Origin of the sequence: Lysinibacillus sp. 1 U-2021 (assembly GCF_029916965.1) — a bacterium.
Classification (GTDB): Bacteria; Bacillota; Bacilli; order Bacillales_A; family Planococcaceae; genus Lysinibacillus; species Lysinibacillus capsici.
The window spans coordinates 1,095,761-1,153,431 of record NZ_CP123966.1 but is presented as its reverse complement, the minus strand read 5'-3'; the positions used below and the strand labels follow the sequence as shown (position 1 = coordinate 1,153,431).

At 34.7% G+C, this 57,671-nt stretch carries 65 protein-coding genes, 2 pseudogenes and 1 riboswitch (1 of these 68 cut by a window edge); of the genes and pseudogenes, 47 read left to right on the top strand and 20 right to left on the bottom strand.

Annotation, left to right across the window (positions count from 1 at the left end; all coding sequences use genetic code 11):
• Positions 1-65: 65 nt before the first annotated feature.
• A riboswitch (SAM riboswitch) is annotated at positions 66-171 on the bottom strand.
• Positions 172-252: 81 nt separating this feature from the next.
• The 4 genes from QH639_RS06085 to QH639_RS06070 form a co-directional block, all read right to left on the bottom strand.
• A complete protein-coding gene (locus tag QH639_RS06085; protein WP_227744935.1) occupies positions 253-657 on the bottom strand; it encodes a YuzC family spore coat inner layer protein in 405 nt (134 codons plus the stop codon).
• Between the two features lie 117 nt (positions 658-774).
• Positions 775-2,346: a helix-turn-helix domain-containing protein gene (locus QH639_RS06080; protein WP_131520981.1), complete on the bottom strand. Its 1,572-nt coding sequence runs from the start codon at positions 2,344-2,346 to the stop codon at positions 775-777.
• Positions 2,347-2,811: 465 nt separating this feature from the next.
• Positions 2,812-3,762 carry an ABC transporter substrate-binding protein gene (locus tag QH639_RS06075; RefSeq protein WP_281115814.1) on the bottom strand — a complete coding sequence of 317 codons (951 nt, stop codon included), beginning with the start codon at positions 3,760-3,762 and terminating at the stop codon, positions 2,812-2,814.
• Positions 3,763-3,920: 158 nt separating this feature from the next.
• Positions 3,921-5,105, bottom strand: coding sequence for an MFS transporter (locus tag QH639_RS06070; protein ID WP_281115813.1), 1,185 nt, complete (start codon positions 5,103-5,105; stop codon positions 3,921-3,923).
• A 110-nt stretch (positions 5,106-5,215) separates the two neighbouring features.
• Between QH639_RS06070 and QH639_RS06065 the strand changes: the two genes are divergently transcribed.
• Positions 5,216-5,599 (top strand): winged helix-turn-helix transcriptional regulator, encoded by a 384-nt coding sequence (locus QH639_RS06065; RefSeq protein ID WP_131520978.1) that lies wholly within the window; start codon positions 5,216-5,218, stop codon positions 5,597-5,599.
• A 55-nt stretch (positions 5,600-5,654) separates the two neighbouring features.
• Here QH639_RS06065 and QH639_RS06060 read toward each other — a convergent pair whose 3' ends face one another.
• Entirely contained in the window at positions 5,655-6,500 is an 846-nt protein-coding gene (locus QH639_RS06060; RefSeq protein ID WP_281115812.1) for an aldo/keto reductase, read from the bottom strand.
• A 331-nt stretch (positions 6,501-6,831) separates the two neighbouring features.
• On the opposite strand from QH639_RS06060, the gene QH639_RS06055 reads away from it, so the two are divergent.
• A complete protein-coding gene (locus tag QH639_RS06055) occupies positions 6,832-7,272 on the top strand; it encodes a VOC family protein (protein WP_281115811.1) in 441 nt (146 codons plus the stop codon).
• Between the two features lie 56 nt (positions 7,273-7,328).
• Here QH639_RS06055 and QH639_RS06050 read toward each other — a convergent pair.
• Positions 7,329-8,198 (bottom strand): annotated as a pseudogene (locus QH639_RS06050) (LysR family transcriptional regulator).
• A gap of 411 nt (positions 8,199-8,609) precedes the next feature.
• On the opposite strand from QH639_RS06050, the gene QH639_RS06045 reads away from it, so the two are divergent.
• The 8 genes from QH639_RS06045 to QH639_RS06010 all read left to right on the top strand — a co-directional run bounded on the left by QH639_RS06045 (position 8,610) and on the right by QH639_RS06010 (position 15,602).
• Positions 8,610-9,278 carry a response regulator transcription factor gene (locus tag QH639_RS06045; RefSeq protein ID WP_016992630.1) on the top strand — a complete coding sequence of 223 codons (669 nt, stop codon included), beginning with the start codon at positions 8,610-8,612 and terminating at the stop codon, positions 9,276-9,278.
• A complete protein-coding gene (locus QH639_RS06040; protein ID WP_131520975.1) occupies positions 9,275-10,648 on the top strand; it encodes a HAMP domain-containing sensor histidine kinase in 1,374 nt (457 codons plus the stop codon). The genes QH639_RS06045 and QH639_RS06040 overlap by 4 nt, the downstream gene beginning before the upstream one ends.
• Positions 10,649-10,758: 110 nt before the next feature.
• The gene (locus tag QH639_RS06035) at positions 10,759-11,670 is read left to right on the top strand and encodes an ABC transporter ATP-binding protein (RefSeq protein ID WP_131520974.1); all 912 of its coding nucleotides are present in this window, start codon (positions 10,759-10,761) and stop codon (positions 11,668-11,670) included.
• Complete coding sequence (locus tag QH639_RS06030) at positions 11,667-12,374, top strand: ABC transporter permease (protein WP_237898846.1); 708 nt, start codon at positions 11,667-11,669, stop codon at positions 12,372-12,374. Before QH639_RS06035 ends, QH639_RS06030 begins: the two co-directional genes overlap by 4 nt.
• Positions 12,374-13,111 carry an ABC transporter permease gene (locus QH639_RS06025; protein WP_131520972.1) on the top strand — a complete coding sequence of 246 codons (738 nt, stop codon included), beginning with the start codon at positions 12,374-12,376 and terminating at the stop codon, positions 13,109-13,111. The genes QH639_RS06030 and QH639_RS06025 overlap by 1 nt, the downstream gene beginning before the upstream one ends.
• Positions 13,112-13,135: 24 nt before the next feature.
• The gene (locus QH639_RS06020; RefSeq protein ID WP_348638179.1) at positions 13,136-14,392 is read left to right on the top strand and encodes an erythromycin esterase family protein; all 1,257 of its coding nucleotides are present in this window, start codon (positions 13,136-13,138) and stop codon (positions 14,390-14,392) included.
• Positions 14,393-14,461: 69 nt separating this feature from the next.
• Positions 14,462-15,346: a helix-turn-helix transcriptional regulator gene (locus QH639_RS06015; RefSeq protein ID WP_259419973.1), complete on the top strand. Its 885-nt coding sequence runs from the start codon at positions 14,462-14,464 to the stop codon at positions 15,344-15,346.
• 97 nt (positions 15,347-15,443) lie between these two features.
• Complete coding sequence (locus tag QH639_RS06010; protein ID WP_004231699.1) at positions 15,444-15,602, top strand: DUF1540 domain-containing protein; 159 nt, start codon at positions 15,444-15,446, stop codon at positions 15,600-15,602.
• A gap of 49 nt (positions 15,603-15,651) precedes the next feature.
• On the opposite strand, the gene QH639_RS06005 is transcribed toward QH639_RS06010, so the two are convergent.
• Together QH639_RS06005 and QH639_RS06000 are read right to left on the bottom strand one after the other, a co-directional pair.
• Positions 15,652-15,894 carry a hypothetical protein gene (locus tag QH639_RS06005; protein WP_004231701.1) on the bottom strand — a complete coding sequence of 81 codons (243 nt, stop codon included), beginning with the start codon at positions 15,892-15,894 and terminating at the stop codon, positions 15,652-15,654.
• A 74-nt stretch (positions 15,895-15,968) separates the two neighbouring features.
• Entirely contained in the window at positions 15,969-16,193 is a 225-nt protein-coding gene (locus QH639_RS06000; RefSeq protein WP_281115809.1) for a hypothetical protein, read from the bottom strand.
• 21 nt (positions 16,194-16,214) lie between these two features.
• Here QH639_RS06000 and QH639_RS05995 point away from each other — a divergent pair.
• The 3 genes and pseudogenes from QH639_RS05995 to QH639_RS05985 all read left to right on the top strand — a co-directional run.
• A pseudogene (locus QH639_RS05995) lies at positions 16,215-16,343 on the top strand (EamA family transporter); the annotation flags it as partial.
• An 85-nt stretch (positions 16,344-16,428) separates the two neighbouring features.
• Entirely contained in the window at positions 16,429-16,971 is a 543-nt protein-coding gene (locus QH639_RS05990) for a histidine phosphatase family protein (protein WP_281115808.1), read from the top strand.
• A 75-nt stretch (positions 16,972-17,046) separates the two neighbouring features.
• Positions 17,047-17,694 carry a uridine kinase family protein gene (locus tag QH639_RS05985; RefSeq protein WP_281115807.1) on the top strand — a complete coding sequence of 216 codons (648 nt, stop codon included), beginning with the start codon at positions 17,047-17,049 and terminating at the stop codon, positions 17,692-17,694.
• 42 nt (positions 17,695-17,736) lie between these two features.
• Here QH639_RS05985 and QH639_RS05980 read toward each other — a convergent pair whose 3' ends face one another.
• The 4 genes from QH639_RS05980 to QH639_RS05965 all read right to left on the bottom strand — a co-directional run bounded on the left by QH639_RS05980 (position 17,737) and on the right by QH639_RS05965 (position 19,771).
• Positions 17,737-18,381, bottom strand: a complete 645-nt coding sequence (locus QH639_RS05980; protein ID WP_237898842.1) for an SIMPL domain-containing protein — start codon at positions 18,379-18,381, stop codon at positions 17,737-17,739.
• Positions 18,382-18,428: 47 nt separating this feature from the next.
• A complete protein-coding gene (locus QH639_RS05975) occupies positions 18,429-19,055 on the bottom strand; it encodes a DUF2238 domain-containing protein (RefSeq protein WP_131520967.1) in 627 nt (208 codons plus the stop codon).
• 108 nt (positions 19,056-19,163) lie between these two features.
• Complete coding sequence (locus QH639_RS05970) at positions 19,164-19,466, bottom strand: YunC family protein (RefSeq protein WP_281115806.1); 303 nt, start codon at positions 19,464-19,466, stop codon at positions 19,164-19,166.
• Positions 19,467-19,648: 182 nt separating this feature from the next.
• Positions 19,649-19,771, bottom strand: a complete 123-nt coding sequence (locus tag QH639_RS05965; RefSeq protein ID WP_255501615.1) for a hypothetical protein — start codon at positions 19,769-19,771, stop codon at positions 19,649-19,651.
• A 271-nt stretch (positions 19,772-20,042) separates the two neighbouring features.
• Between QH639_RS05965 and QH639_RS05960 the strand changes: the two genes are divergently transcribed.
• The gene (locus QH639_RS05960) at positions 20,043-20,777 is read left to right on the top strand and encodes a polysaccharide deacetylase family protein (RefSeq protein WP_131520966.1); all 735 of its coding nucleotides are present in this window, start codon (positions 20,043-20,045) and stop codon (positions 20,775-20,777) included.
• A 65-nt stretch (positions 20,778-20,842) separates the two neighbouring features.
• On the opposite strand, the gene QH639_RS05955 is transcribed toward QH639_RS05960, so the two are convergent.
• Positions 20,843-21,103 carry a hypothetical protein gene (locus tag QH639_RS05955; RefSeq protein WP_004231722.1) on the bottom strand — a complete coding sequence of 87 codons (261 nt, stop codon included), beginning with the start codon at positions 21,101-21,103 and terminating at the stop codon, positions 20,843-20,845.
• A gap of 105 nt (positions 21,104-21,208) precedes the next feature.
• Here QH639_RS05955 and QH639_RS05950 point away from each other — a divergent pair, with 105 nt between their 5' ends.
• Together QH639_RS05950 and QH639_RS05945 are read left to right on the top strand one after the other, a co-directional pair.
• Entirely contained in the window at positions 21,209-22,003 is a 795-nt protein-coding gene (locus tag QH639_RS05950; protein ID WP_281115805.1) for a DUF2268 domain-containing putative Zn-dependent protease, read from the top strand.
• An 18-nt stretch (positions 22,004-22,021) separates the two neighbouring features.
• On the top strand, positions 22,022-22,531 hold the full coding sequence (locus QH639_RS05945; protein WP_281115804.1) for a DNA-deoxyinosine glycosylase: 510 nt from the start codon (positions 22,022-22,024) through the stop codon (positions 22,529-22,531).
• 14 nt (positions 22,532-22,545) lie between these two features.
• Here QH639_RS05945 and QH639_RS05940 read toward each other — a convergent pair whose 3' ends face one another.
• The 3 genes from QH639_RS05940 to QH639_RS05930 all read right to left on the bottom strand — a co-directional run bounded on the left by QH639_RS05940 (position 22,546) and on the right by QH639_RS05930 (position 24,804).
• On the bottom strand, positions 22,546-23,346 hold the full coding sequence (locus tag QH639_RS05940) for a cytochrome c oxidase assembly protein (RefSeq protein WP_237898837.1): 801 nt from the start codon (positions 23,344-23,346) through the stop codon (positions 22,546-22,548).
• A 13-nt stretch (positions 23,347-23,359) separates the two neighbouring features.
• Positions 23,360-23,842, bottom strand: a complete 483-nt coding sequence (locus tag QH639_RS05935; protein ID WP_281115803.1) for a DUF2243 domain-containing protein — start codon at positions 23,840-23,842, stop codon at positions 23,360-23,362.
• Between the two features lie 71 nt (positions 23,843-23,913).
• A complete protein-coding gene (locus tag QH639_RS05930) occupies positions 23,914-24,804 on the bottom strand; it encodes an endo alpha-1,4 polygalactosaminidase (protein WP_281115802.1) in 891 nt (296 codons plus the stop codon).
• Between the two features lie 132 nt (positions 24,805-24,936).
• Here QH639_RS05930 and QH639_RS05925 point away from each other — a divergent pair, with 132 nt between their 5' ends.
• The 17 genes from QH639_RS05925 to QH639_RS05845 all read left to right on the top strand — a co-directional run bounded on the left by QH639_RS05925 (position 24,937) and on the right by QH639_RS05845 (position 43,252).
• A complete protein-coding gene (locus tag QH639_RS05925; RefSeq protein ID WP_131520959.1) occupies positions 24,937-25,299 on the top strand; it encodes a hypothetical protein in 363 nt (120 codons plus the stop codon).
• Between the two features lie 320 nt (positions 25,300-25,619).
• Entirely contained in the window at positions 25,620-27,260 is a 1,641-nt protein-coding gene (gene abc-f, locus QH639_RS05920) for a ribosomal protection-like ABC-F family protein (protein ID WP_281115801.1), read from the top strand.
• 253 nt (positions 27,261-27,513) lie between these two features.
• Positions 27,514-28,545, top strand: coding sequence for a hypothetical protein (locus QH639_RS05915; protein ID WP_131520957.1), 1,032 nt, complete (start codon positions 27,514-27,516; stop codon positions 28,543-28,545).
• Between the two features lie 20 nt (positions 28,546-28,565).
• Positions 28,566-31,136 carry a hypothetical protein gene (locus QH639_RS05910; RefSeq protein ID WP_281115800.1) on the top strand — a complete coding sequence of 857 codons (2,571 nt, stop codon included), beginning with the start codon at positions 28,566-28,568 and terminating at the stop codon, positions 31,134-31,136.
• Positions 31,136-32,707 carry a hypothetical protein gene (locus tag QH639_RS05905; protein ID WP_237898831.1) on the top strand — a complete coding sequence of 524 codons (1,572 nt, stop codon included), beginning with the start codon at positions 31,136-31,138 and terminating at the stop codon, positions 32,705-32,707. The genes QH639_RS05910 and QH639_RS05905 overlap by 1 nt, the downstream gene beginning before the upstream one ends.
• Entirely contained in the window at positions 32,685-34,361 is a 1,677-nt protein-coding gene (locus QH639_RS05900) for a YcaO-like family protein (protein ID WP_131520954.1), read from the top strand. The genes QH639_RS05905 and QH639_RS05900 overlap by 23 nt, the downstream gene beginning before the upstream one ends.
• A gap of 15 nt (positions 34,362-34,376) precedes the next feature.
• Positions 34,377-35,669, top strand: a complete 1,293-nt coding sequence (locus QH639_RS05895; protein WP_131520953.1) for a hypothetical protein — start codon at positions 34,377-34,379, stop codon at positions 35,667-35,669.
• 46 nt (positions 35,670-35,715) lie between these two features.
• Positions 35,716-36,498, top strand: coding sequence for a thiopeptide-type bacteriocin biosynthesis protein (locus QH639_RS05890; protein WP_281115799.1), 783 nt, complete (start codon positions 35,716-35,718; stop codon positions 36,496-36,498).
• A 10-nt stretch (positions 36,499-36,508) separates the two neighbouring features.
• Positions 36,509-37,231 (top strand): SagB family peptide dehydrogenase, encoded by a 723-nt coding sequence (locus tag QH639_RS05885; protein WP_281115798.1) that lies wholly within the window; start codon positions 36,509-36,511, stop codon positions 37,229-37,231.
• Positions 37,232-37,233: 2 nt separating this feature from the next.
• Positions 37,234-38,034, top strand: coding sequence for a hypothetical protein (locus QH639_RS05880; protein ID WP_281115797.1), 801 nt, complete (start codon positions 37,234-37,236; stop codon positions 38,032-38,034).
• Between the two features lie 10 nt (positions 38,035-38,044).
• Positions 38,045-38,944, top strand: a complete 900-nt coding sequence (locus tag QH639_RS05875) for an ABC transporter ATP-binding protein (RefSeq protein ID WP_131520949.1) — start codon at positions 38,045-38,047, stop codon at positions 38,942-38,944.
• On the top strand, positions 38,937-39,728 hold the full coding sequence (locus QH639_RS05870; RefSeq protein ID WP_131520948.1) for an ABC transporter permease: 792 nt from the start codon (positions 38,937-38,939) through the stop codon (positions 39,726-39,728). The genes QH639_RS05875 and QH639_RS05870 overlap by 8 nt, the downstream gene beginning before the upstream one ends.
• 183 nt (positions 39,729-39,911) lie before the next feature.
• Positions 39,912-40,076 carry a thiazolylpeptide-type bacteriocin gene (locus QH639_RS05865; protein ID WP_131520947.1) on the top strand — a complete coding sequence of 55 codons (165 nt, stop codon included), beginning with the start codon at positions 39,912-39,914 and terminating at the stop codon, positions 40,074-40,076.
• A 268-nt stretch (positions 40,077-40,344) separates the two neighbouring features.
• Entirely contained in the window at positions 40,345-41,640 is a 1,296-nt protein-coding gene (locus QH639_RS05860; protein WP_281115796.1) for a sensor histidine kinase, read from the top strand.
• Positions 41,637-42,386, top strand: coding sequence for a LytR/AlgR family response regulator transcription factor (locus QH639_RS05855; protein ID WP_259419956.1), 750 nt, complete (start codon positions 41,637-41,639; stop codon positions 42,384-42,386). Before QH639_RS05860 ends, QH639_RS05855 begins: the two co-directional genes overlap by 4 nt.
• Before the next feature lie 157 nt (positions 42,387-42,543).
• The gene (locus QH639_RS05850; RefSeq protein ID WP_193767360.1) at positions 42,544-43,110 is read left to right on the top strand and encodes an accessory gene regulator B family protein; all 567 of its coding nucleotides are present in this window, start codon (positions 42,544-42,546) and stop codon (positions 43,108-43,110) included.
• Positions 43,103-43,252, top strand: coding sequence for a cyclic lactone autoinducer peptide (locus QH639_RS05845; protein ID WP_131520943.1), 150 nt, complete (start codon positions 43,103-43,105; stop codon positions 43,250-43,252). The genes QH639_RS05850 and QH639_RS05845 overlap by 8 nt, the downstream gene beginning before the upstream one ends.
• A 463-nt stretch (positions 43,253-43,715) precedes the next feature.
• Here the strand turns inward: QH639_RS05845 and QH639_RS05840 are convergent, their stop codons facing one another.
• Positions 43,716-44,207 (bottom strand): SRPBCC family protein, encoded by a 492-nt coding sequence (locus QH639_RS05840; protein WP_281115795.1) that lies wholly within the window; start codon positions 44,205-44,207, stop codon positions 43,716-43,718.
• 135 nt (positions 44,208-44,342) lie between these two features.
• Between QH639_RS05840 and QH639_RS05835 the strand changes: the two genes are divergently transcribed.
• The gene (locus QH639_RS05835; protein ID WP_281115794.1) at positions 44,343-44,708 is read left to right on the top strand and encodes a YybH family protein; all 366 of its coding nucleotides are present in this window, start codon (positions 44,343-44,345) and stop codon (positions 44,706-44,708) included.
• Here QH639_RS05835 and QH639_RS05830 read toward each other — a convergent pair.
• A complete protein-coding gene (locus tag QH639_RS05830; RefSeq protein ID WP_281115793.1) occupies positions 44,705-45,499 on the bottom strand; it encodes a sulfite exporter TauE/SafE family protein in 795 nt (264 codons plus the stop codon). The two genes, QH639_RS05835 and QH639_RS05830, sit on opposite strands and share 4 nt — an antisense overlap.
• Before the next feature lie 111 nt (positions 45,500-45,610).
• Here QH639_RS05830 and QH639_RS05825 point away from each other — a divergent pair, with 111 nt between their 5' ends.
• From QH639_RS05825 to QH639_RS05765, 13 genes are all read left to right on the top strand, one after another.
• Positions 45,611-46,180: a nucleotidyltransferase family protein gene (locus QH639_RS05825; RefSeq protein ID WP_281115791.1), complete on the top strand. Its 570-nt coding sequence runs from the start codon at positions 45,611-45,613 to the stop codon at positions 46,178-46,180.
• Positions 46,181-46,201: 21 nt separating this feature from the next.
• Complete coding sequence (locus QH639_RS05820; RefSeq protein ID WP_103118936.1) at positions 46,202-46,666, top strand: DinB family protein; 465 nt, start codon at positions 46,202-46,204, stop codon at positions 46,664-46,666.
• Positions 46,667-46,676: 10 nt separating this feature from the next.
• The gene (locus QH639_RS05815) at positions 46,677-47,507 is read left to right on the top strand and encodes a helix-turn-helix domain-containing protein (RefSeq protein WP_281115790.1); all 831 of its coding nucleotides are present in this window, start codon (positions 46,677-46,679) and stop codon (positions 47,505-47,507) included.
• Positions 47,508-47,711: 204 nt separating this feature from the next.
• Entirely contained in the window at positions 47,712-48,695 is a 984-nt protein-coding gene (locus tag QH639_RS05810) for an ABC transporter substrate-binding protein (RefSeq protein WP_009370609.1), read from the top strand.
• 155 nt (positions 48,696-48,850) lie between these two features.
• Positions 48,851-49,858, top strand: coding sequence for a FecCD family ABC transporter permease (locus QH639_RS05805; RefSeq protein ID WP_009370610.1), 1,008 nt, complete (start codon positions 48,851-48,853; stop codon positions 49,856-49,858).
• A 28-nt stretch (positions 49,859-49,886) separates the two neighbouring features.
• Positions 49,887-50,882: a FecCD family ABC transporter permease gene (locus QH639_RS05800; protein WP_281116184.1), complete on the top strand. Its 996-nt coding sequence runs from the start codon at positions 49,887-49,889 to the stop codon at positions 50,880-50,882.
• A gap of 29 nt (positions 50,883-50,911) precedes the next feature.
• Positions 50,912-51,691 (top strand): ABC transporter ATP-binding protein, encoded by a 780-nt coding sequence (locus QH639_RS05795; protein ID WP_259419999.1) that lies wholly within the window; start codon positions 50,912-50,914, stop codon positions 51,689-51,691.
• A complete protein-coding gene (locus tag QH639_RS05790; RefSeq protein WP_281115789.1) occupies positions 51,691-52,461 on the top strand; it encodes an alpha/beta hydrolase in 771 nt (256 codons plus the stop codon). Before QH639_RS05795 ends, QH639_RS05790 begins: the two co-directional genes overlap by 1 nt.
• Positions 52,462-52,580: 119 nt before the next feature.
• Positions 52,581-54,152, top strand: coding sequence for a BCCT family transporter (locus QH639_RS05785; RefSeq protein ID WP_281115788.1), 1,572 nt, complete (start codon positions 52,581-52,583; stop codon positions 54,150-54,152).
• Positions 54,153-54,285: 133 nt separating this feature from the next.
• The gene (locus QH639_RS05780) at positions 54,286-54,723 is read left to right on the top strand and encodes a GNAT family N-acetyltransferase (protein WP_281115787.1); all 438 of its coding nucleotides are present in this window, start codon (positions 54,286-54,288) and stop codon (positions 54,721-54,723) included.
• Complete coding sequence (locus tag QH639_RS05775) at positions 54,720-55,364, top strand: hypothetical protein (protein WP_281115786.1); 645 nt, start codon at positions 54,720-54,722, stop codon at positions 55,362-55,364. The genes QH639_RS05780 and QH639_RS05775 overlap by 4 nt, the downstream gene beginning before the upstream one ends.
• A gap of 72 nt (positions 55,365-55,436) precedes the next feature.
• Positions 55,437-55,916 (top strand): DUF4871 domain-containing protein, encoded by a 480-nt coding sequence (locus QH639_RS05770; protein ID WP_259419947.1) that lies wholly within the window; start codon positions 55,437-55,439, stop codon positions 55,914-55,916.
• A gap of 271 nt (positions 55,917-56,187) precedes the next feature.
• Positions 56,188-56,700, top strand: a complete 513-nt coding sequence (locus QH639_RS05765) for a YfiT family bacillithiol transferase (RefSeq protein WP_259419946.1) — start codon at positions 56,188-56,190, stop codon at positions 56,698-56,700.
• A gap of 79 nt (positions 56,701-56,779) precedes the next feature.
• Here QH639_RS05765 and QH639_RS05760 read toward each other — a convergent pair whose 3' ends face one another.
• Positions 56,780-57,397: an exosporium glycoprotein BclB-related protein gene (locus QH639_RS05760; protein ID WP_259419945.1), complete on the bottom strand. Its 618-nt coding sequence runs from the start codon at positions 57,395-57,397 to the stop codon at positions 56,780-56,782.
• 160 nt (positions 57,398-57,557) lie between these two features.
• Positions 57,558-57,671, bottom strand: partial view of a hypothetical protein gene (locus QH639_RS05755; RefSeq protein WP_281115785.1) — the 3' portion only. The gene runs 1,071 nt beyond the window's last position; 114 of the gene's 1,185 nt are visible here — the last part of the coding sequence; its start codon lies beyond the right edge, outside the window — the gene reads right to left on this strand; the stop codon is at positions 57,558-57,560.

Here is a 57,671-nt window from a genome sequence, read left to right as displayed (position 1 = left end):
AGTGGTAAATAAAAAGGAGTCCCCTAATAGAAGAGGACTCCTGCTTGAAACAACGGTAGTTCTTCTTCTCATCTTCAAGGCTGATCATTTTGCCAATTGGAATTAGCACCATACTGTTAGCTGGTTGCTGAGACTTCGTCGGGCCAATCCCTCCGTCTCTCTTGATAAGAAAAGTAATATAAGAATTTTCAGAAATAACAATACAAACACTTTAGCATAGTTTTTTATAGTTTACAAGTTCACTGGGAATTTTCACCAATTCAAATTCAAGGTGACTCCACAACAATCATTATCAATCAGACGTATTCTAAAACTGTCTGGTGTATAGTTCGTTTCAAATTTCATCGTAATACCTGTTGATGTGATTAATTTTTCAACCTCTGTTTTATTTGAAAGTTGAGCAGCATTCATTAAATCATGTGCGAATTGTTGGGAGCTATCTATTTTATCCGTAAGTAATTGGGCTTGCTGCATCATCGCCTTTATCCGTGTTGCTGAAGCTTTTAATTTGTGTGTATCGACAGGTGGAAAAGGATTATTGGTCGGCATTGCTAAATGTTGCGAAAAGGGTCTAATGGCAAAATGATTAGCGATAGGCGATGTTGGATAATGATAGGGATGCACAAAATACGGATAAGGATTGTAATACAAGGTCATTCCTCCTATCCTATAACTGATATCCTATCTTATGTAGCCAAACTACATTCGGTGTTATTTTGCGGTGCAATGTTTGTCCTCCTCACCATTTAAAAAGGAAGCTAAAGTAAGCTTTTTTTAGCCAAGTACATTCAAGACATCATCAATTTTTTTACTATGTGATAAAATGCCATAATTCATCCATGTTAAAAAGTCTACTTCATAGACACAGCTGCTTTTAACGGCAGCTAGGTTTTTCCAAGTAGGAGTTTTTAAAATAGCACGTTCCTCATTTTCATAAATGGAATGTTGCTTATCAAATGTAATAAATAAATGATCCGCATCTAATTGCAACAATTGATCAAATGTCAGTTGTGCTTTACGTTGATTGTGCGGAATACTCCATACTAGTGAATGTGGCATTAAACCTAAGTCACGATATAAAATGGGGCCCGTATAGCCACATTCAGGACCGGCGTATAGAGTAATGCTAATGGCTGAAATACGGAGAAATGCCACACTTTGCCCATAAACTGATTTGCTAAGAATTCCTTTTGCTTGTTGTACTTTATCTTCATATTGTAGGATTACGTCTTGTATCAAGGAGGTTTTTCCTGTTAGATCTGCAATCTTAAATAACGTAGATTGCCAATTCTCTCCAGGGTGTGAAAGATGACAGACGGGTCCTACTTCATCTAAGTGCTGAAAGGATTCCCAACGCTCTACACCAGAATCTAACATAATTAAAGTTGGCTTATAGTAAAGGAGTCGATCCATTTCTCTATTTTGTACATCAATATCTGGCACTTTCTGTAGACCTAAATAGTCTTGTTTTCCCCATTTTGAATGACTGAATTGAGCAATTGGCGTAATCCCAAGCGCAACAAAGAAATCTTCTAAGAATGGTGCAAATACACGTAGATGGCTGCTTTGATTTCTTCGATATTGTCCTGGAGAGATGCCGACATGTTCCTTAAAGCGACGATTGAAATAATACTCATTATTAAATCCGACAGACTGGCTAATTTCAAATACTCGATCATTTGTTGTCATTAATAAATGCTTAGCTTTTTCAATACGAAGTTTAGTTAAATAGTGAAGAGGAATTTGTCCCGTAATATCTTTAAAAATGCGCGTATAATTCCATCTTGGTACGTCAGCTAGCTGTGCTAGCTGCTCAACCGTCCACTCTTTTTCAAAATGTTTATGTAAATGGTTAATGGACTGCTCAACAGATTGTCGATCATTTTTTTGCATCTGCTTGGGTATGGTTGGATGTAGGAGTAATAACATCAGCTCTTGAAAGTGTACATGCTGTTCAAAAATCGTGTGTTCATCCTCCGCTAACCTGTTCTGATAGATGACTTCTAGCAGTCTATGACATTGTGAAAAGGGGAGAAGATGTCGTTCGCTGATACTTGTAAAATGACTATATGAATTCTGACTATTGCTGAGATTGACAATGTTGAAATGTAATTGATAAAAACAAAGGTGCTCACTTTGAATATGGATACTAACCGTGTTATTTGGCGGAATCAATATGTACTTTTCTTCACTAAAATGAATGATGTCATGATCTATTTCTAGCTTTCCGCTACCATTCATTACGATGAAAAGTGTATAGAAGTCACTACTAATCAATAACTTTTTTGATGATTGAATTGAATAAGAGATATTTTGTAACGTATAAACATGTGTTAAGTTACCCATTGATAATTCACCCCTTTTTTTGAATTGGCAGAACAACACAAAGAAAGCCCTCATTAAGAGCTTCCTTTCATGTTGTTGAAAAAAGATCATGTGACTAGTAGAAAAAGCCCCTTTAGCAAGGCAAGGGGTTGATTTCCCCTCCGCCAGCGTCCTTTTCAGGTGGCGTCTGATGAGCCGCTTCACTCACTTGCGTTCGCTCCAGGGTCTCACCTGTGACGCTAAATCCCCTAGGAGTGACGCTGGCTCCACTCCAATCAACCATGCTGCTAACGTGTCTTTTCTTCTTTCGTACTAGCAGTAGGGAACAAAAAAGTCTATTAAAGAGAGGATAGGCACTTATTTCAATGTGAAGAAGTGATGAGTGACAACACCTATCCATTTTCTCCTTCGCAAAAGTGCTATTGATTATTTTGTTTTTTAACACTAAGCCAAAGAAAGCCCTCATTAAGAGCTTTCTTTTGAAAATTATTTGACGAACCATTTCTCTAAATCATCATACTTTAGCAAGTTGGCTGTAATTGCGCCAGATTGCCAATATGTGCGATCAGCAATATAGACATGCCCATTTTTTACAGCAGGGAGTGTTTTCCATAGTGTACTATCTAACCATTTAATGGCTTCTTGGTTTTCTTTAGACTCCCATGTACCGTTTGAAGGGAAAAGGATAATATGATCCGCATCTAATTCCGTGATAGCCTCTTCTGATAAAACCTCGTGGAACTCTGTCATATCACGGGCTAATGGATGTGGTGTTAAGTCTGTCTCTGTGTAAATGTAGCCAGAGTAGCGATTTTTAATGCCAAATAATGCTAATGTATTATCTGCTACATTTAGTCGTACAACGGCAACTGTTTCGTCTCCAATTGATTCATCTAGTTTTGCTTTTAAATCGGCAACACGTTGCTCATATCGATCAACCATTTCTTTTGCCTTATCGGGAATATTTAAAACATCAGCTATTGTTTTTGTAATTTCACGTGGATCTTGTAGAATATCTTCTTTCAAGCGGTAAGTAGGCGCTACCTTTGAGTATTCCTCATACTTTGCCTGGTCCGCGGCACCATCTACAATGATTAAATCAGGCTTGGCTTGTAATAATGTTTCCATGCTACCGGTAATGTCGAACTCAGGAACATCTAATCCTAAATAGTCCTGTTTTCCCCAAGATGGGTGATACCATTGCACAACGGGTTTTACATCCAAAGCTGTTAAATAGTCTTCCAAATAGATAGCAGCTACACGCTGTGGATTTGTAGGAATTTCTACTTTTCCAAACTCGTCTTCTACAATTCTTGTATCTTTAGATGATTGCTCTTCTGTAGCTGTATCCTCTTTTACTTCATTTGAGCCACAGGCACTTAATACGAACATTAGTGCAAAGAAAACTACAAATGAAAAATATCGACCTCTACGCATTTTATTCACTCCTATAGATTTACTAAAACAGTAAGGGTATACCCTTAAATTAGAATGATAATCATTCTCGTTTGACTCAAGTAAATTATAGGATACAACATATTAACAAACAATACACATTCTCTACTAATTTTTTATACAAAGTGAAATTTAGAGAGTTATTGTTTTTTGTTATCGAAAAGTAACCATAAAAGTGTAACAATTGCTGCTAGCATAACCATCAGGAATCCGTATATAGGCGTATGCGCCAACGATTGGTGGCGAATAATAAAGCCTCCGATATATGAGCCTAAAAATATGCCAATGTTGAAAGCAGAAATATTCAATGCCGAGGCCATTGAAATGGCTGATGGTACATATTTTTCAGATAGTAGAACAGCATATAGCTGCAATCCTGGGACATTCATAAACATGAACAATCCCATTGTTAGCACCATTATTAATCCCATAATAGGTGAGTCTAGGGTAAAGCCAATGCCAAGCAATGACAATGCAAGTCCAACAAAAATAATAAAGATGGAACGTAGTGGATTATGATTAGCAAAATGACCACCAAGAGTATTACCGATAGCTACACAAATACCATAGACAACTAGAATAATGACGACTGTATGTGGGGAATACCCCATATATTGTTCTAAAATAGGTGAAACATATGTGTAGACAACAAAAGCACCGCCGTATCCAATTGCGGTAATGAATAGTATTAAGATCATACGAATATTGCCTAAAACTTTGCCGATATCACGAATAGAGATGGGATTGCCTTTCGATAATTGGCTAGGTACTAACAATGCATTACTAATTAAACCGACAATTCCAATGACAACAATAAAAATGAATGACATACGCCAATCTGTTACTTGTCCAATAAATGTACCGAGTGGGACACCTGTTACAGTAGCTAATGTTAAGCCAGTAAACATAAAGGCGATAGCACTTGCTCGTTTATTTGGTTCCACTACATCTGCTGCTATAACAGAAGCGATGGACATAAACACACCATGTGCTAATGCTGAAATAATACGTCCGATTAATAGTAATGCGAAATTAGGAGCTAAAGCGACTGCTAGGTTACCCACTATAAAAATGGACATGACAAGCAATAATACGGTTTTTCGACTAAGGCGGGATGTTAAAGCTGTTAGTAAGGGAGCCCCAACAGTTACCCCTAGTGCATATATAGAAACGGTTAAGCCAGCTGTGCTAAGAGAAATACCAAAGTCATCTGTAATTAATGGTAAAAGTCCCACACTGATAAATTCAGTGGACCCTATACCAAATGCACTGATAGCAAGTGCTAGTAAGGTAAGTTTAGCATTTGGCTTTTTTGATTTTGACATTTTACTACTATCTCCTTTGATTTTTTTTATGATGTGTAGTAATATTCATACATACCAAAAAGATATGTAGAGTACTTTTAGTTACTTTTGGATATTACAGGAGGTTTACGATGCAAAAAATTTATAATATTGGTGTTGAAGCTACACTAGAAGTTATTGGTGGTAAATGGAAACCAGTTATTCTTTGTCATTTAAACCACCATGGTAAAATTCGAACAAACGAATTTCGACGATTGATCCCAGGTATTTCGCAAAAAATGCTCACAAACCAATTAAGGGAACTGGAGCAGGCTGGGTTAATCAATCGAAAGGTCTTCAATCAAGTACCACCAAAAGTTGAATATTCATTAACAGCCTATGGACAAGGAATGGAACCAATTCTGAACATGCTTTGTACGTGGGGTGAAAAACATGTTGAATTATTACAGGATAAAGGTGAAGATGTACTGTTAAAACAACGTGATGATGATATTGCCATGCAGCAAACATCATAATGAGGGGAGAAAGAGACTGTCATATACAAGACAGTCTCTTTCCTCTTTTTAATGCTTATAGAGCAAAGTCAAATTCATCTGGATTTGGTCCAACGCGTTGTTCACGATTCATCTCATTGATTAATGCCATTTCTTCGTCTGTTAAAGTAAAGTCAAAGATATCAGCGTTTTGCATCATACGCTCTCTACGTACTGATTTTGGAATTGTAATCACTCCATTTTGTACATCCCAGCGTAAAATAACCTGAGCATTTGATTTTCCGTATTTTGTTGCGATTTTTGAAATTGTTTCATCTTCAAGAAGTCCACCTTGCATTAAAGGTGCCCATGCTTCAAGTTGAATTTGGTGCTTGTCACAGAATGAACGAAGCTCCACTTGTTGTAGGCGTGGGTGGAATTCCACTTGGTTCACAACAGGTTTAATATGAGCAAATGATAATAAGTTATCCAAGTGTGCCACAGTAAAGTTACATACACCGATTGCTTTGATCTTGCTTTGTTCATATAAGTCTTCAAGTGCTTTCCACGATTCAGCATATTTATCTTTACCAGGCCAATGAATTAGATAAAGGTCTAAATAATCTAATCCTAATTTTTTTAGGCTCTCTTCATAGGCTACAATTGTTTCATCATAGCTTAAACCATCGTTCCATACTTTAGATGTGATAAATAAATCTTCACGACGTAAGCCAGTAGATGCTAGAGCTTGTTTAATACCTTCTCCTACACCTGCTTCATTGCCATAAATAGCAGCAGTATCGATGCTTCGATAGCCAACCTCGATAGCATTTTTAACCATTTCTGCAGTAGCGTCATTTTCTACTTGAAAAACCCCTAGACCCATACCAGGCATTTGTAGGCCATTATTTAAAGTGATTGTATCTTGTAAATGAGTAATCATTTTTAGTCCTCCATGTTTTGTGATTATTGGATTGCTTACTCATTATGCTGCTAATAAACTCTCAAAAAAAGTACGTACTTTTTTGTGTCATAGAAACGTAGAGGTAACTTTTGTGAGCTGGCAATGATTAGAGGAATAAAAATATTTATTGATGATGAACGATTAAATAAAAATGTCACACCTGATTGGTCTTAACTACTAGTAAAAATATCGAGTAGTCTACAAAAAGCTTTGGAGACAATTAAACAAATATTTTTCTTGCGGTAATAAAAGGAAATATACGTTCGGTAGAGAATTAAAGTAGTAATACTTTAAAAAGGGGATTTTGAAGATGAATCGTTTAAATTTAATTACATTAGGTGTTAAAGATATGGTGGAATCTCTCAATTTTTATCGAGAGGGACTGGGTTTTGAAGTGGTGGTATACGGAGAGGAGACGAATCCCGATGTCATGTTCTTTAATAATGGAGGAACAAAAATATCGTTATTTCCAATTGAACGTTTAGTCAAAGATATTAATGAATCCAATCCACCAGAAATTAGCCAAGGCTTTGGTGGAATCACGCTTGCCTATAATGGTAAATCAAAAGAAGAAGTAGATCGAGTCTTTGCATTAGCAAAAAAGGCGGGTGCTAAAATTGTTAAGGAGCCCGTAACTGTATTTTGGGGTGGCTATAGTGGCTATTTTCAAGATCCAAATGGCTACTATTGGGAAGTTGCCTATGGCGACATGTGGCAGTTTGATGAGAATGATATGCTGATTATTCAATAACTGTTCAAAAAGAGAGCAAACGAAGGTTTCTAATTTGTTCTCTTTTTTATTAATCATTAACAATAATGCTCCCTCATTAAATTCACAAAGTTTTGAGCGGCTTTAGATAAATAATGATTCTTCAGCCATACGAGTCCTACTGAGGTGGATAATTCTGCTGATGGAATTTTATATGCATGAAGTGGTAAATCTCCATAATGCTTTAAAATAGTTTCAGGTATGATAGAGGAGCTAAAGCCAGAAGCGAATAAGTTCATTAACAGTGCCGTATCTGAGCATTCTCCAACAATGTGGGACTGCAACTGGCAGCGAGAAAATGCTTCTAATATCGAATAATGTACGCCTAAGCCTTCAGTGCTTGGTCTTGGTAACAGGATTGGCCAATTTTGCATGTCAGCTAAAGATACATCGTGTTCTAAGAAGTCGGATTTTTTGGATTGTATAAAGTAAAATGGTTCAGTGTACATATGAAGAACAGAGAAATCATCTAATTCTAAAGGTAAGCGAATGATGGCAAGTTCTAAACACGGTCCCTTACTAAAGAAGATTCGTTTTGTTGAATTTTATAAGTCACCTTTGGATAATATTGTTGAAATTGTTGTAGTAATTGAGGTAGCTCAACAACTGAAAATGTATTAATGCCCAATGTCAATAAACCATGAAGGCCTGATCCAATATCCTTGACCTCTGCTTCTGCCTCTTCCATTAATTGTGCAACCTGCAATGCATATTTATATAACGTATTTCCCGCTTCAGTTACTTCAAAATACTTGCCGCTCCTTTCTACCAACTTTGAACCGAGTTCTTCCTCCATCGTTTTGAAATGCTGACTTAATGGTGTTGAGAAATATGTAACCTTTCAGCCGCAGCAGAAATCTTTTTTCCTCCACAATTGCTATAAAATAGATTAGCTGTCTAATATCCAAACATAAACACCCCCTCTATTATAAGGAAAACCTAAGTAAATTATATTTCTCTAATACTCCAATATAGTTAGGGCCATGTTAGCATATTTATCAAAAAAACAAGAAGTGAAGTTTCTTTTTTTCCAGCACCTAAATGTGAAGCGAGCAACATTGATGGAAAGATATTTCCATTTTAGGGGTATATGATTCTTCCCATGCTTTGAGGCTTGCCTTGTAATACAGATTTCCAACACCTTTTTGTGATAAAGTAGCAGCGTATACTATAAAAGAGCAACTTTTAGTAGTTGCTTTTTTTAATTAGTCAACGTTTTTGAATTTCCTAAGAAAATAAATAACAGTTCCCCTATAATAACCATGTATGGAAATTATAAATTTTTTATTACAAGTTAAATGTATCAAGGAGGATGAACATTGATTCGTATATTATACATAGAAGATGAAAAAGAAATCGGACAATGGGTAAGCAAAGAATTAACTGAACGAGGCTATGATGTGACATGGCTAGAATCAGGGGAGGGGCTTGAACAACATATTAACTCAAAAGATATTGCTATATTAGATGTGATGCTACCTGGATTGGACGGTTTCTCCATAGGTAAAAGAATTAAACGGGAAAATAAAGACCTGCCAATTCTAATGTTATCAGCACGAACAGCTGTTGAAGATAAAATTGAAGGGCTGCATTTTGCTGATGATTACTTAACAAAGCCATTTCACCCTGATGAGCTCGTAGCAAGACTGGAAGTATTATTAAGAAGATATCAAAAAAGTGATGATGTACTGACATTGCAGCACCTTAAAATTGATACGAAAGATATGCAAATAATCAATACGATTGATGAAGAAGAAATTCTTTTGACAGGAAAACAATTTTATTTATTACAGTATTTTATTCGTCATTTAAATCAAATTTTAACGAAGGAACAACTCTATGAGGGTGTTTGGGGTGAGAGCTATATAGAGGGTGATAAAACACTCATGGTGCATATTCGTTACTTAAGAGAAAAAATAGAAATCAATCCTGCAAAGCCTATGATTATTGAAACAATCCGAGGCATTGGCTATAGGGTGAAACAATGATATTTTTTCGATCATTATTAGCAAAATATATGCTGATTATTGTATTAGCCATATCTATTGTACAAATCTCCTATCTGGGTGTTGCTATTTTCGTATTAGGCATTACAAAGACAGGGACAGGAGAATTTTCAAGTGGAGTACTTGTAGAAAGTGATATTGAAGAGCGATGGCATGCACAGGCTAAAAATATGACCAATGCAACAGATGATGCGATTACGCAGTTATTTCAAAAGTGGCAGGAGCAATTTCCAACGGCTTCTATGTTTTGGGTAAGTGAAGAGGGGAACTTACTGACTACATTGAATGTGAAGGATCAGTTACCAGCAAAATGGACACCAGCCTATACAACTCAATTTATAAAAGAACGTTATGGAGACGATCCATTTACTGTTATTGCCTTCTTAGGTGATGACATATCAAATGGCTTTATTGTATTAGAGATTCCAAGGGTAGCATTTAATCCTCCACTTATAAAGGTCTATGATAACTATGGTAACTTTTTATTTTTTGGTGTTATTGCAGTTATTTTATTTTTTATTGTAGTGTCGCTTTTATTTTTCAAGGGAATTCGAAAAAGACTATTACATCTGCAAGAGGCTATGGAAATACGTGATGTAGATGGTCTACCTATTGAAATTCAGGTGAAAAAACGAGATGAGATTGGGCAATTGGAGCATAGTTTTAACAGAATGGTTTGTGAACTGCGAGACAGTAAACAACGTCAACAGAAGGAAGAACAGCTAAGACGTGAACTGATTGCTAATCTATCACATGATTTACGGACGCCTTTAACGAAGGTAAGAGCTCAATCCTATACAATTAGCAAAGAAGTGTTATCTGAGGAAGGGAAGCAGGCATTAAAGGCTATGGACGCATCCATAGTGAATATTGATGCTTTAATTGAAAATTTGATGTCCTACACATTGCTTATGGCAAGTAAATATAAATTTGAACCGAACGACATCAATGTTATCCGATTTGTAAGGGAACATCTAACGACATGGTATCCAGTTTTCGAGCGAGAAGGTTTCATAATCGATATTGAGCTACAGCCATTTGAACCTGTTGAATGGCGTGTTGATCCATTATGGTTAGGGAGAGTATTTGATAATATTTTCCAAAATGTACTGCGCCACGCGAATAGTGGTAAGTATATAAGTGTGAGAACGCAATCGACGGAGTATTATACAGCATTTATTGTGGAGGATCATGGGCAAGGGATGAAAAATGAGTCGAATGCAAAGGGCGCTGGTATTGGCTTATCAATTGTTGATGTCATGATAAAGGGCATGCATCTTGAATGGGATATTCATTCCGATCACTCTGGTACAAAAATTATCATAAAAAAATCTGCGAAGCTTAAGAAATAAATGCCTCGCAGATTTTTTTTATGATAGAAATGAATTTTTAAACAAAATTTAAACTTAGCCCATACTTTTTTTAAACTTCCCTTTTTAAGATAGTTAAAGAGGTGAGGACATTGGAGTATATCGTACAAACACAAAACTTATCAAAAAGCTTTGGGAAAGAGCAAGCTGTATCAAATTTGAACTTGCAAATACGCAAAGGTGAAATATATGGATTTTTAGGTCCGAATGGGGCAGGTAAAACGACTACAATTCGAATGCTTCTAGGTTTAATGAAGCCATCTTCTGGAACAATTAAAGTCTTTGAAAAGAATATTACGAAGGAACGTATCCAAATTTTAGCTAAGATTGGTTCGTTGGTGGAAAACCCTTCTTATTATCCACATTTAACGGCTTATGAGAATCTAGAGGCACTAAGAAAAATACTAGGTGTACCGAAAACTCGAATCGATGAAGTTTTGGAAATTGTCCGTTTGAAGGAAGCTGCCCATAAAAAGGTCAAAGGTTTCTCTTTAGGAATGAAGCAACGTCTTGGTATTGCTGCTTCTTTACTACATAGTCCTGAATTACTTATTTTAGATGAACCAACGAATGGCCTCGATCCTTCAGGCATTATAGAGATTCGTAATTTAATTAAAAGATTACCAGAGGAATATGGCATGACCATTATAATCTCCAGCCATTTATTATCAGAGATTGATCAAATGGCAACACAAGTGGGGATTGTTTTGAAAGGGAAATTAATTTTCCAAGATTCTATTGAAGCTATGCGTCGATTTGCCCAACCAAAGGTTATCTTTAAAGTAAGCAATGGTGAAAAAGGATGGCGTTTCTTATTAGCAAATGGTATTAAGGCAGATTATCAGGGTGGTGTGATTTTCTTAGAAGAGTGCTCGGATGAAAAGGTTGCTCATATTGTCCAAGTTCTTGTTCAGGAGGGTATATCCGTATTCCGAGTCGAGGAAGAGAAACGCTCATTGGAGGATATATTCTTGCAAATGACGATGGGAGAGCAGGGGATATGATGGGGCTTTTAACTGCTGATTTCTTAAAAATCAAACGTAAAGGATTATGGCTTCTAACGCTTATCGGCCCTTTAGGAGTGGTTGCTCTGCAAATGGTCAATTATGGCGTAAGAAAGGAGTACCTCTTACAGCAAAGTGAGGATGATTGGGGCTATTTCTTATTAAATGTGCATTCATTTACACCGCTTGCCATAGTCTTGGGTATTGCCATTCTTACGTCATTCATAGCAAGCATTGAAAATGAGACCAATGCTTGGAAACAACTCATTGCATTACCTGTTTCCAAAATAACCGTATATTTGTCTAAATTTACGCTGTTAGCTATCTTACTATTTTTCGCTTCAACGTTATTAATGTTTTTTACGCTGAGCTACGGGCTGTTTTTAGAATTAGGTGACACGGTACCTTACATGGAGCTTGCAAAATATAGCTATTTCCCTGCGTTTGCAGCATTACCTATCTTGGCACTTCAATTGTGGATAGCGAGTGTAAGTCATAATCAAGGGATTCCGATAACTGTAGGCATTTTTGGGGTGATTTTTGCCTATTCTTCCTATGTTCTTCCAGATTGGATGATATGGAGATGGCCATCATTGATGAACCAATGGAATGAGCCGATGATCAATGTCTTATTAGGCGTAGGAATTGGTATCTTACTCTATATTATCGGCATGGTTGATTTTGCAAGAAGGGACGTGAAATAATGATTGCTTTACTTCAAGCTGAGTGGTTTAAGTTACGTAAATCAAAAATGGTACCGATTATTTTAGCAGGACCCATGATTGGACTTTTTATAGGCCTATCCGCTAATTTAGAGGACAACATGCAGGGGATTGAGATCAATGAGTGGTATGTATCGTTATTTTCGATGAATTTAACATATGCTCTATTATTTTTACCACTTATTTCTGGTGTTTTTACCAGTCTTATTTGTAGGTATGAACATCAGTCTGGTGGATGGAAGCAGCTTTTAGCATTACCTGTAACAAGAGGGAAGGTATTTGTAGCTAAATACATATTGATTATGCTGCTTGTTTTAGCAATGCAGATATTGTATTTAGGTTCGGTCTTTGCTGTTGGGATGGTAAAAGGCTATACAGATTCTTTTCCTATGGAGATTGTTTGGAAAAGCATAGTGGGAGGCTGGGTAGCGACATTGCCATTAGTAGCCTTGCAATTGTGGATGTCCATTATGTTTAAAAGCTTTGCTGCTCCATTTGCTGTTAATGTCATATTTACTTTACCATCAATTTTAGCAGTGAATTCTGAAAGAATTGGTCCGTATTATCCTTGGGCACAACCCTTTTCGATGATGTATATAGGTGGCAATACAGACGATGTATTCTTTGTACCGTGGGAGCAATTGTTAACCGTAGTAGGTGGCGGATTCATCGTATTTTTCCTCGGAGGATATTACTATTTCCAGCGAAAATCCATTTAACCTAAAAGGAGAATTGACATGAGAATGATGAAACGTAGCTTACGTTTTTTAACAGTATCGATGCTATTAGTAGCTTTAGTAGGATGTGGACAGAGAGAGATTGTAAAAGATGCCACACAATATACGAATGAAATTAAAGATATCAACATTCCTGATGATGTAAAAATTATTGGTTTTGGGGAAGCAACACATGGCAATATCGAATTTCAAACATTAAAAAAAGATGTATTTGAAGCGATGATAAAAAATGAAAATGTCCATGTTTTCGTTTTAGAAGGAGATTTTGGTGGAGCCCAGCAGATAAACCAATTTATCGAAAACGGTGTCGGAACGGCGGAGGAAGCTATAAAAGCGTTAGACTATGGTATCTACAAAACCGAACAAATGGTAGAGTTTGTGCAGTGGATGCATGACTATAACCAGACAGTTGATGATCAAGAGAAAATTTATTTTTATGGCAATGATATGCAGCGCTATGATTACAGCAAAAAGGGGTTACTTGATTTTTACGCCAAGGTACATGCTGACAATGCACGAAAATTCACGACTAAGCTAGAGCATGTTTCCAACAAAACGATGAGAGATTTATCGGATAGTCAGCTACTTAAGCTTGATAAAACGATTGATACAATAATCAACGATTTACAAGCAAACAAGGCGATGTATGAGAAACAATCTTCAAAGGATGAATTTGCATTTGCTGTTCAATATGCGCAAATTATGAAGCAGCGTACGCAATTATTTTTAAATGATGGTAATTATATGAATTTGCGGGACGAATATTTAGCTGAAAATTTACAATGGATTGTTGAATATGAAGCAACGCAAGGTCATGATAAGGTATTAATGTCTGCTCATAATGGTCATATTGAGAAAACTTCTGCTACGATGGCAGGCTATCAATCGATGGGGCATTATTTAAGTGAGATATATAAAGATCAATATTTTGCGATTGGCACAGACTTTGTGAAAAATACATTCCAGGCACAAAATGGGTCTGGTGCACGAAAGGAATATTCGATTGAGCATCACAATGCTTTAGTGGATGCCTTTAGTGACATTGATAATAACATCTTTTATGTGAATTTTGAAGCTGCCAAACAATCGAAGGAGCTGGCGAATATTCTTGCCAAAAAGCAAAGAATGGGCAATATCGGCGATGATTTTCGTCCGTGGTATAAGCTGACACAAATGCTGTACACCATTAAAATGACACCTGAGGAAGCTTATGATGGTCTCATCGTTGTGCAAGAAGCAACACCAACAAAAATAATTGATTAAGCTAAATTTAGCAACCTCCATCAAAAAATCTGTTTCCTTCTCCATTATGATAAAGATGAGGTGAGTAACATGGAGTATAGTCAAGCGACGCAAAGAACTATTGCCTATATCGAGGAGCAATTGATGGGAGAAATTTCCTTTGAATGTCTTCCTAATACTGCTGGCTATTCGAAGTACCATCTAAGCCGAATTTTTAAGCAAGAAACGGGATTTACGATTGGTGAATATATTCGTATACGTCGGCTAGCTATGGCAGCGAGTTATTTGATGTACTCTAATGTATCGATATTAACGATTGCTGTTACACTTCAGTTTCAATCACAAGAGGCTTTTACAAGAGCCTTTAAAGAAGTTTATGCTTTACCACCAGGGAAGTATCGAAAAGTAATGCAATCATTAAATATGATGGAGGAGGAACATTACATGGAAACAGTTGAACAGGTTAAAGGTTGGGTGTTGAGTGGTGCTAATCCAGAATTGTATAAATTTCATACAGATGACAAGGTATTTCATTCAGGGAAGCGTTCAGGAGTATTGTATTCCACAACTGCCTCAGCAAATCATGGTCAATTTGCTACAATGATGCAGGGTTTTCTGGCAGCTGACTATAAAGGGAAACGCTTGAAAATGTCATGCTACTTAAAGACGGCAGATGCTACAAAGTGTGGTGCATGGATGCGTATTGACAATGGTACAGGTGATACGATTCAATTTGATAATATGGATCAACGCCCTGTGACAGGTTCTACTGAATGGAATCATTATTCGATTGTCTTAGACGTACCTGAAGAAGGTAATTCCATTTATTTTGGTGTGTTACTAATTGGTTCGGGTAAAGTCTGGGCAGATGGCTTCCGTTTTGAAGAAGTTGACAACAAGGTACCCTCAACAAATATGCTTACGCAGGAACATTTATCAAATCATCCTACTAATCTAGACTTCAGTATGGAGTGAATCAGACAGCTCTTACAATAATTGCGAAGTGACTTTTTTGAATAACGTATTGATTACCTCTAATTTGTTAAAGATAACAAAGAGGAGGTGTGAGACGATGGCACAAGAAATTCTTTGTGAAGTCAATAACTGCACATTTTGGGATTCTGGTAACAAATGCACAGCTGAAAAAATTTATGTTGTCAGCCAAAAGGGACAACATGCTTCCAACAGCGAGGAAACAGACTGTAAAACATTCGAACCTGAAACGCATTAATGTCAAAAGGGTAGCCATGTATTATGGTTACCCTTTTTCCCGGTCTTGATTAATAAATATCTACCTTTTCTTTGTTAAATAAAAGAGCATGGGCATTTTTCACTTTTTCCTCTACATAATCCAGTGAGTATTTACCAACAGAATCTGTTAAATCCCCAATTGCCCGCGACAAGTTATCAATAATCGGAATTAATTTGTGCATTTCTGTGCGATGCTTTTCTTTGTGCATCTCATCCATAATTTCATATGCAAGACGTTGAATCTTCCTTAGTCGCAATTTCTCAGATTGCATTGAATCCTCCTTATTGAACCAATTTATGATGTCTAATTATATGAGCTACAATAAGGTTTCATGAATAATGTGCTTTAGAAATAATTGCTCGTGTTATGAAGGGCTAGCGCCATTTCCCTTATGCCAACATCAATCTTGGATTCGTCTATATTCGATACATTTAGTTTGATAATACGTTCCCGATAAAATGCATCTAAATAATTACGTTTAATAGGATCTAACAAAATATTTTGTTGTGCCAAATGATCAATAATCTTAGAAGTATTCACCTGTCTCGATAGAATGATATGGCTATGCATACAGATTTCCTTAGAGGATTGATTTTGGCAGGGGTCTTATTTTTACAGGAAGATTTCCATCTATATCATCTTATTGGTGGCGTCATGATTATTATTGGTGTGATAGGGACGAATTATTTTGGGCGGAAAAATGTAGAACAAGTGAGATAATGAATAGGAACATTTAAATCGGAGCTATTTAGTAAACGGGGTATAATAATCGTTTAAAAATGACTTTCTAAACGAGGAGGTATGTATGGGGAAAATTTATGTCATTAGACATTGTCTCGCACAAGGACAATCACTAGATGCACCCTTAACACAGAAGGGAATAGAGCAAGCAGATAGTTTAGCTGAGTTTTTCAAGGATCTAAAAATTGATCGAATTGTATCTAGCCCTTTCTTAAGAGCAATCCAATCCATTAAACCATTAAGTAGTAGAGAAAGTATGACGATTGAAATTGATGAACGTCTTTCGGAGCGCCTTTTAAGTACTAGAGATTTACCAGATTGGTACGAAAAATTACAGGCGACATTTGTGGATATGGATTTAAAATATGATGGTGGAGAATCCAGTAATGAAGCGATGCATCGAATTGTAGACCTTGTAAAAGATGCATTTGCACAGGATGTTGATAATACATTAATCGTGAGTCATGGCAATATCATCTCTTTGCTACTGAAGTATTATGATAAGGATGTTGATTTTCACTGTTGGAAAAATTTAAGCAACCCAGATGTTTTTCTACTAAGCCCTCAGCATAATGAAGTAATGATAGAGCGAATATGGGGAGCATAGTAAAGTGAAGGCTAATATTAAGTGGTATGGTAGGAATTGTTTCTTGCCATACCTTTTATAGTGAAGGAGAGTAAGATGGAGACGATATTAAAAGAAATTTTAAAATGGGTTAAACAGGCTGATAATAAAATCATAATCGGCATTTCTGGTCATGGTGCTGCTGGAAAAACGACATTTGCCAAAAAACTTATACATGCTTTAGATCAAGATGAAGTGAATTATTTGAATACTGATCCGTATATTGTGAATTCGGATATTCGCAAGCAAACAATACTTAATTATACATATCAAAATGAGCATCATCGTTTTAAAATGACGGCTTGTCATCCCGCTGCTCATCATCTGCCATCATTGGAGCGAGATGTTCAGATGATAAGAGCAGGGCTCGATTTTATGACAATCGATACAAATTATATGAAAAGTACATTAATTTCTTCGAAAAAACAGATCACGATAGTAGAAGGAATGTGTGTAGCATTTATAGATCCGCAGTTACTCGATTTAAAGATTTATTTTTATACGGATGGGGCTACAGAGCTTAAGAGAAGATCAGATCGTGATGTGCTGGAAAGAGGGACAGATATAAATTATTTAAAACAATCACATGATGAGCGACGTATTCAATATGAATTATTTATGCATCCACATTGCCAGCATTTTGATATGGTTATTAAAACTCAGGATGATGAAATCCTTATTGAAAAAAATACACTTGTAAAATAAATGAGGGCCTTCTGCACTTTGAGTAGCGGAAGGCTCCTAACTTTAGTATTGAAATTTCACACGAACAGTAGCATCAATAGCAATTTGTCCCTGTTCTATAGGCGTGATTCCCGAGGATACAGCCATAGAGCGATAAAGGATAGGTGTGTTAGCCTGCTCTTCCACAATCTCTACAGGGAGTGGCTGCAAAGGCAGGTGCATAGTTTCTGCTATTGTTTTCGCCTTCAATTGAGCATTCTGTAGCGCTAAACTTAATGCTTGCTGATAGTAAGCATCGGTATGGTCCATTTTGAACTGAATATTGGTTATTCGATTTGCCCCATTTTCTATAGCCGTATCAATGATTAAGCCCAAATCATTGGTATCCGAAACGTTGACCGAAATGGCGTTGACTACTTCATAACCATTAAAAATTTGTTTGCCATCTTCGAAATTATATAGTGGTGTGATGGTATAACTAGCCGTTTGAATTTGTTCTCTTGGAATACCAAGTGCGAGAAGTGATTGCATAACTTCATTCATGATTGCCGCATTTTCCTGTTGAGGACCTTGTACATGGTTGCCCTGTGTTTGGACTTCAATTTGTAATTGTACAGAGCTAGGTGTAGCCATTACCTGTCCATAGCCGATTACAATCATAGTACGTGATGGATGATGTGTTTGTTGATTGACCTGTGCATAGTACATCTAATACCACCTTTCATTGGTTATATAATCATGCTATGCAAAAATATTTACGATTTGTTTATTCTTTTTAAAAATTTATCATGGAGCTTTGTGAATAGAAGTAAAGCTAAAATAGCTCCCAGCAAGGCTAAAAACATGTCCCATTGTGCATCCCATTTATCTCCCTGCATGCCTAAAAAATCCTTTGCTCCTTTACTTCCCTTCGAGATTCTTGTACTTAACCATTCAATGATTTCATAAAAAGCGGCAATTGCGAGTAGAATACTGATCGTAATACCTGTAAGCCAAGCTCCTTTTGTAAGTGGTGTTTTCCTAATTAGTATTTCCCTTATTACGATGGCTAATAAACCTTTTAAAAAGTGGCCAAAGCGATCATAGTGATTACGTTGTAAATGAAACTCATCTTTTATCCAATTAAAAAGAGGGACTTCCGAATAGGTATAATGCCCACCTATAAATGTCAGGATCGACAAGAGAGCAATAATAAAATAAGAAAATGTGGTGAAGCGGAATTTACGATAAATGCAAACAGCGACTGTTATTGCCACAATTCCAGGACTAACTTCAGCTAGCCAATCTAAATAGGAGGACGGCTTTATAACAGACCAGATGAAAACAATTAAAACAATAATAAGTAAGGTGGCGTGTATTTTAACATGTTGCCTACTATTCATACTAACAACTCCCTTTGTCCCACAGTATGGGGAATGGGGAAATTGCTTATTCAAATTAGGTTAACAAACAAAAAAGAAAAGCGTCTAGTTGACGCTTTTTTTAGCCAATTAGATCATTTTTAAAAGTGCTTCTACACCAGTCATTCCTTCTGTTATACCAAACTGTTCTGCTTCATAAGTTACAGATTCTAATGGAGCTGTTAATAGCTCGTCAATTGTTTTCACGCCTACTGCACGACCAGCAATAATTTTTCGATCAACTAAGCGACTATTTAATAGGCCGACATCTAAAGCACCACACATAATGTAGCCTGTATCATTAGAAATAGTTAGTAATGTTGTTTTAGGTAATTGAACAACTACTGCAGTGAAGAAATGCCCTTTAATCATAATAGGTTCAATTGTCACCATTGAAATCACTCCTTTTCTCTATATACATATGGTGAAGGCTAGCAAGGTGTTCGACATTTTCAGGAAAAAAATCATGGCAACTAACTAAATATGTTGTTAGATGTATAAGGATGAAAGGAATTAGGAGGGACTTTATAACAAAAAGGAATCTACTCAAATGAATAGATTCCTTTTATCCTTTATTATCTTGTATAAGAAAGCAAAGCGGTTTGTTTAAATTTATGTAGTGCATTTGTTGCCTCACGTTTAGAACTATACTCAAACATACGATAAGTGTTTTCTTCAAATACTGTAATAATCCACATATATGTCATCCCCTTTGTTGTGTTGCATAACATTTATATATTTATAATAACTGTTATATATCAGATTTGATTTAATTTTACACCAATAAATAAAAAAATAAAGTACTATTCAAAGATTTTCACATATTGTTCAAAATTAAAAATAACGTTTAAAATTTTCCTGAAATAATTAAAAGGAGAAAACAGACAATCCTTTACAAGTATATTTCATGGCAATTCGTAAATAGTAAGTTGACGGAGTTCTGTGATTTCGGACTTGGGAGGTGATGCTATGACACGTATTTACGTATTCATTTTTATGGTTTTCTTTTTAATCATCTCGGGATTTTTAGTGCAGGAAGGCTACGCAGATAAAGGTCGTCCCTATTATGAGGAGACAGGGGAAGTTGTTTGGGATATCAAAACAAAGGATAAAATTGTTGCACTCACCTTTGATGATGGTCCACATCCTAAATACACAGCGGCTGTGCTAGATTTATTAGCAAAATATGATGCAAAAGCCACCTTTTTTATTATTGGAAAAAATGCAGAAAAATATCCAGAGCTTGTTTTACGTTCTTATACAGAAGGCCATGAATTAGCAAATCATACGTATACACATCCATTTAAAGTTTCCATCAAAAAATTGCAAGAGGAGCTTCAACAGACAAATGACACGATTTATAGTATTACTGGTTTTTCCCCAGTTTTATTCCGTCCCGTTGGTGGAAATTATACGGATGCTATGATTAATGCGGCTGTGAAGGACGGCTATAAGGTAGTAATGTGGTCCTGGCATCAGGATACGCAAGATTGGAAAGAGCCTGGTGTAAGGAAAATTGTGCAAAAGGTAATGAAGGGAACAAGGCCTGGAGATGTTATTTTATTTCATGATGGTGGCGGGAACCGTACACAAACAATTCAAGCACTAGAAGAAATACTACCTGCATTAAAAAAGCAAGGCTACACATTTGTTACAATATCCGAGCTGATTGAAATCAAACAGCAACAAGAGCAAGTTCAATAATGAAAAATGAGCCATCTCAACAAAGTTTGAAATGGCTTCTTTTTCACTTAAATAAGAGGTTTGAATTAGAAGAAAATAATTGGAGCTAGTGCAATACCTAAAATTGTTCCTAGAGCAATTCCATAACCAAAACCTTCTCCTCCATACCCTCCAAATCCCCAAAACCCTAAACCATAACCACTATATCTTCTATCAGGTAGAATCCATACCTGTCTTCTATCTACCCTTGTGATTTCTCCAACATGTACTTTACCAGATGAATCTGAGATTCGAACACGTTTACCATGATATTTACAGCAAAGACTATAAGCATCAGCTGGATTCACACATATCCCTCCTTTCAATGTCATTACAAGCTAATATATGCGATTTGATGGATTTATCACTAGCCGATTGTCTATTCAAGGCATATGCTGTGAAGAGGTGATAATATGGCAGTTGTGTCAACGGATAAGTGGTTAAATGAATTTGTAAGTGCTAGAAAATCAACTAGAAAGGATGAGCGAACAAGCTTACAATGCTCCATTCTTTGTGATCGATTGGTCAAACTATTTCAAGATGGGCTTCCAGAAGAAATTCACTATACATTACAGCAACAGGGTCTTTTTTTACCTCATGAGGAAGTCGATGTTGAAAAATTAAAGAGGCAAAAAGTATGGGCCAGTGTACAGCAGGAGTTCCTATACCTACAGAGGAAATGGAATGGCCCATCAATACCAATTTATATTTTCCCAATAACTCAGCAGCAAACGATAACCAATAAAAATGGTGTCGCTTATCCTCATTCGCTTTTTTTATTTGTGGGTGATTTAGATAAGCAGGAGCTTCAAGCATTATTTGCTCATGAATATAACCATGTTTGTCGTATACACATATTAAAAAAAAGTTTAGACGATATGACTTTATTGGATACTCTCATTTTAGAAGGCTTAGCAGAAGATGCGGTGAAAGATTTATATGGGGAAAGGTGGATTTCTCCTTGGTTGCAATTCTACTCAGATAAAGAACTTTTAGCTTTATGGGAGCATCATTTTTTACCGAATTTACAACTCCAAGGAATCGAACAGCATCATCCATTTCTATACGGGGGGGCCCTTCCATCTTGGATCGGCTACTGTATAGGCTACAAAATTGTGCAGTCATATAAAATGAACCATTCATGTCAACATCCCTTGTTCATTTCAAGCCAAGATTTACTTGCTGGTTCGAATTTTCCGTTACAATAGAGAAAAGGAGTGATTGTTGTGTCCAATGAATTAAAAAATTTATTATTACCAATTGTAGACCCATCAACAAGGGTGCTCATTGTTGGATCCATGCCAGGAAAACAATCGTTAGAGAAACAGCAGTACTATGGCAATTCACGCAATCACTTTTGGCCTATTATGGGTGAGTTATTACAGATAGCGATTCCAAATGATTATACAGAGAGAATAGCCTTATTAAAAAACAATGCAATCGGTCTTTGGGACACGATTGCAACTTGTGAACGCGAAGGAAGTTTAGATGCAGCGATACGCAATGAACAGCCCAATGATTTTCAAACCCTTTTTAAACAATACCCTAATATCCAATTAGTGCTTTTTAATGGAGCGAAGGCATTTGAGGTTTTTAAAAAGCATATTGGCTTAGGGCTTCTAGAAGGACGAGCCTATAAAAAAATGCCATCAACAAGTCCAATACCAGGGAAAAATATTAAAACGTTCACTGAAAAGCTAGAGGACTGGCAGATTATCCAATCCTATTTAACTTAATCAACAGGGCGAGATTAGCGTGATGAAGTCGCTGCTTTGGGGTGAATACTATTCCTTGTGCTTTTAAACCATTGATAAAAGAGAATATACACAAGAAGGATTTCAATAGCATCTCCACCGTAGTACATGATCTTAGCACCTAGTTCTGCCTCTGTGGAGGGTACATGACGAGGCGGATTTGCAAAAATAAATTTTGCCAATATGGCATGAGCGGCCAATGCTACTACTAATGTAAGGGATCGAAAAACATAAGAGTATGAATGTGGAGTAGGATCAATATAAATAAAGGCAATAGTAAACAAATAACCCGCTAGAAAAATATGGAGATGAATGAATACATACAGTAGTATATGTTCATGCATCAAATTGAAAAGTGAGGTTGTATAGAGTAACCATAGACCTCCTACATTTAGAATAGATGCAATAATTGGATGACGTATAAAACGAACATACGGATTTTTTAGTGTCCGAGAGAGAAAACGTGCCTTGTTTACTGATAAGGTTCTTAACAGCAGAGTCATGGGTGCTGCTAAAGCCATAAGTAATGGTGCCAGCATGCCAAGCAATAAATGTCCTATCATATGTGCGTCAAAATGAATATGACTAAGAGCAGCCAATGGGCCGATTAATGTAATCAGAGCACAGACATTTCCAACAATCCAACAGATAGTACGGAAATGAGGCCATTGTTTTTTATATTGATTCGAAATAATAACAGCGAGGATATAGCCTATAAGAGCTAGAACAAATGGCAAGGCCAGTAGAAGCTGAACTATAATAGGAAAGTTTTGAGCATGAACATCGTGAGAATGCAAGATGCGCCACCTCCTATCGATCTTTTTGATTTGTTTGGAGCAGTAAGACAATACCGATAATTATTAATAGCACCGCCAATATGTTCCAAACGATATCATAGGGAAGTATTTCAACATTGTAACGAATTTGGTGAAGTTTCATGAATTTATGTTGTATAATTCCATCGTAAAGCTGAAATGAGCCTGCTCCAAGAAAAATACCGCCTAGCCATCTTTTTAGCCAAAACCCATGTTTTCTATGTAGATCAGCCAATAAAAAAGCAGATCCAATCGTAGCAAAAAAGCTGAATGCATGAAATAAACCATCCGAAACTAGTCCAATAGCTGCTGTAGACTTATCATAGAAATGATGCCAGTGTAATACTTGGTGAAAAATCACCTCATCTATAAATGCCACCACCCCAAGCCCAAATAAAATCCCAGTCCACATGTTACGCTGCTTATATTGAAAGCGATTTTCATGCTTAAGTTTTTGTTCTTCATACATATTCGTCATATCCAATCCTATCACCTCAAGCTGATTTTCTTTTAGTCTACCCCTGAGATGAGCTCTTAAACAAATATCCCTCAAAACAGTCGTTTGTCAGAGGGAAGTAAGGATGATTGCCAGCTATTATAGTAAGAACCAGCAGGACTGTAAAAGAATTTGAAATGATGCTTCTCAGCTAATGCACGGCTTTTTGCTTCTTCTTCAAAACCAATTGCCATCACCTGTGTACCAAATTTATTGCGTATGTGGACAAGCTGTTGCATCATATCGAGTGACCATTTATCTTTTCCTACCACAGGATACGAAAAATCCTCCCACATAATAAAATCAACATATGGTGCTGTATAATCGGCGAGTGTTTGAAATCCCCAATTTTGAGCAACAGATATATTTGGATGTCGTTTTTTGATTTGTTGGATAAAAGATAACATGGCTTCATTTTGCCACTTTTGTTCATATTCAGGTAAATAAGAATTGATATTACCGACCGTATCTAAAAACACGCCGTCTAAGCCTTTCTGAACAATTTGCTTCTTGACTTCTGCTAGTAAAATGTCTTGATAGTGCGTAGAAGTCATATCCATTAAATAAGAATCCCATTCGGCAAAATACATTTTTTCACCCTGTTTGTCTCGATAAAAGTCTTCTTCTTTCAATTGATGATAAAGTGCTGTATTCCATTTGTCTGCCTCCATAGCATTTATATAGCCGTACACTAAAGTACCGCTTTTTTGAGCATTGATGATATACTTCTGTTGCATTTCAATTGGTTCTACAATCACTAAATCTAACTTCATCATGCTCTTGCCAATGGCATCATTGCCTTTATCTAAGTAGTATTTGTAATCTTTCACATCAGCGAGTTTAGCTTGGATACTAGTGGAAGGAGATACTGGATTTTTAGCAAGCAACATCCACATCCCCCCTGCGATAAGCATGGCTAGTAAGGGTAATAATAATTTTTTCATAAGTACTCCTTTTTGAAAAATATCCCTTCCATTATACAGTAATAGGAAATGGATTACCTTCGATAAATGGGCAATGGCTCAACGGTGAATCGCCCTTTTACATATATTGAATAATGTAAAAGGAGGGTTTGTGTGTATAATAATCCATTTAGAGAAGATAATTTTAGAAGACCTGGTTGGGGAGATTATAATGATTTTGAAACAACGTCATTTGGGCCAAGTCATTTCGGACCCCCTCCAGCAGGACAAATGCCAATGAGCACACCGCCAGGTTTTTCGCCACCTATTCCAGCTTGGCGAGTAGGATCAAGTGGTATACGTTCCTGTTTGTTTAGAAATACGTATATTTGGATGAATAGTGGTAGAAGTTTTTGGTTTTTCCCAACAGCTGTAGGAAGGGAAATCATTGCTGGCTTCCGATGGAGCCGAAGATATGGCTGGTATTTCCGTACCATTTCAAGAAATCAAATTCGCTCCTATGAATGTTTTAGATAGACTAGGGAGTTTAATTTTTAAAAAAATGATGTTACAATGACGGTAACGATAAATGAAGGGAAGATGGGTGGCTAATGAATAACTAATCTTAATTTTTGTATAGGAAATTTTATATTCCACGAACAACAAAAATAGGATTAGTCTGCCCATTTTTCATAATAATTGCTTTATATTCGCAAACAACTGCTGATATTTAGCTACTCCAAAGATTGTTTTCACAATAATTTTGGAGCTTATTTGTGTATGATATTGTAGCGACTAATCCTTCCAAATGAATTGGAGGGATTTTTTTGTCCCTCCAACTGGAGAGGATGGATAATATGAAGGAACTTTTAAAATTACAGGATATACGTTATGAAATAAAGGATACATTACTATTTGAGCATGTGACAGGCACAGTAAAACAAGGTGAGGTCATCGGCATTATAGGGAGGAATGGTGCTGGGAAATCAACATTATTACAATTGATTCGAGGTGCATTATTGCCCACTAAGGGAGCAATACAGGAGTCACAGGCTTTAAAAATTTCATTTGTTGAACAGGAGCTAGCTCATTTTGACAAACTAGAAATATCCGCAAGAGAGGCTGATCTGCTGGCTAAGTGGCAGGTACCTAATGTGTCATTTGCAGCGTTAAGTGGGGGTGAAAAGCTGAAAATGCGTCTTGCAGAAGGTTTTTCCCAGAATGCTCAAATTTTATTACTTGATGAACCAACGAATCATTTAGATGAACGAAGTACCGCATTCCTCATCAGACAAGTACAAAACTATAAGGGGACAATCATCGTGGTATCACATGATCGCTATTTTTTAGATAAGGTTGCCACAAAAATCTGGTCTATTGAGGAAAAAAGCCTGATTGAACATGATGGCAATTATACAAGCTACATGGCTGATAGGGAACACCGACGATTAACACAACAACGTGCCTACGAGAAGCAGCAAAAAAACATTGAACGAATTGAGGCTCAAATGTCGGAACTGACGTCTTGGTCACAAAAGGGCCACGCCCAGTCAACAAAACTGGAAGGTTTTAAGGAGTACCATCGTGTGAAAGCAAAGCGTTTAGATTCTCAGGTGAAATCTAAGAAAAAGCGATTAGAGGCTGAACTTGCGAAGACAAGAGTGGAAGCCGTGGAGCCAGAAGCAGAGATTCGTTTTTCTTTAGGCACGAATCAACGAGTTGGCAAGCGCTTACTGGAAATCAAGCATTTATCTTTAAAATTTGGTGAACGCATACTATTTAACGATGTGAATATTACGGCTCAATTTGGAGATAAGATAGCTATCACAGGAAAGAATGGAAGTGGGAAAACAAGCTTTTTAAAAGTTCTTTTAGGCAAGCTAGAAGCTGAGGGTGAAGTATGGGTATCACCAGCTGCAAACATTGGTTATCTGACACAGGAAGTATTTGATTTACCACTTGATCAGACACCAGAGCAATATTTTTATCAAGACACATTTGAAGAGCGTGGAAAAGTCCGCAACTTGATGAAGAATCTAGGATTTACACAGGCGCATTGGACATCCGCCATAGGCAAAATGAGTATGGGAGAGCGCGTAAAGTGTAAGCTGATGGCCTATATTTTAAAGGATAAAAATGTTCTTATTTTAGATGAGCCGACAAATCATCTTGACCTACCTTCTCGTGAGCAGTTAGAGCACACACTTGCCCAATATAATGGGACATTGCTTGTCGTCTCCCATGATCGATACTTTCTACAAAAAGTTACGAATAGTGTTTGGGAGCTTCACAGTCAGCACCTCGAGAAAAAATGGACAGAAGTTACACCTGAAAAAGTGGATGATACAGCGGCACTTCGTTTAAAGCTAGAAACGGAAAGGCAAGAGATTTTAGGCAAACTGAGCTTTCTAACAGTAAAAGATAAGGACTACGCACTGCTTGACCAGAAGTTTAATGAGCTGACGAAGCTTATTAATGAGCTGAAAGTCAAATCCTAACACGACTTAAAATAAGACATCCTGAATTAATGGATGTCTTATTTTTATTTGTAATTATTGAAAGCATTAATGCTGAAAAGTTAATCCTAAATAAAAAAAATAATATCAAAAGTGCTTTTGATTATAAAAAATAGTGCACTTTTATAGTTAAATCATTTAATTAGGAAAAAAAATACTCTTGAATGAAAATAAACTATTATTAATTTACAAGGTAAGTCAAAACTATTTAAGCATATTGAAATGGGGAGGAAAAATGTCAATTAAAATATTTGATTACTCGTCTAGCAAATTACAATTAATGAACAAAATAGATAAGTTGATTTTGGAACAGAATATACTTGATTATTATTTTGATACAGATTGGCTGAATGGTCCTAGTATTGTTATTAATTTTCGAAGTATAGAAAGTGAAATGGATATTTTTAAGAAAATACAGGAGATCGTCAGTGAGTATAAGCGAAACAATCCATTATCAAATACAGAAATCCTAAGAAAAATGAAAAAATATGAAAAAGAACAAAAAAGACTTACGGATTTAGAGTTAAGAAATACTAAAGAAGTGGAAATGAAAGAGGATGGCACAGTACTCATAGAAAATAAAACGAAATCAGGAATATACAACTCTCCATTTCATGAAAATAGATTTTTAGAATACAGATACCAGTTACAGCCTATTCACAGTAAAATTCAAAAACTATTACCAACAATGGATGAAAAAAAAATAATGCACTTTTTCATTGAACAATTTAAATATATTTCTTTATTTTTTAATGGTGAAATAAAGGATGGATATATTTCCTATGTCTCACACGTAATTGGCTTTTTTTCTCGACTAAAGCTAGAAAATAAAAATTATGATCTAAAAGGGTATTTTGATTCGCTCTATTCAAATCTCTATAAAGAGACTCTTATTTTTACTTTAGAGGAGAGTTTAGTTTTAGAGGAATGGAAAAAACGTTGGGCTGAGGTCAATCTTCAGATGATAATGGATATTCCTTTTTATAAAGAAAGTGATACTAAATATTTAAACCTAGAGGATCAATATGAACATTTTATTAATAACATTAGTGAATTAAATAGCCCATTCCATAATCTTCTCTTAAGAAAAGATAACTTAAAAGAATTTATACTCTCTGATCAGATGCTTCATTATCGAAATGTAGTAAACCTATTTTACGTAACCCTGCCTTTATTCGAGCAAAATATGCTAAAAAAACACTTTTATGGATATTGTGTGATAAAGGATGTTCAAAAAGATTATGAGGATTTATTAATTCGTATTTAGATATGTAATGGAGGAATAAAATGGGGAAATTAAATCCATTTATTTTAGTAAGAAAAAATTCACTACCCAAAGCTTCAATCGAATTGAAAAGAGAAGGAAGTATAACTTTACTATTAAATAAAATAGAGAAAAATAATTCTCTTTTTCTAAAAAATAAAGAAAATACAATTGAACTACTTGAAAATCAAATTGCTTATTCTTTTGACAATAATCTACTGAATTTGAAACGTGTTATATATAACGAGCAATATAACAAATTTATTAACATTTTGAATAAGATTAAAGTTAGTTTAAATCCAGAGATGGAGCAAGCTCTTAAAGAACTTCATAAGTATTGGGAAAATAAACACCTATTAAATCAAAACTATAATCAATTATTTGAAAATCTAAGTGTAGAGAGTCGAGAGATTTTGCACGAGGCATCAAATAGTAAGATTATTCAAGATTATCTATTAATGATTCAACCCAATATTTATAAAAAGCTACAGTCATATAAAGAAATGAATGCAAAAGATCATAAGAATAAGGAAAGAAAGCTTGATGATACATTATATAAAGTGTTAGCTAGAGCTTCCTTAAAAACAAGTCCATTTGCGAATATGACAAGAGTTGGATTGGTAGAAAGAGCAAGTTCAAAAAAAGAGAAATTAGAAGAGGTAAGCGCAAATATAAATTTCTCGAATGAAGTTAAGATTAATTATACTTTCTTAAATCGATTGATTTTCGAGTTTCTCTTAAAAGAAGACAGCTTCTATTTTATTACTAATTATCGAACACCACCATTGTCAATTGAAATACAAGATAATGCTAATATTGTAAATTTTGTATCCACACAAGACGACAAAAAAAGCGTAAAAATCTTTGAAACAAGCGAGATTTTAAAAAAGCTTAAAATCCCTACAAAGTTAGCCGCTTTTTTAAAAGATAATAGTGTTAAGAAGAATTTCAATTTAAATGATATCTCATTAGTGTTAGACAATAAATTGAGTAATTTAGAGCTAATTGAACTTGCCAAGAAATATGTTGAGATTGGATTATTAGTTCCTACAATTGGATTTTCACAATTAGATGATAATGATTTCTTTTTGGAAATGAATGAGATCGGGAAAAAATTTCTGAACAAAGATAGCTTTAATAGACTTAATGACATCATTAATCAGCTAATTTTAACGAAAGAAAAACTACAATTTGTTGAGACGATTGAGGATAGAGATTGTATTTACAGAGAGTTGGAAGAATTTTTGGATAGCATTGAAGAAACAAAAAACATTAGTATGTCTGTAAATCATATTTATTATGAAGATGGTGTTCTTACTAATGAGTTTCCAGTGAACAATCTCTGCACCCAATCTGAAATCAATATTCTTAGTAATATACAAAAAATTACGTTGTTATTTGATGTTAGCCTGCGAATGAGGTTGGAACTAGGGGAAAGAGTTTTTCTTAGTGGTGTTCAATCGTTAAATAGCGATTTCTTTACAATATTATTTGAAACCTCTAAAGACATACTTTCTTACTGGTCAGATCCTCTTTACATAGGGAGCAATATCAAATCTAGTTGGATAAAAAAATTGGATTCATTAAAAATTAGATTTATTAATGATTTAAGAGAGTTAACCTCGGTTTCTAATCACACTATTGATATTACTAATCTCATCAATGAATATGTAGAAAAAATACCTAAGCAGTTAATTTTAAGAGCTGATCTATCTTCCAGTTTTTTTGTTCAAAAGAATGGTGAAAAATTGATTATTAACAATATTTATGATGGTCAAGAAAAATATAAGGCGAGGTTCATGGATTACTTTAAAGAGTTCCTTGAGCAAGATGCAGAATATAAAAAGTTTGAAGAAGAATATTATATGGATCAGGGTTACCACGAATATACTGAGAATTTTGGTTTTAATGGGAATGTTAAATCAATATTTTTACCAAATAGGGTAACAACAGTAGGGACTGGAAGAAAGAGATTTTCCACTATTGCAAAGAACTATTTAGAAATAGAGGAGTTAGGGATTAAGGTTGATCCGATTTGTAATTTTATTACTTTTTTTGAACGATCAACAAAAAAGGAAGTTAAAGTTTTGTACAGAGGGTCCTTAATTCCAACTGCTATGCCTGGTTATATTTCTACATTACTACAGCTTTTTTCATCAGGAAGAATGACCTTTAAGTTCTCTGATCTTTTATGTCATGAGTCGATTCCAAAACTAACAATAGGAAATATAGTTTTGAGCAGAAAGAAGGAGAGCTTAAGTAAATATAAGAATCTATTTTTAGCTAAGGATTTAGAAGCAGCAGAATACCATAAGAAGATAAACACCTTTTTCTGGAAAAATGATTTACCAACAAATTTCTTTGTGGTTGCAAAAAGAGATCTCTCTGATAAACAATTTAGATTTGTAGATTTTAAACCATTTTATGTTGATATAACTAACCCTGTATCTTTGAAAATCTTTGTTAAGGAAATTATAAAGAAATATCAAGATGAAGATTTTGAAGGTCTTTATATAGAGGAGAATCTAGGTAATGAAGGAAATTTTGCTATTGAATATGATCTAGAACTTTACAAAGTAGGTGGAAAAATTTAATGAATGAGAACATTTGTGTTTTAAATAGACAAAATGTGATGGTTTATAGAAAAGAGAGTGAAACAGTTCTTAAAACGAGCTATAAAAGCTTTAAATTTAGTATGTCGGATGACAAGCATTTAAAGTTATTAGATCTTCTAAATGATTCTATTATTGGTATCCCGTTAGAAATGGTGAATGATGAAGATAAAAAACTAATTAAAATGTTGAGTAAAAATGGAGTTTTACTTGTCTATAGAAAGGGAGGAATAGTAGATAAATGTAAGTCTTTAAAGTGGTTTCAAATTTTGTCCCAATATCTCCCGCCTGATTTTGATTTAGAGATAGTGTGTAAAGAAATAATGAATACTACAATCGTTTTAAGAAATTCTTTGAACGATAAAATACCAAAAATTAAGGAAATTTTTTCAGAGTTCGATATGTCTTTAGTTTTAACAGATCAAAAATTTTCGAATAATAATAAATTGTGCGTTTTGACAGATAATGAGCTTGATCCAAATCAAGATTGTGGGATATTAATTCAAAAATTCAATCAAGGTATTTCAGGTACAGTTCTTAAAGATTTGTATTATGAACCATTGGATAATGACTTATCTAGAATGATTAAAATATTTAGTCCTTTATATATTTTAATTTATACTATAAAAAAATTAGCAGGTTTCGGGTCTAATACATTTTATATGAATGAAGTAGGTAAGTTTACTGAAAATGATGTACAGCATCACATAGTGAATGTTGTGAGTACTTCTCAATCCCCACTTGTTCTACAAGAACAACAAAAAGATATTGAGAGAATTGAAAAATTTGAAATGCTTATACAAAATAAATCTTTAAAGATGAAAATAGCGAATCAATATACTGAATATTCCGATTTATTCCAAAGTGGTTTATCTACTTATGCCATTATTGATGAATTCCTTAATAAAGAGTACGTTATTGCAGGGTTAAATTTCGAAAAATCCGCTGTTGAAGCAATTAAATATGCAGTTAGATTACATTTTGAAAATGTCTCAGGTGGCAAGTGGCTAATTACCGAAAATGAAAATTATTTCTTAGATAAAATACTTCTGTTAGTTAATAGTCTTCCTGAAAAAGGTATTTTTACAAAGCTTAGTGGTGCTATTATGAACAATTTGAAAGTATTTAGGTCGTATGGTGCATTTTTAGATAATATAGAAATTTATATAGAAAAATTCGAAAAATCAAATTCCTATAAAGTTTATTTGAAAGATAATGATGGAAAAATGTTTGGTGACTCAAAAAAGTGTATTGATTTGTCTAAAAAAATAGAAGAAACTATTTTGAATTATTTGCTACATTATCACAATGATTTAGGTAGCAAAGTGAAAACGCCTTACTCGTTCTATGATAAAAATACAACTAGCCAAAATGATTGTGAAAATCTGCGAGAAATCCCATATGTATCTTCTCGATTATTTATAGAAAATGCGCTCAAACTTTTCAAAGAAAATGATATTCGATATGAAGAATTTGCATGGGATAGAGAATTTGAATTGCAAAGTTTAAATCTCTGCGCTCGGAGAATTGATGTTGGATCGTACGGAGGGTAGAGCTGTCATGAAAAATAGGGTTAACGAAATTATTTTAATTTCAAAAGAAAATGATTGGGAAAAATTTATTAAGAGTCAAATTATTAACAACACTAATTTTGAAATTGAAGAGAATTATCTCCCAAAAAATTATTTAGATAAATTATTTACTGAGTTACTGGATACTGAGTTGGCAGAGGGCTCTTATTATACTTTCAACTTGAATTCAAAAATATTTTCTAAGAGAAAAGTGTTGGATTTATCGCTTGTTACAAATGATGTTGATAAGTTTGGTGAGTTGAACAAAGTTTCAAAATTCGAATTTAGGACAAAAGAGTTTAATGAAATTGCGAAAGATCTAAAAGCCAATCATAGTTCTTTAGTTGACCCACTTGTAGGGATATTCAAAGGGCATTATAGAGGTATTGCGGATTCAATGCCTTTAATCGCCTTCGATGCAAAACTTGGCACTAGAAGCTTTGATGCATATGGTCGAGCAAATACTTATAAGAAAGCATATTTTACAGGTTTACTAGAGGGATTAGAGCGATTTCATTCTGTTGGTTCTATCCATACTCAAGCAATAATTGCTAGTGAAAAGGAATTAATAGATTCAGGTAAAGCTTTTGTGCCGTTCCAAAAGTTCTGTCATTATACATGGGAACATTACCGTTCCAGACATTTTGAACTTGGAATTTACTCACCAGAAAAACCAATTAGGTGGATTAATACGTATTCCGTAAAAGAAGAAAGGGAAATTCTAATTCCAGAACAAATAGCTTATTTTTCATCTGAACAAGTATTAATTGAGACAGATGAAGAGAAGTATATTTCTGAAACATCTAATGGTACAGCGGTAGGAAGTTGTTGGACCGAAGCGGCTATTGCTGGCATATTTGAATTGATTGAGAGAGATAGCTTTTTAGTCTATTGGTATACGAAATCATCCCCAATTAAAGTAACTAATTTGATGGAATGTCAGGATAAAGAGATCAAAATGATTCTGGGTTATATCAATATGATGGACTATGAACCTCATTTATTTGATATAACACTTGAATCAAACGTTCCCACTTATTGGCTTTTACTAGAATATAAAGGGGATGATCCCGATGCTCTTAGTTTCTATACAGCTGCCGGATCAAATTTAAATCCATACTCTGCTATTAAATCAGCGTTTGTAGAGGCAACAACTTCAATTAAAGTTTTCAAAGAGTATATGTATAAAAAGTATTCTATTGAAGAAATGGAAAAACTAAAAAGGGATTTTAATGAAGTGAAAAAGTTAGAAGATCATTTGTATTTGTACTCTTCAGAAACAATGAAACAGTATTTGGATTTTGCACTTAAAACGGGAAAGAATGAAGAACTTAAAAGTAATATGATGAAAAGACTTCCTGATGATAAGGAAATTTCACAATCTAAATTATTACATGATATAGTAAGCCGCATTACAGAGGATGAAAATGACATTTATATCACGGATTTAAGTACAAAGTTTTTAACTGATATCGGCTTATCATGTGTTAAAGTTCATATTCCAGAATATCAAAATATCGGGTTTGGTAGTCAATATCAAAATGTCAATCTTGAGAGGTTAATGAACGCTATAAAATTGAATAATCTGGATGGAAACTTAGATGATATTTATCAAGCACCACATCCTTTTCCATAACGTTGGAGGTAGATTATGAATAATATTGAATACGATTATTATAAAAGATATTCTGCATTAAGATATGATTTAGTGCATTTTACTCACGCTACTCCTTATGTGAAGAAACAATATTCTTTAAAAGGGGAATTTCTAAAGATTGAAGATTCATCTTTGTACAAATTAGTTTCAGGGATAGCAGAAGCAAGTTTAAAAATTAATCGATATGAAATTCTTTCAAGGTATCAAGACCATAATAATTCTCCTTCAACGAGGAACATGCACTCTTGCCAATTAATATTTATTATTGATAGTAAAATATTTTTCTATGATATGTACGAGGATAAATTCATTTTGCTTAGTTCAGAGAGTCAAAGTACCTTTTTAAAAAGTAAAATTTATATTATCGGATTTTCAGATATCTTAAATATCTCAAGATATTATGGAGAATTCTCTCTCTATTTAAGTATGTTAGATGCAGGGCATGTTTTAGGAAACATAAAAAATTTTTTAAGCTTTAATAAATTATCTTGGCAACAACACTTGTCTTTCAATTACTCAGTTGTTTTTAATAAGATTCTTAATATAGATGATTGCGTATATGGATCCTTTGTCATTGAATTAGAGAGGCCAAATGGTGAATTAAATTTGGGTCACTTTGAAAGAGGTATTGAGAGAAAACGGATAGCGGAAACAAAGTTTTTCAATGAAATCAAATGCTCAAAGCATATTACAGAAATTATTAGCAGTATAAACAATGGGGCGACTGACTTTCAATGTAAGCAGTACTATCCAATTGATTGCAACTTCCATTCTTCAGTTAACAGGAATTCTGCTCATAATATGGTAGGTAATTTCAATTTAAATTCAGATGTGATTTTAAACAAATTTGAAGTAGCTACTTGTCTTTCTAGATTAAATAAATTCAGGAATCTAATTAGCATGAACAAGATCAATTATTGTATTTTGGAACACCATCAAATAACTTTCCAAAATGGAGTCGTTTGGGACAAGGAAGTCGAATTTTCTAAGGTTCTTTATAATGATCATCAATTTTTTGATCTTAATACATTTAATAAAGTTGTTGTCTTTTACACAGAAGATAAAAATATAGTTCGGAAAGGTCTATTACCGATTCTTCTCTCAGCTGGAGAATTGATGCAAGGCTTTTGTCTATACGCTGCAGAAACAGGTAATGCTTTTCGACCAATGAAGAATCATCATGACTCATATTTAAAAAAGTTATTAGAGTTAAATGATGATTCAGAGATTAATTATATTGGAGTGCTTTGTAGCTCACCTATTCAACAAATAAAAATGACTACTTAGGGTAGAGCGATCTTAATAACACAATATGATGGGAGAGGTGAAAATCATGTGGCATTCATTCCATGTATATATTCATGATTACAAATTATTAGATGAATATTTACAAAGTGAATTTGAACATCTTATCTGTAATAATTTGCAAAGTGATATTGACTATTTTTTTATTAGATATTGGTTAGGTGGTCCTCATATCAGATTGAGAATCAAAGAAAATGTAGACTTTGATGCAAAGATCTTTTTAAAAATATTAAAAAAATCGGTGGATAATTTTTTGTCCTATAAAACGCCAGTACTAATTGATAGAGAAAAATTTTATACACCTGAAATGCTAAAAGGAGAGGGGATCACAGAGGTATTCTGGAAAGAACACGGTACTGTGGAATTGGATGAGTATAAACCAGAAATTCCACGATATGGTGGTGAAAGAGGGATATATTACGCTGAAAAGCTATTTGTACAAAGCTCTAAACTTGCACAAAAATTAAATAAGATGAGTTTTTCCAAAAGGTTATTTGCAGCAATCGATCTCCTATATTTCTCATTTGAAGTAAAAGATAAAACTGAAATGGCACAAAAATATTGTGATCTATGGGAGATATATCATAAAAATGAATCGAGCCTAAAAATGATTACCTCCTTAACTTCCAGAAGAGTTTCATATCTCAAAGAAAACCGAGATAAAGCATTTAAAATATATGAAGAATATATCGACTTATTGAAGAATAATCCGACTAAAATAATGTTTTCTCACATTCATATGACAAATAATCGAATTGGTGTTTACCCAGAATTAGAGTATTGCATTGCTAAAAGCATCCAATTAGCTTAAGGAGTTAAAAATGATGAGAAATAATATGAATTCGACAGTTTTATGGGATACAGAGGTTGACAGATCTTTATTAAGAAGAACATTTCATTCAAAAACAATATCTAGAAAAGATTACACCTCAGTACAAATAAAGAAGGTCAAAACAAAAAAAAAATGGGAGACGAAACCAGGGATTTTTCTTCATAAGAGAGCTCCTCAAAACGATATTGAAAAGCTATTGGTAAATAGAAGAACACGGAGATATCCATCAAATAGAGAAATAAATATACAAGATATCTCTGAGATATTACAATTTGCTGCTGGGATAACTGATGAGAAAAACAAATACTTTTCCTATCCCTCTCCGGGTGCTTTATATCCATGTACTCTTTTTCTTAGTATTAATTTAGCTGGTTTCAAAGAAAAAATTTATAGATATAACCCATATAAACACCAATTAGAAGAATATGCTGACGCATCAATAAGAAGTGCCGATTCAATTATCATTGACATCAATCTAAAGAAATTTCCTGTAAAGATTTTCTTTACAAGTGATTATCAGCTCTTAGAAGAGAAGTATGGGGAATTATCATATCGTTTATTAAATCAAGAAATAGGACATATCGCACAAAATATTTCGTTATATTCAGAATTTGTAGGGTTAAATACTACCTGTATTGGTGGATTTTATGAGGAAGAGTTTAAAAGATATATTCCTGAATACGACCTATTATATGCAATGGTGGTGGGCTAAATATGTATATGGTATTAGATTCTGAATATCGTTTATTCAAGGATTTTAATAAAATTTATATTGAACATATATTTAATAAGAAAATCATTGAATTATCCCTTAAAGAAAAAATTAATTTAGATTATTTTAAAAGAACATTGTATTTTGGTACAAATTTAAACTTTTTGAGTAACTCAAAAAAGAAAGAAGATCAATTAATCATTTATTTGTTAAAAAAAGAAAATCATATCTTCTTATTATCATCAGAAATAAAAGATATCAATCGCGAACTTAATTGTAGAAGTCTTTATATGATCTGTGACGAGGTAGGGACCTCCCGTGAAAAACTTTTAGATTTTAAAAACACTATGAGCAACACTGGCATTGATATTATCGGAGATAGTAGTGGTAGTCTATCTAGTTATTTGAAAGATAATGGATTCTTGGTTAATAAATCTAGAATCGTTGGTTATAACAAAATATTGATTGTAGAGAGAAGCTCAATAGTAGCACCAGTAAAAAGTCTTTTCAAAGATTACAATTGTATACTTCCATATTCTGTTGTCGACATGTCGATTGGTCCCTGTCTATTTAAGAATGATCAGAATCTTGATGATTATAATCTTTTAATTGAGGATAGTGAAACAAATAGAATTCCATCTCAAGCTAACTTAACATCCATGTACTCACTAATAATAAATACTGTTTTGTACTTAATAAATAATGTTCATCAGGAATTATACATCGATGCGGGTTTACCTATTAATAGAAAATTCAAATTTAGTCTACCCGACATGGGATTGAGGGCTTTCTCGCAAGATTAGGAGGTAAAAAATGAATGTAATAGAGATTAAGAATGTTTCAAGAGAAATAGAAGGTAGAAAAATACTGAAAGATATCAACCTAGATATAAAAAAGGGAGAAATAATAGCAATTTTAGGACATAATGGTGCAGGTAAAACTACATTAGTTAATACAGTTATGAAATTAGTTAGACATTCGGGGGCTATTGAATATTCCTTTAACGAAAAGGAGTTATATAAAAAAATAGCATATCAGATGCAGACTTCATCATATGAAGACGAGGCTAAAGTTCTGGAAGTGTGTCTTCTCTATAAACAAGTCCTTCAAAGCAAAATCGATATACAAGAATTATTACGAGAATTTGATTTAGATAAATTTCAGCATTCTTATATTAAAAATCTATCTGGTGGTCAAAAACAATCACTCTCAATTTTGCTCACATTAATAGGTGAACCAGAGGTGCTCATTTTTGATGAATTAACAACAGGTTTAGATTCACTTAAACGAAGAAATATTTGGGATACTATTAAGAAAATTAATAAGTACAGTGGTACTACGATTATTCTAACAAGCCATTTTCTTGACGAAGTTGAGTATTTAGCAGATAGAGTTGTAATTATGAATCAGGGGAAAATAGAACAAATTGGAACTGTTTTTGATATAGTGAATGTCCAATTTAAGGATACTAAAAAAATGGAATTTGAAACTGTGTTTCTAGAAAATCTGGAAATCATTTTTGAACGGAAAGTAAAAGTTTCTAATAATAAAGTTTCTTTTACGTATAGAAGTAACGAGGAAGAAGATATTTATAAAAAAGTGAAGAAGATAGCTGGAACTAATATTGTTATGAAAAACTTTTCATTCGAAGATGCCTTTTTGCAAATGTTAGGTTATAAATTGGTGAATGGAGGAGAGATACTAAATGACTAATTTATTAAATCTTTCACAGTTTCAAATCAAATTACTTTTTCGAAATTATAAAGGATTGATCTTGGGATTTTCTCTACCCATTATAATGTTTTTTATATTCGGTAATTTATTATCTGAATATTCTATTTACGATGGCATGCCATTAAATAATGCCTTAGTTCCAGCGTATATACCTATTATTATTATTAACGGAGTATTGGTCATTTTCGGACAGAATTTTCTAGTTTATAAAGAACAGGGTAATCTCTTGAAATATAGGCTTCTAGGAATTAGCGAAATTACTGTAGCTACCAGCATATATATTGCCACATTTATTTTCCAAGTATTAGCAGCGATAACTCTAATTATATTTGCGTATTTAACTAAAAATGTAGAATTTCCTTTTGAGAGTATACTGAAAATTTTGTTAGCCTTTGTGATTATTAATTTTTTTGAATTTGCTATTGTGTATTTTGTTACATCTTTTATTAATAAGAGCACTACTTATCAGAGCTTATCATTAATAATTTTTTATTTCCAAATTTTCTTAGGAGGTCTTACTTTTCCTCCAGAGATGTTCCCATCTTTTTTAAAGGAAGCTGTTTATATTTTTAATCCAATTATTTATGGGTTAGAAATGATGCGAAGTTTTTGGTTGCTAGATGGATCAATCTTGGACAATCTTAAAGAAATATCTGTACTAATTGGATGGGCAATATTCTTTATTACTTCCGGAATGATTGTAAATTATAGGAAGAAAATAACGTATAAAAGTAATAAATTGTTAATATTTCAAGGTGAATAAGTCAGGAATAATAGGACTTCAATCAAACTTCGTATTGTTGTTATTGATAAATATATGACATGAATTTAGTGAATGTAAAAAGCAAGAGTGCTACTAGAAACTGTTATTAATGTTAATGGCTGCTCAACATATAGCTCTAGCTCATGTTGTTCATCATAAATAAAAAAAGTGGAGGAAAAACTTATGAAAAAAGAAACACTTATGGAAGAATTATTCTCAGATATTGAGGACATGGACTTTGTAGAAATCAATGAAGCAACAGCACTACCAGAAACAGCGGCAACAAGCGGATCAATGATAAGTAATGGCTGCTCAACATGTGGCTCTAGCTCGTGTTGTTCATCATAAATAAACTATCAAAAACACTAGCTCAAAATTTAGGCTAGTGTTTTTCTTTTTGTCAAAAGAAGTTATTAAATATGAAGTAAAATAATCGAAAAGTTATAATTACTCATTGTAAATAATCACACTTTATACTTATCACCATTATGTTGAAGTGTTTACATTTCATCAAATACAGACTATAATAAACGGAAAAATGAGAATAGTTTCCATAAAAATATATTCCTTACATTGTTTTTGATTTGGATTCTTCTGGTTAAAGGTGAGTGAGAAAGTGAACACTATTTTTTCGGTTGAGTTTGTAGGACTGTTTTTACAATATTTTTTTATTTTTTTATGTGGTGGTTATTTAATAAGAGTAGCGAACAAAAAAATATACATATTAATTACCTTTATATCTGTATTTTTTATAAGTATGGTTTATTTTAAGCTAAATGTACTTGCTACTGGAGTTCTATGGGGAGTACTATCATTAATTTTAATAAGATATTCTAGAAAAATTGATCTTTCCTTTTTTGCATCATCAATGTCCATTCTATTATATATTTTATCGGATTACATAATTGTTTACCTATTAAGTTCTGTTGAATTAATGACAAATCTTGTTTTTCGTTTCATAGTTGGGACATTTCTCTATCTAGGTATTATTTATTTATTAAAAAAGATCATAGATAAATATACATATTATTTTAAAAGTACTAGTTTCCCTTTGATGATTTCCGCTGTCGCTTCTTCATTAACGGTGATAATTTATTTGGTGATAATTTCTATAGAGAGAGCTATAGAAAGCGGGATCTCTATGGAAAAGACAAATTCAGTGTTCATTGTTGCGTATGCCCTTGTTTCAGGTTTAGTTTGTTTAGCGATCATTTACGCAAAGAATAAAATGTATGTAGCAAGAGAAAAACAAAAAGAGTTGACATATCTCTTAGAATACTTAGATCAGATAGAGAGTAATTATAATGAAATGAGAAAATTCAAACATGATTATATGAATATCTTGATTTCAATTGAAAGCTTCTTAGAATCTAATGATATTCAAGGGTTAAAAAAGTATTATTATAATGAAATAAAATGGACATCACAAAACTTTGATCGAAACTCATTTAAATTGTCCCAATTAAGTAATTTACAAGTAAAAGAATTGAAAAGTTTATTGGCCAATAAATTAATGGTATCGCAAGAAAAAGGTATAGATACCGAAATCGAAATGAGAGAAAAAATAAAAAATATACCGGTTGACTCCGTTGTTTTAGTACGTTCCTTAGGGATTATCCTAGATAATGCCATTGAAGCTGCTGAGGAAATAAATAATGGAAATATCAGAGTTGCTATAGTAAAAGATAATCAAGTTATAAAAATAATAGTAGCAAATTCTTGTCATAAGGACATACCTAAACTTTTTTTATTGAAAAAAGAAGGTTTTTCTACAAAAGGAGAGAATCGTGGTTTGGGTTTAGGTAACCTAGATCAGTTATTGAGTAAAGCTAAAAACATAATTCTTGAAACTAAAATTGAAAGAGATGTATTTACTCAAATCCTTACTATTAATGGGGAGGTGAGAGTATGATAAAAGTATTTGTGTGTGAGGATAATGAAAAACAAAGAAATATTATATCTAATATAATTCAAAATTATTTAATAATGCAGGATTATGATATGAAGTTTGAACTTTCAACAGAAAATCCTAATGACATCATATCCTATTTGGAGCGTAATAAACTAAACAATGGCTTATATTTTCTAGATGTTGAGTTAAACTCAGAAATGAATGGAATTTCTTTGGGGGTAGCAATTAGGAAGTTAGATCCTTCTGCAAAAATAGTTTTTATAACAACTCATACAGAATTAACATATTTAACTTTCCTCTACAAAGTAGAAGCAATGGATTATATACCAAAAGATAATCAAAAAATTATGCAAAATAAAATTATTGAATGTATAGATGTTGTAATGGAGAGATACTTAAATTCAGGGGCTTTGATTGATGATAATATTGTAGTTAAAGCTGGTGAAACGAGTATAAGATTAAATGTAAATGAAATTTATTTTATTGAGTCTTCCTCTGTTCCACACAAGCTAGTTGTTCATCTGAACAATAGGACAATAGAGTATTATGGAAAGATAAAAGAAGCTGAAAATTTAAGCCCCAAGTTTTACAGATGTCATCAATCTTATGTTGTAAATATTGATAGTATTCAAGAGATAAATAAAAAAAATAGAACAATAACGATGAAAGACGGAGAAACGTGCTATGTTTCCACTCGATATTTAAAAGAATTACTTAGAAAGTTTGAATCTTCTATAAAAGAATAATAAAAAGTGCACTTAAATTTTCAAAAGTGCACTTTTTTATTTGTTTAGATAACACTTTTTACTTTAAATATATGTTTTAAGAAAATTTAATCATCATTAAATAATACGATGTAGAATCAGTTTAAAGAGAAGGGGGAGGCTAATGAGGAATCTATCGATGGAAGAAAAACTATCATGCTATTTAACAGATATTATCAATAAAAATATTCAATTAAGTAAAATGGAATTAGCAAAGATAAATTATGGCATAGCCACTCTTTTGATCAACCTAATAAAGGTGAGCTTAATTTATAGCGTATCTATTATGTTAGGTGTTGTAAGTGAAACCTTAGTTTGTCATTTGGTTTTTTGCATAATGAGAAGATATTGTTATGGGCTACATGCTAAGTCAAGTATTGTCTGTTCGATAATCGGAGTATTGTACTTTTCGATTGGTCCTTTTATTGTACTAAATTACTCGTTTAGTATTACTCGAGAGTTAGTAATATTACTCGGAATTATTTTTGAAATTATTATTTATTATAAAGTTCCAGCTTATACGAATAACAGCAGAGTTGGTGACTCAAAAGAGAAAAGAAAGAAAGCGTTGATTATTAACTTCCTTATAATTTGTGGAATACTAATGTTAAATGATGAACAATTAAGGCTTATTTCATTTATGGGGATTTTTTTATCAATACTTCTTACAATACCTATAAAAAAAGGAGATATGACTAATGTTTGAACTAAATGCTATCAAAGTAACAAAGGAAAAATTGTGTTTGTTTTTTGCTATACTTGCTATAAGTATTGGAGAGATGGCTATAAATAACTGTTGTCTTTTAGGGATCTATGAGCCTTCATTACCTGAAGAATTAAAAAAATAACGATTTATTCTGCTAACGGATAGTAAGTATCTAAAATATTTACTGAAGCGATTAGGAGGTAAAGAAAGCTGAAAAATAACAAGAAGAACCCATATTCTAATGAGAAAAGAAAAAAGAATAGAGATTTAAAGTTAAGTATTACATATGGTTTAATTAGTTTTCTAGTGATCATAACTAGTTGGACAGTTGTAATTGCGATAACTAATGGCGACATTGATATGTTACAGATTAATTTTGATAGATTACTTAAAAATATAAGCAGTTACACTTTGATGTCTTCTTTATTTGCTGGATTAATCATTAGTGGAGTATTTTATTTTTATATATTTCCAAGAAAAACACACAACTCAATAAGTAAAAGGTAGATTTTGTAAGTATCATGAGAGATACCTATATGATAAGATTTTGATTAAAAATATAACTCCTGAAGCATTTTGCTAAAGGAGTTTTATACATTATAGATTTAGATTTTTTCAGTCTTAATCACAAGTTGCTTATAGTTTGTAAAACATTTTTGCCATTCTTTCATCGGAAACTCTTCATGTATAGTTCCGCTTAAAAAGTCTGTTAGTTGGTTTAGGCATATATGCCACCCTGCTAAATCCTTCGGTGTATGCTCTGTCAGCTCTTGAAGTGTCTCCACTACTACCAATAATGAACCATCGTCAGTAGAAGATAGTTCAAATCTCACCGTATCTGTTCCCCAATCAAATTCTAGTACTTCTTTCTCAGCATAATCTGTGATGGTTATTTCCTCAAAGGTACCTGTTCCATCATTCATATTAAAATGTATTTTCCCGTTCTTACGAAGATCAATGATTTCTAGATTACTCATCCACTTTTGTAGGCTTTCATTGTTAGTAAGCACTGCCCAAACGGCATCTACTGAATGTGTCAGTGTTCGTTTGAATGTTGCAACATGACGATTGGATTGTTTTTCAATAGTAGCTAACATAGACATCCTCCATCTTTATTGTTTTGACTTCATTATAGGTGTTCTTCATTAGCTGTCCAAGCAGAAGGTCATTCAACAATTATTATTTCTAAGAAGTCAATCTTAGGATAATATTGTTAAACAGGGGGAGTGAAGATGACACATCAACAAGCATTAGAACGTTATATACAAGCTACAAATACACATGATTTTAATGAAGTTAAGGCTATTTTGCATCCACAAGCGGTTTATTGGTTCTCCGATAAAACTTGCACAACTACAGATGAGATTGAGGCTTATTTCAAGCATGCATGGAATGTCATTAAAGAAGAGGTTTATTCAGCTACTGATGTAAAATGGTTAACCGTTGATGAAAAGACGGCTACCTGTCTTTATACATATCACTATGAAGGCTATCATAACGAAAAGTTTGTATCAGGTAGCGGTAGAGCGACAAATATTTTTACGTTAGTTAATGATGAATGGAAGATCATTCATGAGCATTTGAGTATTGGTCATTAAATTATTTTCAATGTAACCTGGACAAGCAACAATGTAATAATCAGCGTTAGTAGTATTTTGGCTATTTTTAATGGAATGTATGGGAGCACTAGGAGACCTAATTGGGAGCCTATAATGGAGCCAAGTGCCATAGCAATCGCATAGTGCCATTGAATAAAGCCAGTGTGATAAAACACAATAAATGCTCCTGTACAGCTCCCAAAGAGGAGTACTCGAGTGAGCTGTACAGCCTTTATGTAAGTATGATGAGTACGTAGATAGTGTAAGATGCTAAATGTCGAAGAGCCAGGGCCGAAACCACCATCATACATGGCGATGAAAAATGGTTGCCAAAAATGAGGTGCTTGATGTTCTAGCGAATCAGGAACTTCCGTCCACGCCTTATTTTTTAAAGTTACGACTAAAGCCAAAAGAAGTAGTACACAGGCCATATAGTTCATAGTTTGCTCAGACAGCGAAACCGCTAAAAGTGAGCCGCAAATCCCCCCAACAATAGCAAGAGCTATATATTTGATGATAGATGTGGGATGTAGCTCCTTCTGGTAGAGAAGATAGAATATACTGGTTAAAGCCGAAATGCCTGTCGAAAATTTGTTTGTGGCAATACTTGTTTGAATTGGGATACCGACAAGCATCATAGCAGGAAGCGTAATCAGTCCGCCGCCTCCCGCAAGTGTACCAATAAAAGCAGCAACTATTCCGATACATATGAGTGTTAAAGAAATGTTTGTATAGAAAAGTCCAACTAAGCTAAGTAGTACAAATAATAACAGCATGATCATTTTATTCATAAGCTTCTCCTTTCACTTTATTAGCTTTAGGGTAAATGGTGTTAATGTATAAATCTAATATATAATTTTTAGTGATTTATAAATTTAATTTATATTAATGGAGGCTGACAAATGAGGTTGCTTCAAACGGAGGAAGAGCTGAAGAAGTTAATAGCATCTGATAACTGGATGATGAGCATTTTATCCACAGTAGAAACCTTGCAACTCCCAGATTGGTGGGTATGTGCAGGAGTCATTCGCTCAAAGGTATGGGATTACCTTCACAATAAGGAGGAAAGAACACCAATTGCTGATATTGATGTGATATATTTTGATAAAGAAAATTTAGCAGAAGAAGTAGAGAAGCAGTATGAGCAAGAACTGAGAAAGTTATCTCCAAACGAGCCTTGGTCCGTGAAAAATCAAGCACGAATGCATGTCCTAAATGGTAGTAAACCATATCAGTCTGCTGTTGATGGAATCTCTCATTCCCCAGAAATCCCAACGGCAATTGGAGTAAAATTATCAGATGGGGTACTAGAGATTGCAGCACCGTACGGTATTCATCTTTTAGGAGCAGGCATAGTAGAGCCAACATTGTTTTACCTAGATAATAAGTATGCCTATGCGATTTATCGTCAAAGAATACAGCAAAAACAATGGCATTTATGTTGGCCAGAATTGAAAATTCATCTTCAATAAAAAAAGAAAGAGGGGGAACAATTGCAACAAGATAAAACCTATGTCATTAAACACTATATAAAATCTTTAGATTGGATAGATAATTTACGAGGGTTATCTGAGGCACAGTGGCGTATGCCCATTGAACCTGGGAAATGGTCGGTTGCAGAGGTAATTGGGCATCTTCCTCCATGGGACAAGTTTGTGCAAAATTACCGAATTCCTTTTCTCTTTACAGATGAGCGTCTGCCGAAAGGGCCAGATGTAGCACATTTGAATACGATGGCAGCTAAGAAAAGCCGTGAACAAACAATGGAGGAAACATTGAATGATTTTATTTCCACAAGGCGTCAATTATTGCAGGACATTCAGCAATGGACAGATGAGCAATGGCAACAGTCATTTAAAATTGGGCAGTCAGAAATGACTATAATCGACTATTTTGTAGGATTAATCAATCATGATTTACATCATTTTTCACAGATTCAGAATGTTATACATGTATAGGAGTTAGCAGATGGATATCAAGTATTTAATTGATTACTTTGCACATGCTTCTGTAAAATTTACAGATGTTTTTACTAAAAAAATGGAGCCAGGTGAAGTAGATGCTGGTAGAACAACAGCTCCAGAAAAGTGTGGTTTAGTAGTGCCACTTGCAGGGAGTGCGATCTTTAGCTTTAATGGAACCCCCTATATGATGGAGCCAGGAATGATTGCCCATGCTGGCCCCCAGATGCCGATAGAAGTGAGAGCGACTGGCCATAAAGGTTGGGAGTATGCAGTTGTTCATTACAGCCTACCTACAGAAGAAATAAATCTATATCCACTAGCCGAGCAACATTTTCTAATCAATACAGGCTTTAACACACAAATTATTAGCCATGTTCAGCAATTAGTAGAAAGCTATTCCTTTCCTGGTAATATGGCTGTATTCAAGTCTAAGACATTATTTATGAATTTGTTGGAAGACATCCTTGTAGCGGCAAAAATGCAGGTTTTAGATAGTGCCAGCGAATTAATGGAACAGGCATTACAGTATATACATGAAAATTATGCACAGCAAATCTCAGTATCAAATATCTCGATGGAATTGGGCATTGAGCGTCGTCGTTTTGCTTATTTATTTGAGCAGCATACAGGTATGAATCCAAGTACATATATAACAGAATACCGTATACGACGTGCGAAAGACTTACTAGAATATGGTGGAATACCTGTAGCTGAAATTGCAGAATGTGTTGGATATGTAGATTGTTTTTATTTTAGCAGAGTATTTAAAAAGTGTACGGGTTTATCTCCCTCAGCCTATCGCAAGTTAAAAATAGAGGAAGCCAGATATATATAAATGACTGTTTCTTATAAAAAAGAAGCAGTTTTTTTTATGCTTAAATCGGCAAAAGTCCATGTCATTTTCGAAATCGTCCATTCACAATCTATTTTCACTTTGTTAGGATAGTATCCGTAAATGATAATGAGTATCAATTATATATTGACTTATATATGAAAACGATTATCATTATCAATATGAGCTCGTTAGGGGAGAATATCTATGAATAAATATTTTAAAATGTGTGCACCAGCACTATTAGCATTATCACTGGCTGCATGTGGAACAGACAAAGCAGAGGAAGCAACATCAACAGCTAATACAGCAGAGACAAGTGCAACAGAATCACAGACAGAGCAAGCTAAATCAACGCAGACCATCACGTACTTAGGCGAGCAATATGAGCTACCAGCCGAAGTAAAGAACATTGTCGCTGCCAGTCTTGAATCAATGGAAGATGCGGCAATGCTTGGTATTAAGCCAGTAGGTGTTCTAGAAGTAGGTGGAAAAGTTCCTGCCTATCTAGCAACAGATTTTGAAGGAGCAACACTTGTAGGAAATAAAATGGAGCCAAATGCAGAAGCCATTCTTAATCTGGATCCTGATGTAATTGTGGGTACTTCGAAATTCCCTGAAGAAACGGCTGAAAAGCTCAACAAAATTCAAACAATGATTCCATACTCACATATTTCAACAAATTGGAAAGAAAATTTAACATTGCTTGCACAATTAGCTGGGAAGGAAGAGGATGCAAAGAAAATCATCTCTGACTATGAAGCCAAAGTTGCTGATGCCCAAGTAAAATCCAAGGAGCAATTAGCAGATAAGCAAGTATTAATCATCCGTGTTCGTGGTGGAGTGATGTACATCTATCCAGCAGGCGTTTATTTAAACCCTGTTCTATATGAAGATTTAGGAGCACCTGTACCAGAAGTTGTTACAACAGCTAAGGCACAAGCGGAACTATCACTTGAAACATTAGCACAAGTAAATCCAGATGTGATTTTCCTGCAATTCGAGGATTCAGAGAATAAGGATACGCCAAAAGCTTTAGAGGAGCTACAAAAGAATCCAATTTTCACTAGCTTAAAGGCAACACAAAATAATCAAGTTTTCGTCAACACAATTGAGCCATTAGCACAAGGTGGTACTGCTTGGTCTAAGGTGAAATTCTTAGATGCTGCGGCTGAAAAATTATTTAAATAGTATAAACAGGCTGGTAGTAGATTTGGTGATATCACCGGGCTATTACCAGCCTTTTGTAAGATGTGGTATTTTTCATTGCAGGCAGTTGTTAAGGGTATACACTTAAGTGATTGATATTGTGTACCGCAAAATGGATAAAGAAAAAGGTGTGAAAGTTGAAAAAAACAAACATAGTGTCGTTTTCAATATTAGCGATATCTCCTTTCCTTATTGCCCTTGTGGCACTAATTTCTGTTATGTATGGGACAAAAGATATTAGTGCCATTACAGTATGGCAGTCGATGACAGCATTTGATCCATCAGATGTCGATCATCAAATTATAAGAACAGGCCGTATTCCAAGAGTTGCCGCGGTATTACTAGTTGGAGCATTTTTAGCAGTTGCCGGTGCAGTCATGCAGGGGATTACACGAAACTATTTAGCCTCGCCTTCATTAATGGGTGTCAATGATGGCTCTGCATTTGTCATTACATTAGCCATTGTTTTTTTTCCAGGGCTACCAAACTATCAAATGATTTTATTATCGATGCTTGGTTCTGCATTGGGAGCTGGTATTGTCTTTGGTTTTGGCTCGTTAATCCGCAATGGCTTATCTCCAGTAAGGCTAGCCATAATTGGAACGGTCATTGGCACATTTTTAAGTAGTATTGCTACTGCTATTGCGATGTATTTCCAAGTATCACAAACCGTAAGTGCTTGGTATAACACAAAGGTACATATGGTAAATATGGATATGCTGATTCTTTCTATTCCATTTGGTTTAACTGGGTTGATCTTGGCTTTATTATCGGCAAAAGCGATTACCATTACTTCATTAGGTGAAGATATTGCCATGGGGCTAGGACAGAAAACAAAAGCAGTACGTATTATTAGCATGCTAGCTGTCGTATGTTTGACAGGGACAGCGGTTGCACTTGTAGGGAAAATCGCCTTTGTAGGGTTAGTCATACCACATATTACACGCTTCCTTGTTGGTGTTGATTATCGCTATATTATTCCTTGTGCAGCTGTCATTGGAGCCTTTTTCTTAGCGCTTTGTGATGTCCTGAGCCGCGTTGTCAATTATCCATTTGAAACGCCAATTGGTGTCTTAACCGCATTGGTCGGTGTACCATTCTTCTTATATTTAGTTCGTAAGCACGGAGGTGAAAAACGTGCATAAAAAAACCTCAAGTGTATTCTTTTTAACCATGCTGTTGCTTGTTTTAATGATTTTAGTTGCGAGCTATTTACATATTACAAATGGTGTTTTTGATATGTCTGTAATGGATGTCATCAAAACATTGCTGCGGATCGAGTCAAATTCAAAGTTTGATCTTGTTATATTTGAATTCCGTTTACCTCGGATTGTCATTGCTGGACTTGTCGGTATTGGCTTAGGTATGGCAGGAGTTGTATTACAGGGAATTACACGCAATGGACTAGCAGATCCAGGAATATTAGGGATTAATGCTGGAGCTGGTGCAGCAGTCGTACTATTCATGTACTTCTTTCAAGTAAAGCTAGTAAGTGCAGATATGAACAGCTGGATGTCAATTTTAATGATGCCACTATTCGGTTTTATCGGTGGAACAATTGCAGCTATCCTGATTTTTTCATTTGCTTTAAAAAATGGTCATCTGGATATGCAGCGATTAATCTTAACTGGTATAGCTATCAATAGTGGATTTGGAGCTTTGTCCTTGTTCCTATCCTTAAAAATGAGTGCACAAGATTTTGAATCAGCGGCTATTTGGATGGCAGGTTCAATTTATAATGCGAATTGGATCTTTGCGCTTACGATGCTACCTTGGCTTTTGATTTTAGGAATATATGTGCATAGAAAATCATATTTACTCGATTATTTTCAGCTTGAAGAGGATAGCATCACAAGTTTAGGAATAGCTGTTGAAAAGGAGAAAATGAAGCTGTTACTAGTCAGTGTAGGTCTTGTCAGTGCTTGTGTATCTGTATCAGGGAGTATTGGCTTCATAGGTTTAATGGCCCCACACATTGCCAAGCAGCTTGTTGGTATTCAGCACCGTTATGTTATGCCAGTGAGTGCTTTAATTGGTGCAGCTCTGTTAATCCTCGCTGATTTTATTGGTAAAACCGTTTTTGCACCATCCGAACTGGCTGTAGGTATTGTCGTTTCAATTATTGGGATTCCGTATTTCTTGTATTTACTGGTGAAATCTAAGGCATAGGAGGAAATGGCGTGCAAACTGCATTTAGAATGGAAAACTTGGCTTCAGGTTATGAGCAGGTACGTGTCTTTGAAGGATTAAATTTAACGATAGAAGAGGGCAAAGTGACAACAATCATCGGTCCGAATGGTTGTGGTAAATCTACACTCCTTAAAACGATAGGACGTATTTTAAAAAAACAACAAGGTACGGTATATTTGCAGGAGCAAAATATGCAAAATTTATCGACCAAAGATATTGCCAAGAAACTAGCAATATTATCTCAAACACCGATTGCCCCTGGTCAATTGAAAGTGGAGGAGTTAATTGCGTATGGTCGCTATCCACATCGCAACAATGTTAATCGTTTAACGAATAAGGATGAGGAAATGATTGAATGGGCTTTAACGGTTACTAATACGATGGAATATCGAAATAGGGAGCTTGCCCAGCTTTCAGGTGGTCAGCGTCAGCGTGTTTGGCTAGCTATGGCCTTAGCACAAGAAACAAATATCTTGCTATTGGATGAACCTACTACTTATTTAGATATGGCGCATCAGCTAGAGGTATTGGACATTGTTAAAAGTTTAAATGAGCAGCACAGCTGCACAGTAGTGATGGTTCTACATGATATTAACCACGCGGCCAGATATTCAGACCATCTTATTGCAATGCGTAAGGGTATTATTATGCAAACTGGCACGCCACAGGAAATTTTAAGTGCTGAGGTAATGCGTAAAGTATTTAATATTGATGCACGCATTATGGAAGATCCTGTAACCAATACACCTGTATGTTATGGCTATGAAATTTTGAAGGAGGATATCTAATGAATACAACTAAAGTAGACTACATTACACAACAAATGACTTCAAAATTGACAAATTATGCGTACACGATTAACATCTATGTGCCAGAGGAGGAAGCACCACAAGATGGCTTTCCAGTTTTGTATGTACTTGATGGCTCATCCTATTTTAACCTTGTAAAGGAAGCGGTGCGTCTACAAAGTCGTAATGCACCAAAAACAGGTATCCTTCCAGCTATTGTTATTGGAATTGGTCATGGCGACGATATGCGTGAAAGAAGATTTTATGATTTTACAGCACCTGCGGAGTCTTATATTTATCCAGCAAGATTTAAAGGAAAAGGTCATGAGAAGCTTGGAGGAGCAGTGGATTTTAGTGGCTTTATAGAAGAAGAGCTAAAGCCGATGATTGAGGCACAATATCCAGTAAATCAAGCACAGCAAGCTTTATTTGGTCATTCCCTAGGAGGTTACTTTGCACTGTGGGAACTATTTCACCACCAATCCAGCTTCCAGCGCTATCTAGCTATTAGCCCATCCATTTGGTGGAATGAGCATGAATTAGTGCAGTGTGCTTCAGTATTTCTGAACGAGCATCAAGACATGAATGAAACTTTGTTTTTGAGCGCTGGTGAACTTGAAACCTTTATGGTGGATGATGCGCGCCAAATGGCGACAGTATTAGAAAAAATAATGAATGTTGAATTTTATGAGGCTTTAAACGAAAATCATGCTTCGATCGTACCCACTGTTATGAGTAGAGCCATACGTTTTATGCATAAATCACATTAATAGTAGACCGCATTGTCTTTTGATAATGCGGTTTCTTTTTTATTTATTAATAAAATTAACGAATGATACGCATAATAAAGGAAATTTGGTCATCTGTCTGGGATAAATGGAGGCACTGTATGCAAAATAAAATTTTAAAAAACCCAGTATTTCTGATTTCTAGTGGTGTAATATTTCTTTTGGTCATTATTGGAGCAACGATACCAGAAAAATTTAAGAACGTAGCAAACAGCGTATTTCATATGACTACGGATTATTTCGGCTGGTTTTATTTATTGACAGTCTTTATTATCGTTCTTTTTTTATTCGGACTGGCAATTAGCAAATATGGCACTATTCGTTTAGGGACAGAAGATAGTCGACCTGAATTTAGCTTTCTAACATGGATTTCCATGCTTTTTTCCGCAGGACTTGGCGTAGGCTTGGTCTTTTGGGGAGTAGCTGAGCCAATGAGTCATTACTTTTCACCTCCATTCAGTGACACAAAGCCTCTATCAACGGATGCAGCCAGACTTGCGATGGGATATTCATTCTTTCATTGGGGATTAAGCCAGTGGTCTGTTTATGCCATATTGGGCCTTGTTATGGCCTTTGTACAATTCAATAAAAAAAGAAATATGCTCATCTCCACTGCTTTAGAGCCTGTCACTGGAACAAATCGAGTCGTTAAAGGAACGATCGATATTCTCGCAGTAATTGCTACCGTCATGGGGGTAGCAACGTCTATAGGGCTAGGCGTATTACAAACAAATGGAGGTTTGACATTTGTCTTTGGTTTGCCAGATACATTTATCTTGCAAGTGGCCATTATTCTTATCATGTTTATTGGCTATATGTTATCAGCCACAACAGGTCTACAAAAAGGGATGAAGATTCTGAGTAATGTCAATATGACTTTAGCAATCGTCTTACTCTTATTTGTTTTTATTACAGGCCCAACAATCTTTATACTTGAAACCTTTACATTAGCTATTGGTGATTATATTTCAAATTTTATTCAATATAGTTTAAGGATGCAGCCATATGTTGGTGGAACTTGGGTGAAGGATTGGACAATCTTTTACTGGGCATGGGCGATTGCTTGGTCACCATTTGTAGGCTCCTTTATAGCTCGTGTATCCAAAGGCAGGACTATACGAGAATTTATTATAGGTGTATTAATTATTCCGCCCCTCATTGCCTGCTTTTGGATCGCGACCTTTGGAGGAACTGCGATGTGGTTTGATTTACATCAAGATGCACAAATCGCTCAATCTGTTCATAATGATGTAACGGTTGCTCTTTTCCAGCTTTTTGAACACTTACCACTTTCAATGATTGCATCCACAATTGGAATACTTTTAATCATAATATTTTTAATTACCTCTGCTGATTCCGCCACCTTTATTATGGCAAGTATGACGACAAAAGGATCTTTAAATCCCACCATTTTATCAAAGTTTGTATGGGGTGTTTTGATGGCAGCTATTTCAGGTGTTTTATTGTATACAGGAGGTCTAGAAGCATTACAAACGGCCTCGTTAATCGCTGCATTACCCTTTACAGTGGTGTTACTTTTATTAATGATTTCTTATATTAAGATGATGAAGGAAGAGATTATTCCTCTTAAGAAAAAGGATATCCAACGTTTGAAAATAGCGAGAAAGCATATTGAAAAGGAAGCAAAAGTGAAAGACAAACATACTAAGTAGTAGGCCGTATTCGAAATAATACGGTTTCTTTTTGTTTTAACATGCACTATTATGAATAAAAAACGATAAGAGGTGCTTTAGGATTGAAATTGTTTTAGCACAAAGCAAGGATGCCCCAGTTATACATCAGGTGATGCTACAGGCGTTTCAAGAATATGAAAAAGCTACTCCACCATCCAGTGCACTAAGTGAAACGGTGGATTTTATTGAGCAGGCAATGCAGCAAAGTGAACAAGCGTTTATTGGCTATATCAATAAACAGTCAGTTGCCATGGTAAGGTTTACCCTCAGTACAAAGGGAATTTATTTTTTTAGACTTTCAGTGATCCCAGAAAGACAGGGACAAGGTTTAGCTAAAACACTAATTTCTTGGCTTGAACAATATGCACTATCGAAGGGAATAACAATTAGTCAGTGCAAAGTACGTATGAGTGTTCCACGTAATATTGAGTTATATCGTTCATTAGGTTATGTTGTAACGAAAGATGAAATGGTGAAGAATCGTAATGGTAACTCTCTAGTAATAGCAACAATGGAAAAGAGACTTTCCAATGAGGAGGAGTTTAATTGAGAAAAAAGGTCGGCTGCTTGCATGCTCATTATTCCAATATAGAATACATTGAGCAGGCCTTTCAAAGCGCAGAAGACATAGAGATACTCCATTTTGTAGACCCTGGCGTAATACAGCACGTGTCTAAAGGTAGTGATGGTTTAGCACGTAAAGTTAAGGAGCAAATTGAATGGATAATTAGTTGTGATGTGGATGCCATTTTAATAACGTGTACAAATTATATTGCTTTATTAGAGGATGAAACTTTGCTCGATTCCTCGATCCCTATTATCAAGATAGATGAGCCCTATTTTGAAAGTATATGTAAGCAACAGCCTCAATTTATTCTTTTTACAAATCCTGCAACTGTCGAAGGAACGATGGCAAGACTTCACCAATATGCTAAGCATCAAGGAGTATTAGTAGATGTAGAGGGAAAAATTATTGAGCATACATTTAATCTCATTATGCAGGGGAAAAAGGAAGCCTATGATGATGCTATTTTAAGGGCTTTACATACTTTGTCAGCTGAAGAAAAATCCATATCAGTTGCCCAGCTATCGATGGTGGATGCAGCGCAACGATTTGAAGATCACACGGCAATTACAATTCTCCATCCATTAAAGTCATTAGTTGATATTGTAAAGAGTAAGATAAAATGATAGTTTCATAATTTACAGAATTATCTGTAACAATCTGGTTAAAACAAACGTTTCATAAGAAAGGGGGATGTTATGAAACGAGTTGTATTTGTATGTATATTGCTATTATTTTTAGTGGGTTGTACAGACAAAGCAAATGTTACAATGCCAGAGGATCTACCTGATTTTGTGCAAGAAAGTGATATTGCATCAGTTGATTGGAATCAAAAGGCACAGGAATTTGGTGAAAGAGGCATTATTGGTAATGCTGATAAGTCGGGTGTCATTGGTGCAGATATGCCAAGTTTAAGCACACAAAAATGGATGTGGCATCTATGGGGAATAGATGAAGTACGAGATACAGAATTAACGGTTATTGGATACCATAGAGACTCTAAAGTCATACAACCGATTTTAGTGAATGGTTGGAGCATAGGTCTCGGAGGACCTGTTAATGGAGCAGATGCTCATACACCTTCTCATGTGAAAGTTCCTAAGCCTGGTGAATGGGCTATTCTACTGTATACAAATGAAAAATACTTTGATACGTTGATATACGATATCCAGGAATAATAGTAAACCCTTATTTTGTAATTATTTATACTTATAAAATAAGGGTTTTTGATGTTTGTATATGTATTGGGAAAGGAGGTGTATGGTGTGCGCGTGTAAGCTTGCATTGTGTATTGCTTTCATATTTCTGAAATGTACAAGATGCTGAAGACGCCATTTCAGAAAGTATATGTAAATACGAAAAGCTATTGAACATAGATAATTACAGTGCATGGTTGTAGCAAGAAAAATATTAAATTGGTAATATAAAAAATAAACGGAGGTCAGCAATATGAAAGATTTACGTTATCCCATTGGACAATTCCAATTTCCCAAAGAAATGAATTCACAGCAAGTACTAGAGTGGATTAATGAAATTCGTTTGTTACCAAAACAACTTGCAGAGGTATTAAGTGGTGCAAGCGAGCAAGACTTAGTAAAATCTTACCGTGAAAATGGCTGGACTGTGACACAGCTAGTCCATCATATTGCTGATAGTCATATGAATAGCTATATTCGTTTTAAGCTAGCGTTAACAGAGGATGTACCAACCATTAAGCCATACAATGAGGCAGAATGGGCACAGCTTCCAGATTCTGAAATGCCAGTAGCAATATCTTTTAATTTGATTGAAAGCTTACATGAACGTTGGGTTTATTTACTGTCAAGCTTATCGGAGGAACAATTACAAAGAGCCTTTAATCATCCTGATTCAGGCCTGACGACTCTTGAGCATGCAATTGGCCTTTATGCATGGCATGGCAAGCATCATTTGGCACATATTCAGAATGCTTTGGTTAAATAAATATGGATGTTTTATGAAAAAACAAGTGATTTCTGCTAATGAGGAAATCACTTGTTTTCATTTTTTATTTAAGTTTATTTTATACGATAGTAATACCAGCACTTGCGTTACCAGCAAGTGTAGCAGCAACTCCTGTAGTAGTCATAGAGAATACCATTAGTAAACGATCACCAGTACTCACAGGTACTGAAACGTTTGCATTACCACTTGCAATCGTACCTACTGCTAATGCTATTAGTGGTAAAGTTGGCAATAAATCAACAAATGCTGCAGTAGGGCTGAATACATTGCTTCCTTGAACTGCGCGGTAAATCTGTGCTCTGACAGTTGCTGTTCCAGTTAGAGTTAAAGCAGCCGTTGCTGAGATTGTAGCAGAAATAGATGTAATAGTACCTGGACGTGGAACCGTAAATGCTTCTGTAGCAGCAGAAGTTGTTAAATCAATATTAACGCCAGCAAGAGTAATCCCTGGAACTGCTGTACCAAAACCTACAAGACTTACAGTTGCAATTAAACCAGTAGCAGCAGCTACTAAGGCAACAGGAGTTATTCCTGATGAGAATGGGATAATAGAACCAGTAGCTACTGGTGGAGTAATACATGCAGCGTCAATTGCAACAAAAGGTCCCAGTGCAGTACACTCCCCGTTACCATGACCGTTACCTGAACAGCCACACATTGAGTTATTCAAACACATTTTTACACCCCCTTTCTTCATTATTCTATTCATTTCAGATTAGGGGTTAAGGGCAATTATCTATTTCACCTATAAATTCCATGAATTCTTAATGACAGCTCTTATTTGACACATAAAGAAATCCACTATGTATGTTTTGACATAGTGGATGTTTAAGATGTTAACTCCATCTTTTAAAGAAATCGAAAAATGAGTTTTTTCCCTTTTTATGTTCTTCCTCAATCGGCTTGTTTACAGATTCAAGTTGCATGATCTCTTCTTCAAAGGACGGATG

Bases quoted from the DNA above. Each gene is read 5' to 3' on its own strand.
- QH639_RS06085 (WP_227744935.1), bottom strand. From the start codon at position 657: ATGACCTTGTATTACAATCCTTATCCGTATTTTGTGCATCCCTATCAT.
- QH639_RS06080 (WP_131520981.1), bottom strand. From the start codon at position 2,346: ATGGGTAACTTAACACATGTTTATACGTTACAAAATATCTCTTATTCA.
- QH639_RS06075 (WP_281115814.1), bottom strand. From the start codon at position 3,762: ATGCGTAGAGGTCGATATTTTTCATTTGTAGTTTTCTTTGCACTAATG.
- QH639_RS06070 (WP_281115813.1), bottom strand. From the start codon at position 5,105: ATGTCAAAATCAAAAAAGCCAAATGCTAAACTTACCTTACTAGCACTT.
- QH639_RS06065 (WP_131520978.1), top strand. From the start codon at position 5,216: ATGCAAAAAATTTATAATATTGGTGTTGAAGCTACACTAGAAGTTATT.
- QH639_RS06060 (WP_281115812.1), bottom strand. From the start codon at position 6,500: ATGATTACTCATTTACAAGATACAATCACTTTAAATAATGGCCTACAA.
- QH639_RS06055 (WP_281115811.1), top strand. From the start codon at position 6,832: ATGAATCGTTTAAATTTAATTACATTAGGTGTTAAAGATATGGTGGAA.
- QH639_RS06040 (WP_131520975.1), top strand. From the start codon at position 9,275: ATGATATTTTTTCGATCATTATTAGCAAAATATATGCTGATTATTGTA.
- QH639_RS06030 (WP_237898846.1), top strand. From the start codon at position 11,667: ATGATGGGGCTTTTAACTGCTGATTTCTTAAAAATCAAACGTAAAGGA.
- QH639_RS06025 (WP_131520972.1), top strand. From the start codon at position 12,374: ATGATTGCTTTACTTCAAGCTGAGTGGTTTAAGTTACGTAAATCAAAA.
- QH639_RS06020 (WP_348638179.1), top strand. From the start codon at position 13,136: ATGATGAAACGTAGCTTACGTTTTTTAACAGTATCGATGCTATTAGTA.
- QH639_RS06015 (WP_259419973.1), top strand. From the start codon at position 14,462: ATGGAGTATAGTCAAGCGACGCAAAGAACTATTGCCTATATCGAGGAG.
- QH639_RS06010 (WP_004231699.1), top strand. From the start codon at position 15,444: ATGGCACAAGAAATTCTTTGTGAAGTCAATAACTGCACATTTTGGGAT.
- QH639_RS06005 (WP_004231701.1), bottom strand. From the start codon at position 15,894: ATGCAATCTGAGAAATTGCGACTAAGGAAGATTCAACGTCTTGCATAT.
- QH639_RS06000 (WP_281115809.1), bottom strand. From the start codon at position 16,193: ATGCATAGCCATATCATTCTATCGAGACAGGTGAATACTTCTAAGATT.
- QH639_RS05990 (WP_281115808.1), top strand. From the start codon at position 16,429: ATGGGGAAAATTTATGTCATTAGACATTGTCTCGCACAAGGACAATCA.
- QH639_RS05985 (WP_281115807.1), top strand. From the start codon at position 17,047: ATGGAGACGATATTAAAAGAAATTTTAAAATGGGTTAAACAGGCTGAT.
- QH639_RS05980 (WP_237898842.1), bottom strand. From the start codon at position 18,381: ATGTACTATGCACAGGTCAATCAACAAACACATCATCCATCACGTACT.
- QH639_RS05975 (WP_131520967.1), bottom strand. From the start codon at position 19,055: ATGAATAGTAGGCAACATGTTAAAATACACGCCACCTTACTTATTATT.
- QH639_RS05970 (WP_281115806.1), bottom strand. From the start codon at position 19,466: ATGGTGACAATTGAACCTATTATGATTAAAGGGCATTTCTTCACTGCA.
- QH639_RS05965 (WP_255501615.1), bottom strand. From the start codon at position 19,771: ATGTGGATTATTACAGTATTTGAAGAAAACACTTATCGTATGTTTGAG.
- QH639_RS05960 (WP_131520966.1), top strand. From the start codon at position 20,043: ATGACACGTATTTACGTATTCATTTTTATGGTTTTCTTTTTAATCATC.
- QH639_RS05950 (WP_281115805.1), top strand. From the start codon at position 21,209: ATGGCAGTTGTGTCAACGGATAAGTGGTTAAATGAATTTGTAAGTGCT.
- QH639_RS05935 (WP_281115803.1), bottom strand. From the start codon at position 23,842: ATGACGAATATGTATGAAGAACAAAAACTTAAGCATGAAAATCGCTTT.
- QH639_RS05930 (WP_281115802.1), bottom strand. From the start codon at position 24,804: ATGAAAAAATTATTATTACCCTTACTAGCCATGCTTATCGCAGGGGGG.
- abc-f (WP_281115801.1), top strand. From the start codon at position 25,620: ATGAAGGAACTTTTAAAATTACAGGATATACGTTATGAAATAAAGGAT.
- QH639_RS05915 (WP_131520957.1), top strand. From the start codon at position 27,514: ATGTCAATTAAAATATTTGATTACTCGTCTAGCAAATTACAATTAATG.
- QH639_RS05910 (WP_281115800.1), top strand. From the start codon at position 28,566: ATGGGGAAATTAAATCCATTTATTTTAGTAAGAAAAAATTCACTACCC.
- QH639_RS05905 (WP_237898831.1), top strand. From the start codon at position 31,136: ATGAATGAGAACATTTGTGTTTTAAATAGACAAAATGTGATGGTTTAT.
- QH639_RS05900 (WP_131520954.1), top strand. From the start codon at position 32,685: ATGTTGGATCGTACGGAGGGTAGAGCTGTCATGAAAAATAGGGTTAAC.
- QH639_RS05895 (WP_131520953.1), top strand. From the start codon at position 34,377: ATGAATAATATTGAATACGATTATTATAAAAGATATTCTGCATTAAGA.
- QH639_RS05890 (WP_281115799.1), top strand. From the start codon at position 35,716: ATGTGGCATTCATTCCATGTATATATTCATGATTACAAATTATTAGAT.
- QH639_RS05885 (WP_281115798.1), top strand. From the start codon at position 36,509: ATGATGAGAAATAATATGAATTCGACAGTTTTATGGGATACAGAGGTT.
- QH639_RS05880 (WP_281115797.1), top strand. From the start codon at position 37,234: ATGTATATGGTATTAGATTCTGAATATCGTTTATTCAAGGATTTTAAT.
- QH639_RS05875 (WP_131520949.1), top strand. From the start codon at position 38,045: ATGAATGTAATAGAGATTAAGAATGTTTCAAGAGAAATAGAAGGTAGA.
- QH639_RS05870 (WP_131520948.1), top strand. From the start codon at position 38,937: ATGACTAATTTATTAAATCTTTCACAGTTTCAAATCAAATTACTTTTT.
- QH639_RS05865 (WP_131520947.1), top strand. From the start codon at position 39,912: ATGAAAAAAGAAACACTTATGGAAGAATTATTCTCAGATATTGAGGAC.
- QH639_RS05855 (WP_259419956.1), top strand. From the start codon at position 41,637: ATGATAAAAGTATTTGTGTGTGAGGATAATGAAAAACAAAGAAATATT.
- QH639_RS05850 (WP_193767360.1), top strand. From the start codon at position 42,544: ATGGAAGAAAAACTATCATGCTATTTAACAGATATTATCAATAAAAAT.
- QH639_RS05845 (WP_131520943.1), top strand. From the start codon at position 43,103: ATGTTTGAACTAAATGCTATCAAAGTAACAAAGGAAAAATTGTGTTTG.
- QH639_RS05840 (WP_281115795.1), bottom strand. From the start codon at position 44,207: ATGTTAGCTACTATTGAAAAACAATCCAATCGTCATGTTGCAACATTC.
- QH639_RS05835 (WP_281115794.1), top strand. From the start codon at position 44,343: ATGACACATCAACAAGCATTAGAACGTTATATACAAGCTACAAATACA.
- QH639_RS05830 (WP_281115793.1), bottom strand. From the start codon at position 45,499: ATGAATAAAATGATCATGCTGTTATTATTTGTACTACTTAGCTTAGTT.
- QH639_RS05825 (WP_281115791.1), top strand. From the start codon at position 45,611: ATGAGGTTGCTTCAAACGGAGGAAGAGCTGAAGAAGTTAATAGCATCT.
- QH639_RS05815 (WP_281115790.1), top strand. From the start codon at position 46,677: ATGGATATCAAGTATTTAATTGATTACTTTGCACATGCTTCTGTAAAA.
- QH639_RS05810 (WP_009370609.1), top strand. From the start codon at position 47,712: ATGAATAAATATTTTAAAATGTGTGCACCAGCACTATTAGCATTATCA.
- QH639_RS05800 (WP_281116184.1), top strand. From the start codon at position 49,887: ATGCTGTTGCTTGTTTTAATGATTTTAGTTGCGAGCTATTTACATATT.
- QH639_RS05795 (WP_259419999.1), top strand. From the start codon at position 50,912: ATGGAAAACTTGGCTTCAGGTTATGAGCAGGTACGTGTCTTTGAAGGA.
- QH639_RS05790 (WP_281115789.1), top strand. From the start codon at position 51,691: ATGAATACAACTAAAGTAGACTACATTACACAACAAATGACTTCAAAA.
- QH639_RS05785 (WP_281115788.1), top strand. From the start codon at position 52,581: ATGCAAAATAAAATTTTAAAAAACCCAGTATTTCTGATTTCTAGTGGT.
- QH639_RS05780 (WP_281115787.1), top strand. From the start codon at position 54,286: ATGCTACAGGCGTTTCAAGAATATGAAAAAGCTACTCCACCATCCAGT.
- QH639_RS05770 (WP_259419947.1), top strand. From the start codon at position 55,437: ATGAAACGAGTTGTATTTGTATGTATATTGCTATTATTTTTAGTGGGT.
- QH639_RS05765 (WP_259419946.1), top strand. From the start codon at position 56,188: ATGAAAGATTTACGTTATCCCATTGGACAATTCCAATTTCCCAAAGAA.
- QH639_RS05760 (WP_259419945.1), bottom strand. From the start codon at position 57,397: ATGTGTTTGAATAACTCAATGTGTGGCTGTTCAGGTAACGGTCATGGT.